Source organism: Micromonospora sp. M71_S20, assembly GCF_003664255.1.
GTDB lineage: Bacteria > Actinomycetota > Actinomycetes > Mycobacteriales > Micromonosporaceae > Micromonospora.
In genome coordinates this window covers 747,761-805,431 of the sequence record NZ_RCCV01000004.1, presented here as the reverse complement: position 1 = coordinate 805,431, position 57,671 = coordinate 747,761, and the positions used below count along the sequence as shown (strand labels likewise).

General features: G+C 74.2%; 48 protein-coding genes (2 of these 48 running past the window's edge). 19 read left to right on the top strand and 29 right to left on the bottom strand.

The features are described 5' to 3' along the window. The 4 genes in view from DER29_RS32305 to DER29_RS32290 are tightly spaced (at most 34 nt apart) and all read right to left on the bottom strand, a layout consistent with a single transcriptional unit that may run on beyond the window. Positions 1 to 255, bottom strand: the 5' portion of a protein-coding gene (locus DER29_RS32305) for a MaoC family dehydratase (protein WP_121401388.1). 213 nt of this gene lie to the left of the window's left edge; the window shows 255 of its 468 coding nt (coding positions 1–255); the start codon lies at positions 253 to 255; its stop codon lies off the left edge, out of view. After that, on the bottom strand, positions 252 to 1,424 hold the full coding sequence (locus DER29_RS32300; protein WP_121401387.1) for an acyl-CoA dehydrogenase family protein: 1,173 nt from the start codon (positions 1,422 to 1,424) through the stop codon (positions 252 to 254). The genes DER29_RS32305 and DER29_RS32300 overlap by 4 nt, the downstream gene beginning before the upstream one ends. 34 nt (positions 1,425 to 1,458) lie before the next feature. Further along, positions 1,459 to 2,217, bottom strand: coding sequence for a 3-oxoacyl-ACP reductase FabG (gene fabG / locus DER29_RS32295; RefSeq protein WP_121401386.1), 759 nt, complete (start codon positions 2,215 to 2,217; stop codon positions 1,459 to 1,461). A 15-nt stretch (positions 2,218 to 2,232) separates the two neighbouring features. After that, entirely contained in the window at positions 2,233 to 3,381 is a 1,149-nt protein-coding gene (locus DER29_RS32290) for an acyl-CoA dehydrogenase family protein (protein ID WP_121401385.1), read from the bottom strand. A gap of 90 nt (positions 3,382 to 3,471) precedes the next feature. Here DER29_RS32290 and DER29_RS32285 point away from each other — a divergent pair, with 90 nt between their 5' ends. The 3 genes from DER29_RS32285 to DER29_RS32275 are packed head-to-tail and all read left to right on the top strand — an operon-like array spanning position 3,472 to position 6,674. After that, positions 3,472 to 4,137 (top strand): TetR/AcrR family transcriptional regulator, encoded by a 666-nt coding sequence (locus DER29_RS32285; protein WP_121401384.1) that lies wholly within the window; start codon positions 3,472 to 3,474, stop codon positions 4,135 to 4,137. Positions 4,138 to 4,185: 48 nt separating this feature from the next. Continuing rightward, on the top strand, positions 4,186 to 5,604 hold the full coding sequence (locus DER29_RS32280) for an aldehyde dehydrogenase family protein (RefSeq protein ID WP_121401383.1): 1,419 nt from the start codon (positions 4,186 to 4,188) through the stop codon (positions 5,602 to 5,604). Next, on the top strand, positions 5,601 to 6,674 hold the full coding sequence (locus DER29_RS32275; protein WP_121401382.1) for an alcohol dehydrogenase catalytic domain-containing protein: 1,074 nt from the start codon (positions 5,601 to 5,603) through the stop codon (positions 6,672 to 6,674). Before DER29_RS32280 ends, DER29_RS32275 begins: the two co-directional genes overlap by 4 nt. 138 nt (positions 6,675 to 6,812) lie before the next feature. Here DER29_RS32275 and DER29_RS32270 read toward each other — a convergent pair whose 3' ends face one another. From DER29_RS32270 to DER29_RS32260, 3 genes are all read right to left on the bottom strand, one after another. Next, positions 6,813 to 9,536 (bottom strand): LuxR family transcriptional regulator, encoded by a 2,724-nt coding sequence (locus DER29_RS32270; protein ID WP_233600296.1) that lies wholly within the window; start codon positions 9,534 to 9,536, stop codon positions 6,813 to 6,815. Positions 9,537 to 9,633: 97 nt separating this feature from the next. Beyond that, positions 9,634 to 10,245, bottom strand: a complete 612-nt coding sequence (locus DER29_RS32265) for a TetR/AcrR family transcriptional regulator (protein ID WP_121401380.1) — start codon at positions 10,243 to 10,245, stop codon at positions 9,634 to 9,636. A 103-nt stretch (positions 10,246 to 10,348) separates the two neighbouring features. Further along, the gene (locus DER29_RS32260; RefSeq protein ID WP_233600295.1) at positions 10,349 to 11,116 is read right to left on the bottom strand and encodes an SDR family oxidoreductase; all 768 of its coding nucleotides are present in this window, start codon (positions 11,114 to 11,116) and stop codon (positions 10,349 to 10,351) included. Positions 11,117 to 11,250: 134 nt separating this feature from the next. Between DER29_RS32260 and DER29_RS32255 the strand changes: the two genes are divergently transcribed. Continuing rightward, positions 11,251 to 12,471, top strand: a complete 1,221-nt coding sequence (locus DER29_RS32255) for an acetyl-CoA C-acetyltransferase (protein WP_121401378.1) — start codon at positions 11,251 to 11,253, stop codon at positions 12,469 to 12,471. 66 nt (positions 12,472 to 12,537) lie between these two features. On the opposite strand, the gene DER29_RS32250 is transcribed toward DER29_RS32255, so the two are convergent. From DER29_RS32250 to DER29_RS32225, 6 genes are all read right to left on the bottom strand, one after another. Beyond that, complete coding sequence (locus DER29_RS32250) at positions 12,538 to 13,821, bottom strand: ABC transporter substrate-binding protein (protein ID WP_121401377.1); 1,284 nt, start codon at positions 13,819 to 13,821, stop codon at positions 12,538 to 12,540. A gap of 88 nt (positions 13,822 to 13,909) precedes the next feature. Next, the gene (locus DER29_RS32245) at positions 13,910 to 15,025 is read right to left on the bottom strand and encodes a branched-chain amino acid ABC transporter permease (protein ID WP_121401376.1); all 1,116 of its coding nucleotides are present in this window, start codon (positions 15,023 to 15,025) and stop codon (positions 13,910 to 13,912) included. Beyond that, positions 15,022 to 15,900: a branched-chain amino acid ABC transporter permease gene (locus DER29_RS32240; RefSeq protein WP_121401375.1), complete on the bottom strand. Its 879-nt coding sequence runs from the start codon at positions 15,898 to 15,900 to the stop codon at positions 15,022 to 15,024. The genes DER29_RS32245 and DER29_RS32240 overlap by 4 nt, the downstream gene beginning before the upstream one ends. 26 nt (positions 15,901 to 15,926) lie before the next feature. Then, a complete protein-coding gene (locus tag DER29_RS32235) occupies positions 15,927 to 16,649 on the bottom strand; it encodes an ABC transporter ATP-binding protein (RefSeq protein WP_121401374.1) in 723 nt (240 codons plus the stop codon). Continuing rightward, complete coding sequence (locus DER29_RS32230) at positions 16,646 to 17,431, bottom strand: ABC transporter ATP-binding protein (protein WP_121401373.1); 786 nt, start codon at positions 17,429 to 17,431, stop codon at positions 16,646 to 16,648. Before DER29_RS32230 ends, DER29_RS32235 begins: the two co-directional genes overlap by 4 nt. Positions 17,432 to 17,629: 198 nt before the next feature. Further along, entirely contained in the window at positions 17,630 to 18,529 is a 900-nt protein-coding gene (locus tag DER29_RS32225) for an alpha/beta hydrolase (RefSeq protein ID WP_121401490.1), read from the bottom strand. 174 nt (positions 18,530 to 18,703) lie between these two features. Between DER29_RS32225 and DER29_RS32220 the strand changes: the two genes are divergently transcribed. The 9 genes from DER29_RS32220 to DER29_RS32180 all read left to right on the top strand — a co-directional run bounded on the left by DER29_RS32220 (position 18,704) and on the right by DER29_RS32180 (position 27,675). Beyond that, positions 18,704 to 19,918, top strand: a complete 1,215-nt coding sequence (locus tag DER29_RS32220; protein ID WP_121401372.1) for a hypothetical protein — start codon at positions 18,704 to 18,706, stop codon at positions 19,916 to 19,918. Continuing rightward, positions 19,911 to 20,495, top strand: a complete 585-nt coding sequence (locus DER29_RS32215; RefSeq protein WP_121401371.1) for a hemerythrin domain-containing protein — start codon at positions 19,911 to 19,913, stop codon at positions 20,493 to 20,495. The genes DER29_RS32220 and DER29_RS32215 overlap by 8 nt, the downstream gene beginning before the upstream one ends. 171 nt (positions 20,496 to 20,666) lie before the next feature. Beyond that, positions 20,667 to 21,458, top strand: a complete 792-nt coding sequence (locus DER29_RS32210) for a shikimate dehydrogenase (protein WP_121401370.1) — start codon at positions 20,667 to 20,669, stop codon at positions 21,456 to 21,458. A 114-nt stretch (positions 21,459 to 21,572) separates the two neighbouring features. Continuing rightward, a complete protein-coding gene (locus DER29_RS32205) occupies positions 21,573 to 22,505 on the top strand; it encodes an STM4015 family protein (protein WP_121401369.1) in 933 nt (310 codons plus the stop codon). Between the two features lie 6 nt (positions 22,506 to 22,511). Further along, positions 22,512 to 23,459: an STM4015 family protein gene (locus DER29_RS32200; RefSeq protein ID WP_121401368.1), complete on the top strand. Its 948-nt coding sequence runs from the start codon at positions 22,512 to 22,514 to the stop codon at positions 23,457 to 23,459. A gap of 1 nt (position 23,460) precedes the next feature. Further along, the gene (locus tag DER29_RS32195) at positions 23,461 to 24,642 is read left to right on the top strand and encodes an STM4014 family protein (RefSeq protein ID WP_199729640.1); all 1,182 of its coding nucleotides are present in this window, start codon (positions 23,461 to 23,463) and stop codon (positions 24,640 to 24,642) included. Continuing rightward, entirely contained in the window at positions 24,639 to 25,433 is a 795-nt protein-coding gene (locus DER29_RS32190; RefSeq protein WP_121401489.1) for an STM4013/SEN3800 family hydrolase, read from the top strand. The genes DER29_RS32195 and DER29_RS32190 overlap by 4 nt, the downstream gene beginning before the upstream one ends. Beyond that, positions 25,430 to 26,752 (top strand): STM4012 family radical SAM protein, encoded by a 1,323-nt coding sequence (locus DER29_RS32185; protein ID WP_233600294.1) that lies wholly within the window; start codon positions 25,430 to 25,432, stop codon positions 26,750 to 26,752. The genes DER29_RS32190 and DER29_RS32185 overlap by 4 nt, the downstream gene beginning before the upstream one ends. Then, the gene (locus DER29_RS32180) at positions 26,749 to 27,675 is read left to right on the top strand and encodes an STM4011 family radical SAM protein (RefSeq protein WP_121401366.1); all 927 of its coding nucleotides are present in this window, start codon (positions 26,749 to 26,751) and stop codon (positions 27,673 to 27,675) included. Before DER29_RS32185 ends, DER29_RS32180 begins: the two co-directional genes overlap by 4 nt. A 195-nt stretch (positions 27,676 to 27,870) precedes the next feature. Here the strand turns inward: DER29_RS32180 and DER29_RS36040 are convergent, their stop codons facing one another. The 5 genes from DER29_RS36040 to DER29_RS32145 form a co-directional block, all read right to left on the bottom strand. Continuing rightward, positions 27,871 to 29,607 carry a LamG domain-containing protein gene (locus DER29_RS36040; RefSeq protein WP_158619131.1) on the bottom strand — a complete coding sequence of 579 codons (1,737 nt, stop codon included), beginning with the start codon at positions 29,605 to 29,607 and terminating at the stop codon, positions 27,871 to 27,873. A 253-nt stretch (positions 29,608 to 29,860) separates the two neighbouring features. Further along, a complete protein-coding gene (locus DER29_RS32160) occupies positions 29,861 to 31,453 on the bottom strand; it encodes an MDR family MFS transporter (RefSeq protein WP_121401365.1) in 1,593 nt (530 codons plus the stop codon). 66 nt (positions 31,454 to 31,519) lie between these two features. Continuing rightward, on the bottom strand, positions 31,520 to 32,140 hold the full coding sequence (locus tag DER29_RS32155; protein ID WP_121401364.1) for a TetR family transcriptional regulator: 621 nt from the start codon (positions 32,138 to 32,140) through the stop codon (positions 31,520 to 31,522). A 152-nt stretch (positions 32,141 to 32,292) separates the two neighbouring features. Beyond that, positions 32,293 to 34,914, bottom strand: a complete 2,622-nt coding sequence (locus DER29_RS32150) for a discoidin domain-containing protein (RefSeq protein ID WP_121401363.1) — start codon at positions 34,912 to 34,914, stop codon at positions 32,293 to 32,295. A gap of 174 nt (positions 34,915 to 35,088) precedes the next feature. Beyond that, on the bottom strand, positions 35,089 to 36,327 hold the full coding sequence (locus tag DER29_RS32145; protein WP_121401362.1) for an ROK family transcriptional regulator: 1,239 nt from the start codon (positions 36,325 to 36,327) through the stop codon (positions 35,089 to 35,091). 222 nt (positions 36,328 to 36,549) lie between these two features. On the opposite strand from DER29_RS32145, the gene DER29_RS32140 reads away from it, so the two are divergent. The 4 genes from DER29_RS32140 to DER29_RS32125 all read left to right on the top strand — a co-directional run bounded on the left by DER29_RS32140 (position 36,550) and on the right by DER29_RS32125 (position 41,162). After that, a complete protein-coding gene (locus tag DER29_RS32140) occupies positions 36,550 to 37,848 on the top strand; it encodes a sugar ABC transporter substrate-binding protein (RefSeq protein ID WP_121401361.1) in 1,299 nt (432 codons plus the stop codon). 66 nt (positions 37,849 to 37,914) lie between these two features. Beyond that, positions 37,915 to 38,904 (top strand): carbohydrate ABC transporter permease, encoded by a 990-nt coding sequence (locus DER29_RS32135; protein ID WP_121401360.1) that lies wholly within the window; start codon positions 37,915 to 37,917, stop codon positions 38,902 to 38,904. Continuing rightward, a complete protein-coding gene (locus DER29_RS32130; RefSeq protein ID WP_121401359.1) occupies positions 38,897 to 39,736 on the top strand; it encodes a carbohydrate ABC transporter permease in 840 nt (279 codons plus the stop codon). Before DER29_RS32135 ends, DER29_RS32130 begins: the two co-directional genes overlap by 8 nt. Before the next feature lie 4 nt (positions 39,737 to 39,740). Then, the gene (locus DER29_RS32125; RefSeq protein ID WP_370040887.1) at positions 39,741 to 41,162 is read left to right on the top strand and encodes a GH1 family beta-glucosidase; all 1,422 of its coding nucleotides are present in this window, start codon (positions 39,741 to 39,743) and stop codon (positions 41,160 to 41,162) included. Positions 41,163 to 41,237: 75 nt separating this feature from the next. On the opposite strand, the gene DER29_RS32120 is transcribed toward DER29_RS32125, so the two are convergent. Together DER29_RS32120 and DER29_RS32115 are read right to left on the bottom strand one after the other, a co-directional pair. Further along, positions 41,238 to 41,528 carry a hypothetical protein gene (locus DER29_RS32120; protein ID WP_199729638.1) on the bottom strand — a complete coding sequence of 97 codons (291 nt, stop codon included), beginning with the start codon at positions 41,526 to 41,528 and terminating at the stop codon, positions 41,238 to 41,240. Then, positions 41,525 to 41,845 (bottom strand): hypothetical protein, encoded by a 321-nt coding sequence (locus tag DER29_RS32115; protein WP_121401486.1) that lies wholly within the window; start codon positions 41,843 to 41,845, stop codon positions 41,525 to 41,527. Before DER29_RS32115 ends, DER29_RS32120 begins: the two co-directional genes overlap by 4 nt. Before the next feature lie 120 nt (positions 41,846 to 41,965). On the opposite strand from DER29_RS32115, the gene DER29_RS32110 reads away from it, so the two are divergent. Continuing rightward, complete coding sequence (locus DER29_RS32110) at positions 41,966 to 42,895, top strand: diacylglycerol kinase family protein (protein WP_121401358.1); 930 nt, start codon at positions 41,966 to 41,968, stop codon at positions 42,893 to 42,895. Positions 42,896 to 42,916: 21 nt separating this feature from the next. Here the strand turns inward: DER29_RS32110 and DER29_RS32105 are convergent, their stop codons facing one another. Together DER29_RS32105 and DER29_RS34375 are read right to left on the bottom strand one after the other, a co-directional pair. Further along, positions 42,917 to 44,092: a PLP-dependent aspartate aminotransferase family protein gene (locus DER29_RS32105; protein WP_121401357.1), complete on the bottom strand. Its 1,176-nt coding sequence runs from the start codon at positions 44,090 to 44,092 to the stop codon at positions 42,917 to 42,919. Further along, positions 44,089 to 44,256: a hypothetical protein gene (locus DER29_RS34375; RefSeq protein ID WP_158619130.1), complete on the bottom strand. Its 168-nt coding sequence runs from the start codon at positions 44,254 to 44,256 to the stop codon at positions 44,089 to 44,091. The genes DER29_RS32105 and DER29_RS34375 overlap by 4 nt, the downstream gene beginning before the upstream one ends. 219 nt (positions 44,257 to 44,475) lie before the next feature. On the opposite strand from DER29_RS34375, the gene DER29_RS32095 reads away from it, so the two are divergent. Further along, positions 44,476 to 46,089: an RICIN domain-containing protein gene (locus tag DER29_RS32095; protein ID WP_121401355.1), complete on the top strand. Its 1,614-nt coding sequence runs from the start codon at positions 44,476 to 44,478 to the stop codon at positions 46,087 to 46,089. A 187-nt stretch (positions 46,090 to 46,276) separates the two neighbouring features. On the opposite strand, the gene DER29_RS32090 is transcribed toward DER29_RS32095, so the two are convergent. The 7 genes from DER29_RS32090 to DER29_RS32060 form a co-directional block, all read right to left on the bottom strand. Further along, positions 46,277 to 47,080, bottom strand: a complete 804-nt coding sequence (locus DER29_RS32090) for an SGNH/GDSL hydrolase family protein (protein WP_121401354.1) — start codon at positions 47,078 to 47,080, stop codon at positions 46,277 to 46,279. A gap of 237 nt (positions 47,081 to 47,317) precedes the next feature. Further along, the gene (locus tag DER29_RS32085) at positions 47,318 to 48,496 is read right to left on the bottom strand and encodes a class I SAM-dependent methyltransferase (RefSeq protein WP_158619129.1); all 1,179 of its coding nucleotides are present in this window, start codon (positions 48,494 to 48,496) and stop codon (positions 47,318 to 47,320) included. A 36-nt stretch (positions 48,497 to 48,532) separates the two neighbouring features. Then, positions 48,533 to 49,339, bottom strand: a complete 807-nt coding sequence (locus tag DER29_RS32080) for a thioesterase II family protein (protein ID WP_121401352.1) — start codon at positions 49,337 to 49,339, stop codon at positions 48,533 to 48,535. A gap of 26 nt (positions 49,340 to 49,365) precedes the next feature. Beyond that, entirely contained in the window at positions 49,366 to 50,301 is a 936-nt protein-coding gene (locus tag DER29_RS32075; RefSeq protein WP_121401351.1) for a TauD/TfdA family dioxygenase, read from the bottom strand. Positions 50,302 to 50,357: 56 nt separating this feature from the next. Further along, positions 50,358 to 51,656 (bottom strand): MFS transporter, encoded by a 1,299-nt coding sequence (locus tag DER29_RS32070; protein ID WP_121401485.1) that lies wholly within the window; start codon positions 51,654 to 51,656, stop codon positions 50,358 to 50,360. Continuing rightward, a complete protein-coding gene (locus DER29_RS32065; RefSeq protein ID WP_121401350.1) occupies positions 51,653 to 52,636 on the bottom strand; it encodes an ornithine carbamoyltransferase in 984 nt (327 codons plus the stop codon). Before DER29_RS32065 ends, DER29_RS32070 begins: the two co-directional genes overlap by 4 nt. Next, positions 52,636 to 57,671, bottom strand: partial view of a non-ribosomal peptide synthetase gene (locus tag DER29_RS32060; protein WP_121401349.1) — the 3' end only. Its footprint extends 18,304 nt past the window's final position; 5,036 of the gene's 23,340 nt are visible here — the last part of the coding sequence; its start codon lies beyond the right edge, outside the window; its stop codon occupies positions 52,636 to 52,638. Before DER29_RS32060 ends, DER29_RS32065 begins: the two co-directional genes overlap by 1 nt.

The window sequence follows — 57,671 nt, the reverse complement described above, 5'->3', positions numbered from 1 at the left end:
CATCCGCACGCCCCGCACCCGGTAGAGCCGGCCCACCAGCGCCGGCAGCAGGGACAGGGTCAGGAAGCCGTGCGCGATCGTGCCGCCGTACGGGCCGGCGGCGGCCCGCTCCGGGTCGAGGTGGATCCACTGGTGGTCGTCGGTGGCGTCGGCGAACAGGTCGACGCGCCCCTGCTCGATCCGCTGCCACGGCCCCGGGCCGAGGGTCTCCCCCACCGCCGCGGCCAGCTCGTCGACGGAGTCGAAGGTCCTCATGCCAGGTGCCCTCCCAGTCGGGTGTAGCCGCGCAGCAGGTCCCGCGCGATGATGAGCCGCTGCATCTCGTCGGTGCCCTCGAAGATCCGGTAGAGCCGGACCTGCCGGTACCACCGCTCGACGGGCAGTTCGCGGGTGTAGCCCATGCCGCCGTGGATCTGCAACACCCGGTCGACCACCCGGTTGACCATGCCGGCGCCGTAGAGCTTCGCCATCGAGGAGGCGTGCCGCGGGTCCATGCCCTGGTCGACCGTCCAGGCCGCCCGCAGGATGAGCCAGCGGGCCGCCTCCAGCTCGGTCTCGGAGTCGGCGATCATCCACTGGATCGCCTGGTTGTCGCCGATGGGCCGGCCGAACGTCTGCCGGGTGGTGGCGTGGTCGATCGCCATGCGCAGCGCCCGCTCGGCGATGCCGACGGCGTGCGAGGGGATGGTGTAGCGCCCCTTGCCGATCCACTCCATCGCGAGGGTGAAGCCCTGGCCGGGCTCGCCGAGGATGTTGCGCTCCGGCACCCGTACGTCGTCGAAGACCAGCGCGGCCGGGCCACCCTCACCCATGGTCTGGATGAACTCCGAGCGCCAGCCCATCGCCCGGTCCACCAGGAAGGCCGTGGCGCCGCCGTTGCGGGCCCCCTTCTCCCGGTCGGTGACCGCGATGACGATGGCGAAGTCGGCCTCGTTGCCGCCGGTGATGAAGGTCTTCTCGCCGTTGAGCACCCAGTCGCCGCCGTCGCGGCGGGCGCTGAGCCTGATGTTGGCCGCGTCGGACCCCGCGCCCGGCTCGGTGATCGCGAAGCAGCTGCGCCGCTCCCCCTCGATCGTCGGGATCAGGAACTCCCGCTTCTGCGCGTCGTTGGCCCGGAACAGGATGTTGTCGGCCTCGCCGCCGAAGCGGAACGGCACGTACGAGCGGCCGAGCTCGGTCCAGATCAGCGACTGGGTGACGGCGGGCAGGTCCATGCCGCCGTACTCCTCGGGGGTGGCCAGCCCCCAGAAGCCGAACGCCCGCGCCTTGAGCTGCAACTCGCGCAGCTCGTCGGGCTCCAGGCCGGGCCGGTGGGCGCGTTCGCGCCGCAGCAGCTCCGGCTCCAGCGGCATGACCTCCCTGGTGATGAAGTCGCGGGCCGTGTCGCGGATGGCCCGTTCGGTGTCCGAGAGCGCGAAGTCCATGTCCCCTCCGGGTCGGTGCGGTGGTGCGCGCGGCTCAGCGCGCGCCGCCGTTGACGTACAGGGTCTGACCGCTGACGTACGAGGCGTCGTCGCTGGCCAGGAAGGCGATGACCGAGGCGATCTCGGCCGGCTGGGCGACCCGGCGCAGCGGGGTGTGCTCGGCGACCGCCCGCTGGTGCTCCTCGGGGCTGCTGCCGACCCGCTCGGCGGTGGCGGCGGTCATCGCGGTGGCCACGTAGCCGGGGGCGACCGCGTTGACGGTGACGTTGAACGGACCCAGCTCGACGGCCAGGGTGGCGGTCAGCCCCTGCACGCCGGCCTTGGCCGCTGCGTAGTTGACCTGGCCCCGGTTGCCCAGCGCGGAGCGGCTGCTGAGGTTGACGATCCGGCCGTAGCGGGCGGCCACCATGTGCTGCTGCGCCGCCTGGCAGCAGAGGAACATGCTCGTCAGGTTGGTCCTCAGCACCGCCTCCCACTCGGGCAGCGGCATCCTGAACAGCAGGTTGTCGCGGGTGATCCCGGCGTTGTTGACGAGCACGTGCAGCCCGCCGTACGCCTGGATGACCTGCTCGGTCATGGCGGCGACCGCCTCGGCGTCGGTCACGTCGCAGCCGATGCCGACGGCCCGGCCGCCGGCGGCGGCGATCTCGTCGGCGACGGCCCGGCTGCGCCCGGCGTCGAGGTCGACCACGGCGACCGCCGCGCCCTCGGCGGCCAGCCGGTGCGCGGTGGCCGCGCCGATGCCCTGCGCGGCGCCGGTGACGACGGCGACCCGGTCGGCGAATCTGGTCACGGTTTCTCCCTGGCTCTAGAAGGCGTTGACGCCGGTGAGCGCACGTCCGATGAGCAGCTGCTGGATCTGGCTGGTGCCCTCGTAGAGGGTGGCGACGCGGGCGTCGCGCAGGTACTTGCCGACGGGGTACTCGTCGATGTAGCCGTACCCGCCGAAGACCTGGACCGCGTTGTTGGCCGCGCGGACGGCGGCCTCGCTGGCGAAGAGCTTGGCCATCGACGCCTCGGTGGCGAACGGCTGGCCCCGGTCGATCAGGTCCGCCACCCGCCACACCAGCAGCCGCGCGGCGTCGGTGTCGACGGCGATGGCCGCGAGCAGCTGCTGCACGAGCTGGTGCCCGGCGATGGGCTTGCCGAACTGGGTGCGCTGACCGGCGTAGCCGACGGCCGCGTCCAGGCAGCCCTGGGCGATGCCGACGCAGCCGGCGGCCACGGACATCCGGCCCTTGGCCAGGGTGGCGAGGGCGAGCCGGAAGCCGGCGCCCTCCTCGCCGAGGAGGGCCGACTCCGGCACCCGTACGCCGTCGAAGCGCAGCTCCCCGGTGGCCTGCCCGCGCAGGCCCAGCTTGCCGTGGATCTCCCGCCGGGTCAGGCCCGGGGCGTCGGTGGGCACCAGGAAGGCGCTGATGCCCCGGTGTCCCGGGCCGCCGGTGCGGGCGAAGACCAGCGCGACGTCGGCCGTGGTGCCGTTGGTGATGAACATCTTCGCGCCGGTGATCAGCCAGTCGGTGCCGTCGCGGACCGCCCGGGTGGTCAGCGCGGCCGCGTCGGAGCCGCTGTCCGGCTCGGTCAGCGCGAAGCAGCCGAGGGCGGCGCCGGAGCAGAGCCGGGGCAGCCACTGCTCCCGCTGGGCCGGGGTCCCGTGCGCGGCGACGGACTTGGCGACCAGCCCGAGGGAGACCGAGACGATGCCGCGCACCGCGGAGTCGCCCCGGCCGAGCTCCTCCAGCACGAGGCAGTAGGAGAGGTGGTCGCCGCCCGAACCCCCGTCGTCCTCGCCGATGGTGAGCCCGAGGAAGCCGAGGTCGCCGAGTTTGCCGACGATGTCGGGGTCCACGGACTCGCGGCGGTCCCAGGTGGCCGCGTGCGGCGTCACCTCACGGTCGACGAAGTCCGCGGCGAGCCGGCGGACCGCCGCCTGCTCGGCGGACAGTTCCAGATCCATGAGGCTTAAACTAGCGGTGCAAGTTTAATTCCGTCCAGACCCGGTTGTGGCAGAGTCTGCGACGGACCACCCCGAGCGAAGGAGGACCGGATGCCCCGGCCGCGGCAGGCGCTGCTCAGCCGGCAGCGGATCGTCGAGACCGCCGCCGCGCTGATCGACGCCGAAGGGCTGGAGGGCTTCTCCACCCGCCGGCTCGCCGCCGAACTCGGGGTACGCGGGCCCTCGCTCTACAACCACTTCGCCACCAAGGACGAGATCCTCGACGCGGTGGCCGACAGCGTCACCGGCCAGGTGGACGTGTCGTTCTTCGGCAGCGTCGACTGGCGGGAGGCGCTGCGCCGGTGGGGGCACTCCTACCGCGCGGCGCTGGCCGCGCACCCGAACATCGTGCCGTACCTGGCCCGGGGGCCGGGGCGCCGGCCCGCGGCGCTGGCCATGGCCGACGCGGTCTACGGTGGACTGGTCGCCGCCGGCTGGCCGCCGGCCCGGGCGACGCACATCGGCGCGCTCATGCGCTACTTCGTAGCCGGCTCGGCGCTGGGCTCGTTCGCGCGGGGCTTCGTCGAGGACCCCGGGCTGTACGCGGAGCAGTACCCGCACCTGACCCAGGCCCACCGGCTGGCCGAGCACCAGCAGCGGGTGGACGAGGGTGCATTCGCGCTGGGCCTCGACGCGCTCATCCACGGGCTGTCGCGCACCTACGAGGAGCACATCGGGCCGCTGCCACCCCTCCCGCCGGCCGACGACGCGTACTAGAGTCAAAACTTGCGCTGCTAGTTTTGGCCGACGTACGTGAGGGGCACGATGGATCTCGCACGGACCGACTTCTACCTCGACGGACAGTGGCTCGCCGCCGGCTCCGGGGAGACCGTCGCGGTGCGGAACCCGGCGACCGAGGAGGTCGTCGCGACCGTGCCGGCCGGCACGGCGGCCGACGTCGACCGCGCCGTCGCGGCGGCCCGGGCCGCCTTCCCCGGCTGGGCCGACGCCCCGCCCGCCGAGCGGGCCGCCCGCCTGGACCGGCTGCACGCCGCGCTCTCCGCCCGGGCCGACGAGATCGCCCGCACCGTCGCCCTGGAACTCGGCACCCCGCTGAAGGTCGCCACCCGGGTCCAGGCCGGCCTGCCGCTGACCGTCCTGCACAGCTACGTCGAGCTGGCCGCCCACCCTCCGGCCGACGAGACCGTCGGCAACTCGCTGGTGGTCCGGGAACCGATCGGCGTGGTCGGGGCGATCACCCCGTGGAACTACCCGCTGCACCAGGTCGTCGCGAAACTGGCCCCGGCCCTGGCCGCCGGCTGCACGGTGGTGCTCAAGCCGAGCGAGCTGACCCCGCTGACGGCGTACCTGCTCTTCGACGCGATCCACGAGGCCGGCTTCCCGCCCGGGGTGGTCAACCTGGTCACCGGCACCGGCCCGGTGGTCGGCGAGGCCATCGCCGCGCACCCGGACGTCGACATGGTCTCCTTCACCGGCTCGACGGCCACCGGCCGGCGGATCTCCCACCTCGCCGCCGACCGGATCGCCCGGGTCGCCCTGGAACTCGGCGGCAAGTCGGCCAACATCGTCCTCGACGACGCCGACCTGGCCACGGCCGTGAAGGTGGGGGTCGGCAACGCCTTCCTCAACTCCGGCCAGACCTGCACCGCGTGGACCCGCCTGCTGGTGCACCGCGACCGCTACGACGAGGCCCTCGACCTGGCCGCCAGGGCAGCGGCGGGCTACCGGCTCGGCGACCCGTTCGACCCGGCCACCCGGCTCGGCCCGCTGGTCTCCGCGGCGCAGCGCGAACGGGTCCTCGGCCACGTCGCGCGGGGGCTGGCCGACGGGGGGCGGCTCGTCGTCGGCGGACCGGACGCCCCGCTGCCCGAACGGGGATACTTCGTCGCCCCGACGGTGATCGCCGACGTCGACCCCGACAGCGCCCTGGCCCAGGAGGAGGTCTTCGGCCCGGTGCTCGCGGTCATCCCGTTCGCCGACGAGGACGAGGCGGTGGCCGTCGCCAACAACTCCCGGTACGGGCTGGCCGGCGCGGTCTGGTCGGTCGACGGGGAACGGGCGCTGCGGGTGGCCCGGCGGATGCGCACCGGCGCCGTCGACGTCAACGGCGCCCCGTTCAACCCGCTCGCCCCGTTCGGCGGCTACAAGCAGTCCGGCCTCGGCCGGGAGCTGGGCCGGCACGGGCTCGAGGAGTTCCTCCAGGTCAAGGCCATCCAGCGATGAGGGCGCTGGTCGTACGGGCCGTCGACGCCCCGCTGCTGGTGGAGGAGATCGAGCTGCCCGCCCCCCGCCCGCACGAGGTACGGGTCAGCGTCCGGGCGGCCGGCGTCTGCCACTCCGACCTGTCCATGGTCGACGGGACGCTCGCACCGCCGTACCCGCTGGTGCTCGGGCACGAGGCGGCCGGGGTGGTGGTCGAGGTCGGCGACGCCGTCACGCGGGTCGCGCCCGGCGCGCACGTGGTGCTGAACTGGGCCCCGCCGTGCCGCGGCTGCTGGTACTGCGGGCGGGACGAACCGTGGCTGTGCGAGCGCACCGGGTCGCCCTCGGCCCCCCGTGGACGTACGCCGGCCGGCGAGGCGCTGCACGTCACGCTCGGCCTCGGCGCCCTCGCGGAGGAGGTGGTGGTGCCGCAGGACGCCGTCATCGAAGTCCCGTCGGAGCTGCCGTTCGAGGCGGCGGCGCTGCTGGGCTGCGCCGTGCTCACCGGCGTCGGCGCGGTCCGCCGCACGGCGGGAGTGGCCCCCGGCGAGTCGGTGGCCGTGATCGGCCTCGGCGGGGTGGGGCTGTCGGTGGTCGCCGCCGCGCGCGCCGCCGGCGCCGACCCGGTGCTCGCCGTCGACGTCTCCCCGACCAAGGCGGCGTTGGCCACCGCGGCCGGCGCCACCGACTTCCTGCTCGCCGACGAGTCGCTCAGCCGGGCGGTCCGGCAGCGGACCGGGGGCCGGGGGGTCGACCACGCGCTGGAGTGCGTCGGGCGCAGCGCCACGATCCGCACCGCCTGGCGGGCGACCCGCCGGGGTGGACAGGTGACCGTCGTCGGCATGGGGGCCAAGGACGACATCGTCGGGCTGGGCGCGCTGGACATCTTCCACTCGGCCCGGACCCTGCGTTCCTCGGTCTACGGCTCCTCCGACCCGGACCGGGACGTGCCCGAGCTCGCCCGGTCCGTGCTCGACGGCACCCTCGACCTCGGCTACCTGATCACCGACCGGACCACCCTCGACGGCGCCCCCGAGGCCTTCGCCCGCATGTCCCGCGGCGAGGGCGCCCGCACCGTGATCCTCCCCTGACCCCCCGCTCCCCCTCCCCGCCCCCACCGGCGTCGATCATGGACTTGTGGTGGGCGGTCAGTGCCACTTCGCGGCTTTCGCGGGGCACCACGACTGCATGATCGGCGCCGGTCGGGGGCGGGGTGGAGGGCAGCGGGGTCAGGAGAGGGCGCGGGCCAGTTCCGTGCGGGAGCGGATGTTGAGGCGGTGGAAGATGTTGCGGAGGTGATGGTCGACCGTACGGGTGGAGAGGAACATCCGGGCGGCGATCTCCCGGTTGGTGGCGCCCTCGGCGACCAGCTGCGCGATCCGCAACTGCTGGCCGGTCAGCAGCCGCGCAGCCGACTCCTCCGGCGGGCCGACCGACTCCCCGGCCGCCCGCAGCTCCGTGGTGGCCTGTTCCGCCCAGGTGGCCGCCCCGAGCAGGGTGAACGCCTCCCGGGCGGCGTGCAGGTGCTCGCGCGCCGCGCGGGGACGGCGGCTGCGGCGCAGTTCCCGGCCCAGGAGCAGCTCGGTGCGGGCGCGCTCGAACGCGCCGGCGTCGGTCGGGTGCAGCCGCAGGGCGGTGCGGAACTCCCGCTCCGCCTCGGCGCTGCCCCGGGGCGCGAGCAGCCCGTGGCAGCGCGCGGAGAGGGCCCGGCGCGACGGGCTCGCCGTACTGCTGGCCCACCTGTCGAAGACGGCGAGGGCGGCGCCGGCCGCCGGCCGGTCCGCGACGGCGGCGGCGGCCTCCACCAGGTACGGGGTGGCCATCACCAGGACCAGCACCTGGCCCCGGCCCGTGCCGGGGGAGGCCAGCGCGGCCAGTCGCGCGGCGGCGGCGGCCGGCCGGTTGTCGACCAGGTCGAGCACCGCCAGGGCCCACTGCGCGAGGGCGCGGGGCCGGCTGTGCGCGCCCGGGTCCTCGCCGATCTCGCGGATCCGGCGCAGGGCGGTCTCGCGGTCGGCCCGGATGGCGGCCAGTACCGCCAGCATGCCCAGGTGTACGCCGGCCCAGTTCTCCTGGCCGGTGTCCCGGGCGGTCCGCAGCCCCTCCCGGGAGCTGTCCGTCGCGGCCTCGTGCCGGCCCAGCCAGTACTCGGCGGCCGCCCGTAGCTCCAGGGCGCGGGGCAGGGCGGACAGCTCGCCGCGCTCGCGGGCCAGCTCGACGGCGCGCTCGGCGAGCCGGTGCGCCGCGCCGTCCACGGCCACCAGCAGCCCGGCCGCCGCCGCGCAGGTCAGGGCCCCGGGGGTCAGCGCCGGCCCGGTCAGCTGCCCACCGAGGACGACCGCCCGGCGCAGGGCGGGCCCGGCCTGCTCGTGGTCGCCGCGCAGGGTCGCTGCGGTCCCGGCGACGTAGGCGCTCAGCAGTTCGGTCGCGGGCGGGTCGTCGGGGCGGCGCAACAGCCGCGCCCGCCGGGCGACGTCGGCGTAGCGGTACTGGTCGCCGGTGAAGCAGGCGGCCTCGCCCGCCCGCACCAGCGCGCCGAGGGCCAGCGCGCGATCGGTGCCGGCCAGCGCGTCCGCCGCGGCCAGCAGCGTGGCGGGCGCGGACCGGGGCCGGCCGGCGCGCAGCTCCAGCTCGCCGCGCAGCAGCCCGGCGCGGCCCGCCTCGGTGGCGCCCAAGGCGGCGGGCAGGTTCCCCAGCAGCAGTCGGGCCCGGTGCGTCCGGCCGGCCGACCAGGCGTACCGGGCGGCGGCCACCAGCCGGGCGGCGGCGCGTGCCGGGTCGTCGGTGAGTTCGGCGGCCCGTTGCAGCGCGGCCGAGGCCGCCGTTCCCGCGCCCTCGCACTCGATCGCGGCCTGCTCCAGCTCGGCGGCCAGGGCCGGGTCGGGCCCCTGGGCGGCGGCGGCGAGGTGCCCCGCCCGGCGCAGCCGGTGCCCGGCCCCGTCGAGCACGCCGGCGAGCAGCAGGTGCGCCGCGCGCCGCTCGGCCAGCGGCGCGGCAGCCCGGACCACGGTCCGGACGAGGGGCTGCGGGAAGGTCACCCGTCGCGGCTCGACGCGGACCAGGCCGGCGAGTTCGGCCGGCGCGAGCGCCTCGACCGTCGCGTCGGCGGCCCGGGCGGCCCGGACCAGGGTGGCCGGCTCCCCGTCCTCGTCGAGCGCGGCGAGCAGCAGGACGCGGCGGGTGTCGGCCGGCAGCCGGTCCAGGCGGGCCCGGTAGGCGCGGCCCAGCCTGCCGTCGGGCGGGGGCGTCCCGGGCACCGGTTCCTCCCCGCGGCACTGGCCCGGGGTGAGCACCTCGGCCAGGTCGACGAGGGCCTGCGGGTTGCCCCCGGCCGCCGCGGCGAGCGCGGCGGCCACGGGCGGCGCGGGCGGCCGGCCGGCCAGCCGGTCAGCGAGCAGTGCGGCGCTGTCCCGGTCGTCGAGCGGGCGGAGCCGGTGCCGGGCTATCCCGCCGAGGGGGACGTCCGCGGCCGTGGTGAGCAGGACGGCCACCGACGACCGGCGCAGCCGGCGGGCGACGAACGCCAGCGCGTCCGCGGTGGGCTGGTCGCCCCGGTCCACGTCGTCCATCGTGCACAGCAGCGGACGGTCCCGCGCGGCGGCGGCGAGCAGGCCGAGCACGGCCAGGGAGAGCGCCAGGCGCCGGTGGGCGGGGCAGCCCGCGCCGGCCAGCGCCCGCAGCAGCACCCGCCGCTGTTGTTCGGGGAGCGCGCCGGCCCGGTCGAGCACCGGGTCCAGCAACCGTTGCAGCCCCGCGTACGGCAGGGCCGCCTCCTCGGGCAGCCCGGTGCCGGCAAGGACGGTGCAGCCCCCGGCGTGCCGGTGGGCGTAGTCGACGAGCGCGCTCCGGCCGGATCCGGGCTCGCCCTGGACCAGCAGCGCTCCCCCGCCGGTGGGCAGGTCACCCAGCAGGCGCCGGATCGCGGCGCACTCGTCGGCCCGGCCGCGCAACACGGCTAATTGCACTGACGATGCAGTAACCATGCAATCGAGTGTTACCTATCGGTAGCCCGATGGAAAGACCGGCGACGCCGCCTTCCCACGGCGCGCGTCAGCGCGGGCCGACGTCGGCCAGCAGGGCGGCGACCGTCCGGGTCATCACCGCGCGGGCCTGGTCCACCCCCAGCCCCAGCCCGTCGCGCAGCATCGACCAGGCCGGCCACATGCTCGCGGCCACCAGGGCGTGCACCACTTGGTCCCGGTCCGGGCCGGCCTGCTCCAGCTCGGCGGCGAAGAGCTGCTCGACCTCGTCGCGCACCCGCGCGATGTGCTTGAGGCGGTTGCGGCGCAGCTGCCCGGAGACCGGCTCGCGCATCTGGGCGGCGCGGGCCGACGGGGCGATGAGCTGGAGCAGCCGGGCCCGCTGCCGGCAGTACGCGTCGACCCGCCGGGCCAGCGGCAGCGCCGGCGAGATCGGCCGGTGGGCGGCGTCCTGCTGCCGGAGCAGCTCCGCGCCGCTGGCCTCGAACAGCGTCTCCATGTCCTTGAAGTTGGTCCAGAGCGTCCGCAGCGAGATGCCCGCCCGCTCGGCGATGCGCTCGCCGGTCGGGCGCAGGTCGCCCTCGGAGATGAGCGCCAGGTGCGCCTCGACGATCGCCGCCCGGGTGCGTTCGGCCCGGGCGGTCCGGCCGTCGACCCGGACCGGCGCCTCGGCACCGCCCATCCGCGCCCGCCTCCTCATCGCCGTCACGTCGCCCGTACCGCCGCGCCGAGTCTAGCCGCGGGCGACCCGGCGACCGTCCGGCCCCGGCCCGGGCCCGGCGCGGTCATCCGGCGGGCCGGCCGGCGAGGCTGACCCCACCGTCGAGGACGAGGGTCTGCCCGGTGATCCAGGCCGCGTCGTCGGAGGCGAGGAAGGCGACCGCGCCGGCCACGTCGCGCGGCAGCCCGAGGCGCCCCAGCGGGTACGCCCGGGTGACCTCCTCCTCCCGGCCCTCGTGCAGCGCCGCCGCGAAGCGGGTCTTCACCACGGCGGGCGCGACCGCGTTGACCCGGACCTTCGGGGCGAGTTCGACGGCCAGGCACGCGGTGAGGTGGTCGACGGCGGCCTTGCTCACTCCATAGAAGGCGATGCCGGGCGACGGGGTGCGGCCGGCGATCGAGGAGACGTTGACGACGCAGCCGCCGCGCTCGTCCATCCCCGCGGCGACCTGCTGCACCCAGCCGAGCGTGCCGACCAGGTTGACGTCGAGGATCTTGCGGGCCGCCGCCAGGTCCAGCTCGACCAGCGGTCCGTACGCCGGGTTGATGCCGACGTTGTTCACCAGCACGTCGACCGGCCCGAACGCCTCGGTCACGGCGTCGACCGCCGCCCGTCGGTGCCCCGCGTCGTCGGCCCGGCCGGCGACGGCCACCGCGTGGGCGGGCCCACCCAGGGCCGCGACCGCCTCGGCCAGGGCCTCCGGATGCCGCGCGGTCAGTCCGACGCGGGCGCCCTCGGCCACGAGCCGGCGGGCGACGGCCAGGCCGATGCCGCGACTGGCGCCCGTGACGAGGGCGACCCGGCCCGCGAGTCGCCCCGAATCTGCATTCACGATGCAGATAGTAGGAGGGCGATCGGCACTCGTCAACGACGGAACGTCGATGGACAGGTCACATTCCATTGACAGCACCTCGACATAACAGCACTGTCGATGCAGATAGTTGGCCCTCCGGAGAGGACGCTCCCATGCCCGAAGCCGTCATCGTCGCCGCCGCCAGGTCACCGATCGGGCGCGCGCGCAAGGGCTCGCTGCGCGACCTGCGCGCCGACGACCTGGCCGCCACCATCGTGCGCGCCGCCCTCGACCAGGTGCCGGCGCTCGACCCGCGCGAGATCGACGACCTGATGCTCGGCTGCGGGCAGCCGGCGGGCGAGCAGGGCCACAACCTCGCCCGGGTGGTCGGCACCCTGCTCGGGCTGGACCACCTGCCCGGCACGACCGTCAACCGGTACTGCTCGTCGTCGTTGCAGACCACCCGGATGGCCCTGCACGCCATCCGCGCGGGCGAGGGCCACGCCTTCCTCTCGGTCGGGGTGGAGTGCGTCTCCCGCTACGACCGGGGCCGCGCCGACGGGCACCCCGGCACCACCAATCCCGCCTTCGTCGGGGCCCTGGAGCGCACCGCGACCAGGGCGGCCGGCGACCTGGCGGGCTGGCACGACCCGCGCGAGGACGGCGAACTGCCGGACGTCTACGTCGCGATGGGACAGACCGCCGAGAACGTGGCGCACCTGCGCGGGGTGTCCCGGGTGAGCCAGGACGAGTTCGCCGTACGGTCGCAGCTGCTGGCCGAGAAGGCGATCGCCGACGGCTTCTGGGCCCGCGAGATCACCCCGGTCACCGTCCCCGGCGGGGCGGTGGTGGCCGCCGACGACGGGCCGCGCGCCGGGGTGACCCTGGAGGCGGTGGCGGCGCTGCCGCCGGTGTTCCGGCCCGACGGCACGGTGACCGCCGGCAACTGCTGCCCGCTCAACGACGGCGCCGCCGCGCTCGTCGTGATGTCGGACGTACGGGCGCGGGAGCTGGGCGTCACCCCGCTGGCCCGGATCGTCTCCACCGGCCTGAGCGCCCTCTCCCCTGAGATCATGGGGCTCGGGCCGGTGGCGGCGTCGCGGCAGGCGCTGCGGCGGGCCGGCATGTCCGTCGACGACGTCGACCTCGTCGAGATCAACGAGGCGTTCGCCGCGCAGGTGCTGCCCAGCGCCCGGGAGCTGGGGGTCGACTGGGACCGGCTCAACGTCAACGGTGGCGCGATCGCGGTGGGCCACCCGTTCGGCATGACCGGCGCCCGGATCACCACCACGCTGATCAACTCGCTGCGCTGGCACGACCAGGAGATCGGGCTGGCGACCATGTGCGTCGGCGGCGGCCAGGGCATGGCGATGGTCGTCGAGCGGCTGAGCTGACGCCGACCGGGCGTGGCGGGCCGGGAGACCGACGCGCCACGCCCGGCCGGTGCCGGGTGCGACCGGTCAGGAGGCCGTCGGCACCCCGTTGGCCGGCGGCGCCACCGGCGGGGCGGTGTGCTCGCGTACCGGCCCGTCGCCCTCGTCCGTCTCGTACGTCGGCCCGAAGTAGGCCTGCGTCCCGCCGCTCACCCGGGTCAGCCGCTGTCCGCCGTAGCCGGAGTGGTCGGTGTCGGAGTAGCGCAGCGGGGCCAGGCCGGGCCCCTGGTAGCCGCCCTTGCGGACGGCCTCGGTGACCGCCTCGCGGGTGAGGTCCTTGCCGGCGGCGAGGAGCACCTGCACGAAGAGGTAACCGACCGCCATGCCGTAGACGGTGTTGCCGTCGAACGGCGCGTCACCGTTGTACTCCTTGTTGACCTTGGTGAAGAGCTGGATCCACGGGTCGGCGGCGTCGTTCTGCATCGGCAGGTAGTTGGCGCCGACCATGCCCTCGAGCAGGCCCGCCGCGGCGCCGAGCTGCTTGGCCAGCGTCGGGTGGTCGGCGCCGACGTTGGAGACCAGCCACTGCGGCTTGAAGTTCAGCCGGGCGGCGGTGCCGACGGCCAGGGCGGTGAAGCCGGGCACGGTGGCGAGGATGACCACCTGGCAGCCGGCCGCCTTGAACGCGCCGATCTGGGGCGCCACGTTGGTGTTGCTGGTGACGTACGTCTGCTTCGCCGTCACCGCGCCGGCGCCGAGCACCTTCTCCACGCCGACCAGGCTGTCCCGGCCGAAGTCGTCGTCCTGGCCGAGGAAGCAGACCTTGCGCCCCGGCAGGCTGGTCTTCACGTGCTGGGCCAGGATCTTGCCCTCCACCGTGTAGTCGGGGTTGAAGCCGAACGTGCCCGGATACCGGTCGGGCTGGTCCCAGCTGCGGCTTCCGGAGGCGACGAAGAGGTCGGGCACCCGGTTGCTCTTGAGGAAGTCGAGCACGCCGGTGTGGGTCGGCGTGCCGAGCCCGTTGAGGATGGCGAAGACCTTGTCCTGCAGGACGAGCTGGCGGACCACCTGCTGCGTGTTCGCCGGGTTGTAGCCGTCGTCCATGATCTTGTAGGTGATCTTCCGGCCGTGCACGCCCCCGTTGGCGTTGACATGGTCGAAGTACGCCTTCGTGGCGGGAGCGATCTTCGAGTAGCCGGCGGAGGCCGGACCGGTGAGCGGCATGTGCGTGCCGACCACGATCTCGGTGTCGGTGACGCCGGGGACCGGGCCCCCGCCGCCGCCACCGTCGTCCCCGGTGCAGGCGGCGGAGGCGACGAGCAGGGTGATGGCGGTGGCGAGCGCGAGCCCGCGCCGTGCCGTTCGTGTCATGTCAGACACCGACCTTTCCTCGGTCCGGGTGGTGGGTGGTCGTGGTGCGGGTGGTGGGTGGTGTGGTGCGGACGGCCGGCGGGGTGGCTCAGGACCGCTGCCGGCTCGCCCGGCGCGCGGAGACGGCCCGGGACAGCCGGGACAGCAGGCCCTGCACGCCGCCAGGAGCGGCGATCATGACGACGACCAGGGTGATCCCGAAGATCGCCAGCGGCAGGTTGCCCTCGACCCGCTGCGCGACCGCCGGCGACAGGGTGAGCTGCTCGGTGAGGGCGTGCGTCAGGTCGGGCAGGGCGACCAGCAGGACGGCGCCCCAGGCCGCGCCGGCGAGGCTGCCCAGCCCGCCGATGACGACCGCCATCAGCAGGAACAGCGACAGCGTGAGCGAGAAGGCCCCGGGCGACACGCTCTGCGCGAGGACCGCGAGCAGGGCGCCGCCGAGCCCGGCGCCGGCCGCGCTGACCACGAAGGCGAGGACCTGGGTGCGGGCGACGTGGATGCCGGCGAGGCGGGCGGCGACCTCGTCGTCGCGGACCGCCCGGAAGGTGCGGCCGTACCGGCTGCGGACGAGGTTGGCCAGCAGCAGCAGGGCCAGCAGGGTGGCCGCGGCGGTCACCCAGAGCTGCCAGCGCTCGTAGGGGAAGTACGCGCCGAGGGCCACCGGCGGAGGTTCGACCGGAACCGCCAGCCCCTGCTCGCCGTTGAACACGCCGTCGAAGGTGACGGTCAGCGCCGGCACCACGACCGCCACGGCCAGGGTGACGCCGGCCAGGTACGGGCCGCGCAGCCGGGCGGCGGCCACCCCGACCACGGCGCCCACCACGAGGGCGGCCAGGACGGCGGCGCCCAGCGACACCGGGAGCAGCCAGCCGCCGGTCATCCCGGCGTCGGCGAACGCGTTCTGGCACAGGGCCACCGTGTACGCGCCGGTCGCCATCAGCGCGCCGTGCCCCAGCGAGAGCTGACCGTTGAGCCCGGTGAGGACGGTCAGCCCGGCGGTGGCGCACAGGTAGGCGGCCACGGTCGCGAGCTGGAAGTTGCGGAACGGCTCCAGTCCGTAGCTGGCGGCCACCAGCAGCAGCGCGGCGACGGCCGCGAGGCCGAGGTGACGCAGCAGGGTCGAGCCGAGGCGGGGCTCGGCGGGGCCGGCGCGGTCGACCCGCGCCTCCGTGTCCGGCGGGGTCACCGCCCGGGTGGCGCTCACACCCGCCTCGCCGCGACCGGGGCGAACAGCCCGCCGGGACGCACCAGCAGCACCGCCAGCAGCAGCACCAGCACCGCGAGCGGGGTGACGTCGCTGCCGGCGTAGCCGCTGACGTAGGAGAGCAGCAGGCCGACCGCGAGGCCGCCGACCACCGCCCCCGGTGGACTGTCCAGCCCACCCACCACGGCGGCGGTGAACGCCGAGACGAAGACCAGGTCCATCGCGTGCGGGTGCAGGCCCAGCTCGGTGGGGATGACCAGCATGCCGGCCAGGGCGCCGACCCCGGAGGCCAGCGCCCACCCGAGGGTGAGCATGCCGCCGACGTTCACCCCGAGCAGCCGGGACACCTCGGGGGCGAACGCCGCCGCGCGCATCCGCAGACCCACCGCCGTGCGGGTGAAGGTCCAGGCGAGCCCCACGACCACCACCGCGACCGCCGCGAAGACGAACAGGTCGTACGGCGACAGGACGGCGACGCCGCCCACGGTCAGCGCGGTCCGGGAGAACGGCGTCGCGGCGGGCAGGAACTCGCTGCCGTACGCCATGCCGAGGACGGCCTGGATCAGCAGCACCAGCCCCAGCGCGACGATCACCGGGTTGAGCGGCGAGGTGTGGTCGACGAAGCGCATGACGACCAGGTCCACCGCCGCGCCGAGGAGCAGCCCGGCGCCGAGCGCGGCCAGGAAGCCCAGCCAGTACGAGCCGGTCGCGGCGGAGACGCTGTAGGCCACGTACGCGGTGGCGACGGCCATCGCGCCCTGGGCGAAGTTGACGATCCGGGCCGCCCGCCAGATGAGCACCAGCGCCAGTGCGAACGCGGCGAGGACCGCGCCCCTGGACAAGCCGTCGAGGGTGAGGAAGACGAAGCGGTCCAACGGTCCTCCCTTGCGGGGACGAGGGTTCAGAAGCCGAGGTAGGCGTGCCGCAGGTCGGCGTCGTCGCGCAGCCGGGCGGCCGGGGCGGTGGTGACGACCCGGCCCAGGGACATCACCACGCCCTGGTCGGCGACGGACAGCGCGCTGCGCACGTTCTGCTCGACGAGCAGGACGGTCAGCCCGGTATCGTCGCGCAGCCGGCGCAGCAGGGCCATGGTCTGGGCGACCACCCGCGGCGCCAGGCCGAGCGACGGCTCGTCGAGCAGCAGCAGGCGGGGCCGGCCGACGAGGGCCCGGCCGAGGGCGAGCATCTGCCGCTCGCCGCCGGAGAGCTGGTGCCCGAGGTGTCGCCGCCGCCGGGCCAGCGGCTCGAAGAGCTGGTAGACCTCGTCGAGGGCGCGGGCCGCGTCGGCCCGGTCGCGCCGCCACAGCCCGCCGAGGCGCAGGTTCTCGTCCACCGTCAGCTCGCCGACCACCCCGCGGCCCTCCGGCACGTGGGCCATGCCGCGACGCACGAGCTGCTCGACGGGGACGCCGCGCAGGTCCTCCCCGGCCAGGACGACCCGGCCGGCCGCCGGGCGCAGCATGCCGGACAGGGTGCGCAGCAGGGTGGTCTTGCCGGCCCCGTTGGCGCCGACCACCGCCGCGATGGCGCCCCGCGTGACGGTGAGGTCGATCCCGTGCAGCACCGGCGCGCCGCCGTAGCCGGCCACCAGGCCGCGCACCTCGAGCAGGTCCTCGCCGGTCATGCGGCGGCCTCGTCGACCGTCGCGCCGAGGTAGGCGTCGGCGACCGCCGGGTCGTCGCGCACCTCGTCGGGGGTGCCGGCGGCGATCACCCGCCCGAAGTCGAGCACCACGATCTCGTCGCAGACGGACATCACCAGGTCCATGTGGTGCTCCACCAGCAGCACCGCGCAGGGGTCGGTGTCGCGTCGGGGCAGCCCCCGGATCAGCTCCGCCAGCTCGGCGATGTCGTCGCCGCCGAGGCCCCCGGCGGGCTCGTCGAGCAGGAGCAGTCGGGGACGCGCGGCCAGCGCGCGGGCCAGGGCGACCCGCTGGCGTACGGCGAAGGGCAGCGTGCCCGGCGCGGCGTCGGCGTGCCCGGCGATGCCCAGGGTGTCGAGGACGTCGAGGGCGTGCCGGCGCAGCCGGCGCTCGTCGCGGTCGCTGCGGGGCAGGCCCAGCAGGGCGGAGAGGAAGCCGGCGCGGGCGGTGTGGGTGGCCCCGGTCATCACGTTCTCCAGCACGGTGAGCCCGGCGAAGAGCCCGGTGCCCTGCAACGTGCGGGCGACGCCCAGCCGGGTCAGCCGGTGCGGGCGCGGGCGCAGCGGCCGGCCGTCGAGGCTCAGCGAGCCCTCGTCGGGCGTGACGAAGCCGCAGACGACGTTGAACAGCGTGGTCTTGCCGGCCCCGTTGGGACCGATCACGCCGACCACCCGGCCGGGCGGCACCCGCAGCGAGACGTCGTCGAGGGCGGTGAGGCCGCCGAAGCGGACCCCGATGTGGTGCAGTGCGAGCCCTTGCTCCATCACCCGTCCCCCCGGCAGCCGCCAGTATTTACACTGGGAGTGTACGTTTCTGACGTGGGCCGTCAATAGCTTCGATACCCCGGACGCACACGCTCGTCGGTCGCCGCCCCGACCGGGGCGGCGACCGACGGTTTCTGCACCGGGCGGGCAGCCACGCGCCGAGGGGCGACCGCGGGTGGCGGTCGCCCCCGGCAGGCGTCAGGCGCTCGGGCAGGTGTTGCGGTACTCCTGGATGGCGGAGCCGCTCGGGCCGGGGCAGAGGAACTGCTCGTAGCGGGTGTCGTCGTCGACGAATCGCTTCAACCAGGCCACGGCCTGCCGGGCGGTGGGCGTGTTGACCGTCTGCGGGAAGAAGTGGCTCGCCCCGTTGAGCTCCAGGTACGCCTTCTCCGACGAGGCCGGGATGCTGGTGTAGAACGGCTCCGAGTGCGACGAGACCGGCGCGACGCTGTCGCTCTCGCCGCCGATGATCAGCGTCGGCACCCGGACGTCGGACCAGGACTTGTCCAGGTTCCACGGCGCGAGCGGCACGGCGGCCTGCAACGACGGCCGGGCGACCGCGGCCTCCAGGCTGCCGCCGCCGCCCATCGAGTGGCCGGAGACGGCGAGGCGGCTGGCGTCGATCCGGCCGCGCACCGAGCTGCGCTGTGTCAGGTAGTCGAGCGCGGCGAGCAGCTGCCGGCCGCGGCTGTCGGGCTGGTCGAGGCGCGTGTTGGTCTCGATGCCGATCACCACGAAGCCGTGCGAGGCGATCCGCGGACCGAGCCAGTCGATGCTGGACCAGGCGGCGGTGTAGCCGGGCGAGATGGCGACGGCGCCGAAGGTGCCCTCGGCGGTGCTGGTCGGGTAGTAGATGACGCCCCCGCCGAAGCCGGTGACGCTGAGCGAGGAGACGCTCTGCGACGCGGTGGCGAACGGGCCGCGGCTGGCCTCCAGCAGGGCGACGCTCGGGGCGGGACCGCGCTCGTACGGGTTGGCGGCGGCCTGGGCGGCCGGCGGCGCGGCCAGCGCGCCCACCGTGGCGAGGACGGCGGCCACGGCCAGCCCGGCGAGGCGGGTGGCGGGACGGGGACGGGCGGTGGTGGTGGGTGATGACACGTCGGGCACTCCCTACGGGACGGGGCATATCGACATGCATCAGTCTTCGACGGTGCCGGCGGCGCCGCATCGGTGAAATCACCAGTCCCCCGGCGCAGGAAAGCCCGGGCCAGCCGTTTTCGCCCGGACTGTCGGGGTAGCGCAGTCGATACCCCGGCCGAAGAAGGAGACGCCGTGTTCAACCCGTTGGAGCACAAAGGAATCCCGCTGGAGAGCCAGATCCGCAACTGGCGCGAACTCAACGTGGAGCCGATCGACCCGGAGGCGGTCGACCCGTACACCCGCTGCCGCATCATCACCATGAACGGCATCGAGGTCGAGGCGATCAACTTCCAGCACCAGTTCGCCCGCAACTGCCCCGACCAGGAGGTCCGCCGGCAGTTGGCGTACGTGCGCTACCTGGAGAGCCAGCAGCAGCGGGTGGTGAACTGGCTGCTGCCCGGCGCCGCGAGCGTGCTGGAGACGACGCTCGGCTACGAGCAGGTGGCCGTCGACCTGACCGCGTGGGTGGCCCGGCACGAGCCGGACCCGTACCTGAAGCAGGGCTACGAGTTCGGCGTGCTGGAGGACTTCGACCACCTCTACCGCTACGCCAACCTCTACGAGATGGTGGAACGCCGCAAGGCGGACAAGATCGTGCAGGGCCTGACCGAGGTCATGCCCGGCCGACCCACCGTCGTCGAGCACCGGCACCCGTTCGACGAGGTGCGCACCCCGTACGACCGCAACACCGTCGACCCCCGCTCCAAGCTGCACGCGCTGACCATCCTGTCGGCCGAGCAGCAGGTCATGTTCTATTACATGAACGTCGGACCGCAGTACATGGAGCCCATCGCGCGGCAGCTCTACCAGGAGATCAGCCTCATCGAGCAGGAGCACGTCACGCACTACGAGTCGCTGCTCGACCCGGGCGAGAACTGGTGGGAGCGGCTGCTCACCCACGAGTACAACGAGTGCTGGCTCTACTACTCCTTCATGCAGCAGGAGAGCGACCCGCGGATCAGGGCGGTGTGGGAGCTGCACCTGCAGATGGAGCTGGCGCACCTGCAACAGGCCGCCGAGCTGCTGCGCCGCCACGACGGCCGCGAGCCGGAGGAGATCGTGGGCAACGCGGGCCTGCCCGAGCCGCTTACCTTCGAGCCCAACAAGGAGTACCTGCGCCACCTGCTCGCCACCCAGGTCGACCTCAACAAGATCGGCGAGGGGTACGTGCGGGAGGCGCACGAGCGGTTCGAGTCGATGCAGCAGCAACTGCACGACGGGCAGAAGCCGCCGAGCGAGCAGGTGATCGACATGCACCGGGAGCGCTTCGGCGACGAGTACCGCATCGAGACCGAGGGGCCCCACCCGGTGGAGTCGCTGCGCGCGCGGGGAGGCAGCCATGCCTGACACCGGTGCCCCGGCCACGCGCGGCCCCGAGGACGACGTCGTCGACCTGCTGCTGGCCCAGCACGCGCGCATCGAGGAGCTGTTCCTGCTGGTGATCGGCAGCACCGGCGAGACCCGCCGGGAAGCCTTCGACGACCTGGTGAAGCTCCTCGCCGCGCACGAGACCGCCGAGGAGGAGGTCGTCCACCCGCTGGCCCGGACGCTGCCGGGCGGGGGCGGCGACGCCATGGTCGACGAGCGCCTCGCCGAGGAACGCCAGGCCAAGGAGACGCTGAAGACCCTGATCGCCGGAGGTGTCGACGCCGAGGGCTTCGACACCGGCATCATCCTGCTGCGCGACGCGGTGCTCACCCACGCCCGCTACGAGGAACGCCAGGAGTTCCCGCTGCTGCGCCAGCACGTACCCGCCGACCGGCTCCGCACGATGGCCGGCGCCGTACGGATGGCGGAGGCGACCGCGCCGACGCGCCCGCACCCCAGCGCCCAGTCCGCGAAGGGCAACCTCGCGGCCGGACCGGCGCTGGCGGTCATCGACCGCGTGCGCGACGCGATCCGCAGGCCGTCGTCCAGCGGCTGATAACCCGCGGAAACCAACGCGCCCACCCGGCCGCCCCCGGCCGGGTGGGCGCGGCCCGTCTGCCGCCGGTGGCCGACGTGCCCGGGTCGGGGCGGGTGCCGCCGTCGCGTAGGGTCGGCACCGCCCCGGTCCGGCCGCGCCGGACGACCCCTGCCCCCGCGGGAGACGCCCATGACCGAGATAGGCGGCGCCACCCGGGTGTACGCGCTGCTCGGCGACCCGATCGCGCAGGTGCGCGCCCCCGGGCTGCTCAACCCCGTGCTGGCCCGGCGCGGCACCGACGCGGTGCTCGTCCCGGTCCACGCGGCGGCGGCCGACCTCACCCAGGTGGTGCGGGGGCTGCAACGGGTGGCAAACCTGCACGGGATGCTAATCACCGTGCCGCACAAGGCCGCCGCGCTGGACCTCGCCGACCGGGCCAGCGACCGCGCCCGCCTGGCCGGCAGCGCCAACGCCCTGCGGCGCGAGCCCGACGGGACGTGGACCGCGGACACCTTCGACGGCGACGGGTTCGTCCGTGGGCTGGCCGAGGCCGGACACCACCCGCGGGGCCGCCGGGCGTGCGTGGTGGGCGCGGGCGGGGCGGGCAGCGCGATCGCGGTGGCCCTGCTCGACGCCGGCGTGGCGGAGCTGCGGCTGAGCGACACCGACCCGGGTCGGCTGGAGACCCTGCGGCGGCGGCTCTGTGCCGCGTACCCCGGCCGGGTCGGCGCGACGGCGCGACCGCGCCTGGCCGACGCCGACCTCGCGGTCAACGCCACGCCCCTGGGGCTGCGCCCCGACGACCCGCCGTCGTTCGCGGTGGCCGACCTGCCGGCGGACGCCGTGGTCGCCGACATCATCATGACGCCGGCGGAGACGGTCCTGCTGGCCGAGGCGCGGGCCCGGGGCCTGCGGGCGCATCCCGGCGAGCCGATGCTCGCCCACCAGATCGACGCCTACCTCGCGTTCTTCGGGCTGTGACCGGCCGGCGGCCGGAGCCGGGAGACCGGCAGCGCCGGCCGGCTTGCTGATCATCTTGTCGGGCGGACCTGTTACCGTCGCGCCGCCGCTGCACCAGTCGGACCGGAGGTAGGCGTGATCAGCTCGCACGTGTCGTCGTTCGTCGGATTACCGGTAGTGACCTTCACCCCGGGAATGACACTTCCCGACGATCCGTCGGCGGTCGCCTGGCGGCTGGAGGTCGAGGAGCACGACGCGGAGGCCGAGGAGTTCCTCGGTCTCGTACGGGCGCTGCGGGAGCAGGTGCCGCCCGAGGCGGTGCGCGCCCTGGTGATCGGCGAGTGGGGCGAGGCCTACGAGCGGCCGCTGCCGATCGAGCCGCTGGTCGAGGCCGCCGCGGAGTGGACGGGGCTGCGGGCGGTCTTCCTCGCCGACCTGACCTACGAGCAGTGCGAGATCTCCTGGCTCACCCACGGCGACATCACGCCGCTGCTCGCGGCGTACCCGTCGCTGGGGGTGCTGTGGGTGCGCGGGGCCCAGGGCCTGCGGCTGGAGCCGATCCGCCACGCCGAGCTGCGGGAGCTGCGGTTCGAGTCCGGCGGGCTGCCGGCCGGGGTGGTCCGTGCCGTCGGCGCGTGCGAGCTGCCGGCCCTGCACCGGCTGGACCTCTGGCTCGGCAGGAGGGACTACGGCGGCGACGCGAGCGCCGAGGACCTGGCCGGGGTGCTCTCCGGCGCCGGCCTGCCGGCGCTGCGACACCTCGGGCTCTGCAACGCGGAGATCGCCGACGCCGTGGCGGCGGCCGTCGCGACCGCACCGGTCGTCCCCCGGCTGGAGGCGCTCGACCTCTCGATGGGCACGCTGACCGACGAGGGCGCGAAGGCGCTGCTGGCCGGGCAGCCGCTGACCCATTTGACGCGGCTCGACCTGGAGCACCACTTCCTCTCCGAGGAGATGGCCGCGGCGGTGGCCGCCGCCCTGCCGGGCGTGCGGGTGGACCTCTCGGACCCACAGGTCGCCGAGGACTTCGACGGCACGCCGCACCGTTACACGGCCGTCGGGGAGTGAGCGGACATGGCCTTCGGTTCCCACGCGCGCCACTTCGCCGGCCGCCCGGTGGTGGACGTCCCCGTCGACGGGCCGCTGCCCATGGTGGACGGCCCGGTCTCGTGGCGGTTCGCCCTTTGGCACTTCAACGAGAGCATGGAGTACAAGCTCTCGGAGGAGTTCCGCGTCGCGTTCGACCGGTTCGTCGCGCAGGCCGGGCCGTCCGTGGACTCCCTGGTCATCGGCTCCTGGGGCTACGCGGCGTTCCACACCGCCCCGGTCGCGCAGCTCTGCGCGGCGGCGTCGCGCCTGCCCGCCCTGCGTGCCCTGTTCCTCGGTGACATCACCGTCGAGGAGTGCGAGGTCTCCTGGATGAAGGTGGGCGACGTCAGCCCGCTGCTGACGGCGTACCCGCAGCTGGAGGTGCTGCGGGTACGCGGTGGCGAGGACCTCGCCTTCTCTCCCGTGCGGCACGCGCGGCTGCGGGAGCTGGCGGTGGAGAGCGGCGGGCTGTCCCGGGCTTTCGTCGGCGCGGTGCTCGACTCCGACCTGCCCGCGCTGACCGACCTGGAGCTGTGGCTCGGCACCTCCGACTACGGCGGCGACGCGCAGGTGGCCGACCTGGCCCCGCTGCTGGCCGGGGAGCGGTTCCCCGGGCTGCGCCGGCTCGGCCTGTGCAACTCGGAGATCGCCGACGACCTCGCCCGGGCGCTGGCGTCGGCGCCGGTGGTGCCCCGGCTGGAACGGCTGGACCTGTCGATGGGCACGCTCGGCGACGAGGGCGCGGCGGCCCTCCTGGCCGGGCAGCCGCTGACCCACCTGGCGGAGCTGGACCTACACCACCACTACCTGTCGGAGGAGACGGCCGCGTCACTGGTCGCCGCGCTGCCGGGCGTCCGGGTGGACGACTCCGACCCGCAGGAGCCCGACGAGTACGACGGCGAGAGCTACCGCTACACGGCGGTGTCGGAGTGACATGCGCCTGACCGTCGTCGGCAACCCCGGTAACCGTCGGGTCGACCTGTTCACCCGGGCGGTCGTCGGCGCCGGCCTGCCCCGACCGGCGGTGCTGCCGTGGGCCGACGTGCTGACCGGGGCGGCGCCCCCGGCGGCCGGCGCGGTGGTACGGGTCGACTCGCCCGGGGAGGACGCGGAGGTGGACCGGCTGCTGCGCCGGTCCGCCGCCCCGGCCCGGCACGGCGAGCTGGTCGGCCTGGCCGCCACGTACGCCGGACTGCTGCGGGGCCTGGACCGGGTCGCCGCCGGCGGAGCGGAACTGCTCAACGACCCGGCGGACGTCGCGGTGCTCTGCGACAAGCGGCGCTGCCACGCGCGGCTGGCCACCGCCGGGGTGCCGGTCCCGGCCGCGCTGCCCGCCGTGCACGGGTGGGAGCAGTTGCGGGCGGCGATGGCGGCGGCCCGCTGGAGCCGCGTGTTCGTCAAGCCCGCGCACGGCTCGTCCGCCGCCGGGGTCGTCGCGCTGGCGGTGGCCGGGCGGCGGGTGCAGGCGGTCACCACGGTCGAGGCGACACCGGACGGGCTGTTCAATTCACTACGGCCACGCCGCTACACCGACGAGGCCGAGGTCGCCGCGATCGTCGACCGGATCGCCGGGGAGGGCCTGCACGTGGAGCGGTGGCTGCCCAAGGCGGGGCTCGGCGACCGGGTGGTCGACCTGCGGGTGGTGACGGTCGCGGGGCGGCCCACCCACGCCGTGGTGCGTGCCGCCCGGGGGCCGCTGACCAACCTGCACCTGGGCAACGCGCGCGGCGACCTCGCCGAGCTGCGCGCGGCGGCCGGGCCGGCGGCGTGGGCGGCGGCGATGGAAACCTGCGAGCGGGTGGCCCGGTGCTTCCCCCGCACGCTCCAGGTCGGGATCGACCTGATGTTCCTCGTCGGCTGGCGACGCCACGCGGTGGCCGAGGTCAACGCCTTCGGCGACCTGTTGCCGGGAGTGCTCACCGACGGCCGGGACACCTACGCCGAGCAGGTGCGCGCCCTGACCGACGGCCGGTGGGACCGCTGGCGCGCGGCGGCCGGGCAGGCACCGCCGCGCGGCGACGCGACGGGACGGCGGCCCAATCGGCGCGACGCGACCGGACAGGGGCCGACGCGCGGCGACGCGGCGGGACGGGAGGTGCTCCGGTGCGGAGCATGATCGGCAGCCACGACCTGCTCCTGCTCACCCTCGACACGCTGCGTCACGACGTCGCCGCCGACCTGGCCGCGCGGGGGCGCACGCCGCACCTGGCGCGGGCGCTGCCCGGGGGCCGGTGGGAGCGCCGGCACTCCCCCGCCAGCTTCACCTACGCCGCGCACCACGCGTTCTTCGCCGGTTTCCTGCCCACCCCGGTCACCCCCGGCCGGCACGAGCGGCTGTACGCGGCGGCGTTCCCCGGCAGCGAGACGTCCGGCGCCGACACGTGGGTGTTCGACGCGCCGGACCTGCCGACGGCACTCGCCGACGTCGGCTACCACACGCTCTGCCTGGGCGGGGTCGGGTTCTTCAACCGGCGCAGCCCGCTCGGGGCGGTGCTGCCGGGCCTGTTCGCCGAGGCGCACTGGGAGCCGGAGTTCGGGGTCACCTCCCCCACCTGCCTGGACGCGCAGCTCGACCGGCTGGCCGAGGTGCTGCCGCGGGTGCCGGCGCGGCAGCCGCTGTTCACGTTCCTCAACGTCGCCGCCCTGCACCAGCCCAACCGGCACCACCTGCCCGGGGCGCAGGCCGACGACCTGGCCAGCCACGCCGCCGCCCTGGAGTACGTCGACGGCCGGATCGACCGGCTGTTCGCCCTGCTCACCGGCCGGGGCCGACCGGTGTTCGCGATCGTCTGCTCCGACCACGGCACCGCCTACGGGGAGGACGGCCACACCGGCCACCGGATCGGCCACGACGTGGTGTGGACGGTCCCGTACGCCCACTTCGTCCTGCGACCGGGGGAATGGTGACCAGCACCGACACGGGCCTCGACGGCTCGCCGTACCAGCAGTACCTCTACGCGTACCCGCACAAGACCTCCTACCGGCCGCTGCGACCGCGCCCGCTGCTGGCGGACGTGTGGCGGGCCGAGGCGCGCGAGGCGCTCTTTCTCTACGTGCACCTGCCGTTCTGCGAGATGCGCTGCGGCTTCTGCAACCTGTTCACCCGCGCCAACGCGCCCGCCGAACAGGTGACGGCGTACCTGCGGCAGCTGCGCCGGCAGGCCGGCCGGGTCGCCGAGGCGCTGGGCGACGACGCCGGCTACGCCCGCGCGGCACTCGGCGGCGGCACCCCCACCTACCTGACCGCCGACGAGCTGACCGACCTGTTCGGCATCGCCACCGCGATGGGCGCCCGGCTGCCCGGCGTACCGCTGTCGGTGGAGACCTCGCCGGCGACCGCGACGCCAGACCGGCTCGCGGTGCTCGCCGCGCACGGCACCACCCGGGTGAGCATCGGCGTGCAGAGCTTCCTCGACGCCGAGGCCCGCGCCGCCGGCCGGCCGCAGCGGCGCGCGGAGGTGGAGACGGCCCTGGGAGCGATCCGCGACGCCCGGATCCCCGTGCTCAACATCGACCTGATCTACGGCATCGACGGGCAGACCGCCGACACCTGGCGACAGAGCCTCGACGCGGCCCTGGCGTGGCGGCCCGAGGAGCTTTACCTCTACCCGCTGTACGTGCGTCCGCTGACGGGGCTCGGGCGGCGGGCGCACGGCCGGGCGGACTGGGACGCCCAGCGACTCGCCCTCTACGAGCAGGCGGTGGCGACGCTGGGCGCGGCCGGGTACCGGCAGGAGTCGATGCGGCAGTTCCGCCGCTCCGACGCGCCCACCCCGGACGGGCCGGACTACTGCTGCCAGGACGACGGCATGGTCGGCCTCGGCTGCGGCGCCCGCTCCTACACCACGTCCCTGCACTACTCGTTCGACTACGCGGTCGGCGTGTCGCAGGTGCGCGCGGTGCTCGACGACTACCTGGCCCGCCCGGCGGACGACTTCCGGTACGCCGAGTTCGGGTTCGCCCTGGACGGCGCGGAGCAGCGCCGCCGGTGGCTGCTCAAGTCGCTGCTGCGCGCCGAGGGGGTCGACCCGGCGGCCTACCGGGCCCGCTTCGGCCGCCCGCCCGGCGAGGACTTCCCCGAGCTGGGCCGGCTGGTCGACCGGGGGTGGGCCACCGACGGCGGGCTGCGGCTGACCCCGGCCGGGCTGGCCCGCTCCGACGCGGTCGGCCCGTGGCTGACCTCGGCCCGGGTCCGTGACGCGATGACCGGGTACGTGCCGAGGTGAACCTGGCGATCCTCTACCGGGGTCCCCTGGCGAGCTGCAACTACGACTGCCCGTACTGCCCGTTCGCCAAGCGGCGCGACCCACCGGAGTTGCTGCGCGCCGACCGGGCGGCGCTGGACCGGTTCGCCGGCTGGGTGGCGGCCACCACCGACGTGCGGCTGTCGGTGCTGTTCACCCCGTGGGGCGAGGGGCTGACCCGCCGCTGGTACCGGGACGCGATGGTGTCGCTGTCGCACCTGCCGCACGTCGAGCGGGTGGTCATCCAGACCAACCTCGCCGCCCGGGTGGACTGGCTGGCCGACGCCGACCCGCGCGCCGCCGCCCTGTGGACGACCTACCATCCCGGCCAGGTGGACCGGGACCGCTTCCTGGGCCGCTGCGCCCGGCTGTCCGAGCTGGGCGTCCGGTACTCGGTCGGGGTGGTCGGCCTGCCGGAGCACCTCGCCGAGGCCCGGGCGCTGCGGGCCGCCCTGCCCGCCGAGGTCTATCTGTGGGTGAACGCCGCCGAGGGCCGGCGCTACGACGCGGGCGAGGAGGCGATCTGGACGGAGCTGGACCCGCTGTTCGGCTACAGCGTCCGCCCACACGTTTCGCTCGACCGTCCCTGCCACGCGGGCGAGACGGCGATCTCGGTGCGTGGCGACGGCACGGTGCGCCGCTGCCACTTCATCGACGAGCCGATCGGCAACCTCTACGACGGGTCGTGGCGCTCGGCCCTGCGGCCGCGGCCGTGCGGCAACGCGATCTGCGACTGCCACATCGGGTACGTCCACCTCAAGCCGCTCGGCCTGCGGGACGTCTTCGCCGGCGGGGTCCTGGAACGCATCCCGGCGGCCTGGCCGTCGGTACGCCGCCCGGTGCCGGTCCCCGCGCCGCAGCGCCGCCCGACGCCGGTCCCCGCGCCGGGGCCGCTGCCGGCGTAACACGCCCAGGGCGGGCTCTGCCGGCCGGCACGCGCCGGGACGGGGGGCACCTGCCACGCGGCTGGGTTGCTGGCACATGCCGACGCGGCTGGGCCGCTGCCACGTGGCACGCGTCGGTGGGGGCGGGCCTGGTGCTCGCCCGCCCCCACCGACGGCCGGTTCAGTCCGGGTCGCCCGGAACGGCCGGCGGCACCGTCACGGCAGCTGGTCCGCGCCGCCCACCCCCGCGCCCGCGGCGGGCGGCGTGGCGGAGGCGGATCCGGCCGTGTACGCGTACGGGGGCCGGGCGACGGTGTTGTCGATCCGCAGCCAGTCGTCCATCGTCTTGCCGGAGTCGTTCGCCCGGGTGATGGTGGCCTTGTCGTAGAAGTTCGTGCCCGTCCAGGTCAGGCGGGTGTCGCCGAAGTCCTCGGTGATCGTCTTCGCGCTCTTCACGTGGTTGCTCTCGGCGTAGACCTGGCCGCCGACGCCGAGGCCGATGAAGTAGTCGTCGACCTCCACGAAGTTGCCGAACACGTGGGCGTAGCCGAAGCGCACCCGGGGGTGGCGGGTGTTGGAGCCGTCGAACCAGTTGTGGTGGTAGGTCGCGCGCAGGTAGCCGGTGTCCTGGGCGCCGTTGCTGTCGCTGTGGCCCAGCAGCATCGACTTGTCGGTGCCGACGAACCGGTTGTACGACACGGTGACGAGGTCGGAGCCGCGCTTGACGTCCACCGAGCCGTCCGTCGAGGGGTGGAAGGTGTTGTGGTCGATCCACACGTGGTGCGAGTAGCACTGGACGTTGATCGAGTCGTCCGGCGAGCTGCGGAACGTCAGGTTACGGATGATCACGTTCTGGACGTGGGTGAACTGGCTCCGCTCGGCGGGGTCGCAGAGGTCCCCGCCCCAGGCCACCTCGTCCGGGCCCCAGCCGTTGACGTCGAGGCCGAAGCCGCTGATCGTGGCGGTGGAGCCGACCCCGATGATCGTCTTGTTGGAGCCGACGTCCAGCATCTTGGCGCCGGTGCCGGTGATCGTGCCGGAGACGCGGACGATGCGCGGCGCGTCGTCGGCCACGGCCGCGGCGAGCTGTGCGTAGCTGCTGACGGTCACCGTCGGGCCGCCCGCTCCGCCGTTCGTGCCGGTCCGGCCGTGGCCGGTCATGGTGGCGAAGCCCTGGAGGCCGGGCGCGTTGCCGCCGGGTGGGGGTGTGGTGGGCGGCGGCGTGGTCGGGGGCGGGGTGGTGGGCGGCGGCGTCGTCGGGGGCGCGGTGGTGGGCGGTGCGGTGGTGGGCGTCGGGGGCGCGGTCGTCGGGGGCGGGGTGGACCCGGTGGTCACCACCAAGTCGTCGAAGGACGCCGAGGAGTACGCGGTCTGCAGGCCGATGCGGCCGGCGGCGGGGCCCGACGCGGATCGCGAGGCGAACTGCGTGCCGTCGACCGACGCGCTGACCACGGAGCCGCTGGCGGTGAGCGAGAGGGTGTACCAGGTGCCGTTGCTGACGGTCCGCGCGGAGCTGCCCAGCACGGTCACGGAGCTGCCGTTGACCGCCTGCAACTCGACCCGGCCCGGCAGCAGGGCCAACCGGTGGAACGTCGTCGAGCCGGAGGCGCGGGCGAGCAGCCCGACGAAGCCGTTGGCGCCCAGGCTCACGGGCTTGACCCGGGCCTGGACGGTGTAGTCGGTGAGGGCGGTCGAGGCGTTGAAGAGTCGGGCGTTCTCGCTGGAGGTGCTGGACTGCCGCGCCACCTGGGAGCCGTCGGGCACGACCGACCAGGTGCCGCCCGACTTGGACCAGCCGGCGATGCTGCCGTCCTCGAAGTCGGCCGAGAAGGCGGTGGCGGCGCCGGCCGTCGGCGAGAGGACGAGGCTGGCGGCGGTGAGCACGGCGACCGCGCCGCCGACGACGGGCCACCTCTTCCGGTACGACGGACGTGGGGGGTCCGGCCTTTCCATGACTGGCCTCCTGAGGGTGGTGGGGCAGGCGGGTGAGGTGGAAAGCGCTTTCCCGAGCGACCGTAACGTGCCGTTCATCACCTGTCAATCAAAGGCGTCAATGCGGCGGGCGGGCGGAACGACGTCCGCCTCGCTGCCGGACGGGCGGCCCGGCGCACGGCCGGATCGGCGGCCGGACGCAGCCGGACGGGCGGCTGCCGGCACGCGAAAGGGGCGGCCCGGAACGGATCCGGACCGCCCCTCGGCGGGTGACTCAGTGCGCGCCGGGCACGACGGCGGCCGCCTCCTCCCGGGCCCGCCGCTCGTCACCACTGAGGGTGTGCAGCGGCTTCTCCCGGATGAACAGCACCACCACCAGGGCGAGCACCGCGAAGGGGGTGGCCACCAGGAACAGCTCGCCGGTGGCGGTCCCGTACACGTCCTGGATGATCTTCAACACCGGCTCGGGCAGGGCGGACAGGTCGGGCACCTCGGTGGAGCCCTCCCCGCCCGTGGCGCCGCCGGTCAGCGGACCGAGCTTCTCCGCGCTCAGCGTCGCGACCCGGTTCGCCAGCACCGCGCCGAGCGCGCTGACGCCGATCGTGCCGCCCATGCTGCGGAAGAAGGTCAGCACCGAGGTGGCCGCGCCCAGCTCGTGTGCCGGCACGTCGTTCTGCGCCGCGAGCACCAGGTTCTGCATGAGCATGCCGACGCCGACGCCGAGCACCGCCATGTAGACGCTGAGCAGCACGATGCTGGTCTGGGCGTCGATGGTGGCCAGCAGCAGCATGCCGGCGACCATCACGGCGGCGCCGGCCACCAGGTAACGCTTCCAGCGGCCGTACTTCGTGATCAGCTGGCCGGCCACCGTCGACGAGACCAGCAGGCCCAGGATCATCGGCAGGCTCATCAGCCCCGCCACCGTCGGCGACTTGCCCAGCGAGAGCTGGAAGTACTGGGACAGGAAGACGGTGCCGCCGAACATCGCCACACCGACCAGGATGCTGGCGACGGTGGTCAGCGAGACCGTCCGGTTGCGGAAGATGTCCAGCGGCACGATCGGCTCCGCCGCGCGGGACTCCACCCAGACCGCCAGCGCCAGCAGGACGAGGCCGCCGCCCACCATCAGCGCCGTCCACCCCGAGGCCCAGGCGAACTTGTTTCCGGCCAGCGACGACCAGACCAGCACGGTGGAGACCCCGGAGGTGATGAGCAGCGCGCCGAGCCAGTCGATCTTCACCTTGCGGCGGGTAACCGGCAGGTGCAGGGTGCGCTGGAGCAGGACGATCGAGAGCAGGGTGAACGGGACGCCGATCAGGAAGCACCAGCGCCAGCCGAGCCAGGAGGTGTCCACGAGCACGCCGCCGATCAGCGGGCCGGCGATGGTGCCGACGCCGAACACGGCGCCGAAGATGCCGGCGTAGCGCCCCAGCTCGCGGGGCGGGATCATGGCCGCCATCACGATGGTGGCCAGGGCGGTCATGCCACCGGCGCCGATGCCCTGCACGACCCGGCTGACCAGCAGCACCTCGACATTCGGGGTCAGCCCGGCGATCAGCGAGCCGATCACGAAGAGGCCGAGGGAGAGCTGGATCAGCAGCTTCTTGCTGTAGAGGTCGGCCATCTTGCCCCACAGCGGCACGGTCGCCGTCATGGCCAGCAGCTCGGTGGTGACGATCCAGGTGTAGACGGTCTGGGTGCCGTCGAGGTCGGCGATGATGCGCGGCAGCGCGTTCGCCACGACCGTGGAGGCGAGGATCGACACGAACATGCCGACCATCAGGCCGGAGAGTGCCTGGAGCACCTCGCGGCGGGACATGCGGCCGGCGCCGACCTCGGGGGTCTTGGCGGGCACGGTGGCGGTCATTGACCTTCCTTACCGGGTACGGGTTTCACGGCCTCCCGGGCGCCTTTCCCGGAAGGGGCTTGCGGGTCAGGACCGGTCGGGTTGCGGCAGCCCCGCAGCGAGGGCGGCGAACGCCTCGTCGACGAGGTCGGCCAGGTCCGGCCGGTCGGGGTGGGCGGCCCACCGGGTCATGGCGTGGCGCAGCGCAGCGCCCGTCACGGCGGTGACCAGCGCCGGGTAGCCGTGGTCGGCATCGACGCCCACCCGCGCCGCGACGACCTCGACGATGGCGCGTTCCGTCTCGGCGTTGCCGGCCAGCAGGCGGGGCAGCAGCGCGGGATTGCGCGTCACCACGTCCATCCGCAGGCACCACAGCTCACGCTCGGCGCGCACCTCGTCGATGACCTCGTCGAGGGCGGTCCGCAGCGCGGTCAGCACCGGCACCTCGGGCGGCACGGCGGCCAGCCGGGCGACCAGGCGCGCCGCGTGGTCCGCCTGGTCGCCGACCAGGGCGTCGTCCTTGCAGGCGAAGTAGTTGAAGAAGGTGCGCGGGGAGACGTCGGCCGCCTCGCTGATCTCCTCCACCGTCACCTGGGCCAGTCCGCGCTCGGCCACCAGGCGCAGGGCCGCCTCGGTCAGCGCGGCCCGGGTCTGGCGCTTCTTGCGGTCGCGCCGCCCGGGAGCGGGTTCGGTTCCGGCGGATGTCACGCGAGGACCCTACTAGCGATCTTGCAGGTCCTGCAATGTTTTATTCGGTGAAGTGACGCTGGCCATCCGGCGGGCCGGTCCGGGGATCGCGGGGCGCAGGAAGGGGCGCGGGCCCGGCCGGGACGATCCGGCCGGGCCCGCCGCCGTACGGGTCACGGGTAGGTCGTGAGGTACACCTGCTGATTGGCCGCGTTGGCGGTGCCGCCGGTGCCGTTGACCACCCGGTTGATGGTGCCCACGCCACCGAGGGAGACGGTGACCATGTTGGTGAACCGGACGTTCGGGCTCGTCGGTGCCTCGATGGCCCGGTCGGCGACGACCGAGGGGTCGACGTTGAAGTAGCAGTAGCTGCCCATCCCCCACGCCTGGTGGGTGCTCACCGAGTCGGCCACCTTGTACGCCGCGTAGCCGCGGGTGGCCCCGTTCATCCAGGCGGCCTGGTTCGGCGGGTCGTACGGCATCTCGTTCTGGTAGAAGTACGTCCGGCCCCCGTTGCCGTTCCACACCGTCTGGTACCGCTGGTAGTGCTCGACGAAGAGGCCGTACATGGTCACGTCGTCGCCGTTGACCGTCAGGCCCGTGTCGGCGGTGTTCACCGTCCAGCCGACCCCGTCGCCGTGGTCGGCGCGCCAGAGCCACATGTGGTCACCGATCACGTGGTCGCTGTTGACGGTCAACGTGTTGGTGGCCCGGCCGACGCCCGGCCCGCCGATGCGGAAGAAGACGTCGTGCAGCGAGGTCGGGTTGGCCGCGTGGCTCGCCGCCGAGCCGGGCGGGCCGACCTCCATGAGCACCGGCGAGTTCACCTGGCCGGCCTCGAACATGATGCCCGCCACCTTCACGCCGTCCACGTCGGCGACCCGCATCGCGACGGCGCCGTTGTCGGCCTGGACGGTTGCCAGGCCGAGGCCGAGGACCACCGTGTCGGGGCGGTCCACCCGGATCGGCTCGGTGACCCGGTGCACGCCCGGGGTGAACAGCAGGTGCCGGCCCTGGGCGAGCGCGGCGTTGATGGTGGCCGCGCCGGTGCCCGGCCGCACGACGTAGAACTGGCTGAGGGAGATGGACGAGCCGGCCGGGGTCCTGCCGTACCAGCTGGTGCCGGTGGAGTTGGTGCGCAGCGCGGGCACGAAGACGCGGTACTCGCCGGTGCCGTCGACGTAGAGGAAGGGCTTCTCCCGCACCTGGGGGGTCTGCGGGATGACGGTGTGCGAGGGGTTGGGGAAGTGCGGCGGCGGGGCGCCGGTGACGCCCTGGAAGACCATGTTCCACACCGAGCCGGTCCAGCCGCCGAACTCGCTGTTGCGCGAGTACCACTGCTGCTGCGACCCGGAGACGACCAGGCCGTCGATCCTGGTGTCGGCCATCAGGCCGCCGCTGGACCAGCCGTCGCCGCCGTTCCACAGCTGGATCTGGTTCTGCGCGCCGCGCAGGTGCATCCGCCGGTACGGCGCGGCCTGCGAGACCGCCCACCGCTCCACGGTCACCCCGGCCGGCAGGGTCACCGAGAGGTTCTCGGCGGCCCGCCAGAAGTTCTGCGTGGCGTTGCCGCCCATCCAGAACGCCTCGGCGCGTACGTGGCCGTTGAGGTTGACGTCGTCCGGGCTCATGCCGAGACCGGCGACCTGGGTGAAGAAGCCGAGGTTGACGTCGGCGGTGTAGGTGCCGGGCTTGAACAGCACGGCGTAGCGCTCGGGGCCGAACTGGTTGCGCTCCTGCTGCGTGAAGATCGTGTTCAGCCGGCTCTGGATGGTGGCGGTCGGGGTGGACGGGTCGAAGACGAAGGTGTTCGGCCCGAAGTTCGGGTTGCGGGGGTCGGTGGGCTCCACCGGCGGGGCGTCGTCGCCCGGCACGTTCACCGCCAGCTCCCAGAGCGAGTAGCCGTAGGTGGTGGCTCGCGCCGTGCCGTACACCCGCAGGTAGCGGCCGCTGCCGGTGACGGCGAGCGACTGGCTGCCCCCGGTGCCGGTGGTGGTGCCGTACACGGTGGTCCAGGCGCTGCCGTCGACCGAGGTCTGGAGCTGGAACGCCCGCGCGTGGGCGGCCTCCCAGGCCAGCACCACGCGGCAGATCGACCGCACGGAGCCCAGGTCCACCCGCAGCCACTGGGGGTCCGCGGCGGCGCTGGCCCAGCGGGTGCCCGGGTTGCCGTCGACCGCCGCCGAGGCGGGGAGGCCGGCGTTCTCCACCGACGACGCGGTGGCCGGCCGGCCCTGGGCGACGTTGGCGCTGCCGCAGGTGGGCGCGGTGCCGCCGGCCTCCCCGTAGACCTGGAACTCCCAGAGGGAGTAGCCGTAGCCGGTGCCGCGCGCGGTGCCGTGCATCCGGACGTACCGGCCGGCGCCCGCGACGTCCAGGGTCTGGGTGCCGCCGGTGCCGGCGGTGGTGCTGTGCACGGTCGTCCAGGCCGCGCCGTCGTCGGAGGTCTGGATCGTGAAGGCCCGGCCGTAGGCGCCCTCCCAGGACAGGACCACCTGGCTGAGGTTGGCCCGGGCGCCGAGGTCGACCTGGATCCACTGCGGGTCGCTGAAGGCGCTGGCCCAGCGGGTGCCGGCGTCGCCGTCGACCGCGGCGGCCGCCGGGGTGCCGGCGTTCTCCGTCGACGAGGCGGTCGCGGGCCGTCCCTGGGACAGCAGGCTCGGGGCGGCCTGCGCCGGGGGCGTCGCGGCGGGGGTGAGCGCCGCGACGAGGAGCAGCGCGAGACCGATGAGCAACCGCCGGGCGGGTCGCCCCGGCGGCGGCGTCGGGCGTACGGATATGGCGCGAGATGTCATGACTTCGCCTGTCGATAGAGGGTCGCTGACCTCGGGCGTGACGGGATGACGAAGGGGGCCGCAGCGATGCGGGTGGCGTACGCCGGCCGGTGCCGGAATGGGAGAGAGCGCTCTCGTCCGAGTGTTGCGGCGCCGTTGCGCAGCCGTCAAGGCATCGATAAATAACGCTGTTATTTATCCGTGAAGTTCGATTTGTTCGGTAACCCGCCGGTTCGCCGACCGCACCCCGCCCGCCGTGAGCAGCCGGGCGATCGGGAGCGTCGCCGCGCCGAGCGCCACCGCGTCGACGCCCAGCAGGCCCAGCTCGATCGAGGCCTGCTCGTACGGCTGCCGCAGCGCCTGGCGGCCGGCGGCCTCCCGGACGGCCGGCAGCAGGCCGCCCAGCGCCATGCCGGCCCAGCCCCCGAGCACGACCCGCTCCGGGTTGAACAGGTTGATCAGGTTGGCCACCCCGGCACCGAGGTACTCGGCCGTCTCGTCCAGCACCCGCCGGGCGGCCGCCGAGGTGTCGGCCGCGTCGATCAGGGCGGCCAGCTGTGACTCCTCGTCCCCGCCCGGGACCGGGTGGCCGCCCCGGGCCTCCCGGTAGCGGTCGATGACGGCCTCCGCGCCGACGTACGCCTCCAGGCAGCCGCGGCCTCCGCAGCGGCAGGGCCGCCCGCCGTAGATGAGGGTGGTGTGCCCCCACTCCCCCGCGCTGCTGGAGGCGCCCCGGTAGGTCACCCCGTTGGTCACCACGGCGGTGCCGATCCCCGAACCGACCAGCGCGAAGACGGCGTGCCGGGCCCCCCGGCCCGCGCCGAACCACATCTCCGCCTGGCCGAGCGTCTTCGCCCCGTTGTCGATGTGCAGCGGCAGGTCGGTGCCCGCCGCGATCAGCCGCTCCAACGGCACCCGGTCCCAGCCGAGCGACTGGGCGTGCACCACGGCCTCCCGGCCCTGCTCGACCACCCCGGAGACGCCGATGCCGGCGCCGAGCACCTCGTCGACGGCCACCCCGGCCCGGGCGGTGACCGCGTCGATGCCGGCCAGCACGTGCCCGGCCACCTCCGCCGGCTCCGTCCGCCGCGGATCGAGCGGGTACGCGACGCTGGCCAGCTGGGTCATCGCGAAGTCGAACAGCTCCACCCGGACCCGGGTCTCGCCGACGTCCACGCCGACGACGAAGGCGAACCGCGGCGCGACCCGCAGCATCATGCTGGGCCGGCCGCCGTCGGACTCGGCGGCGCCCGCCTCGGCGATCAGCCCCTCGTCGATCAGGTCGCCGACCACGTTGCTGACCGCCGGCTGGCTCAGCCCCGTGCTGCGGACCAGGTCCTGCCGGGTGAGCGGGCCGTCCAGGAAGACCTTCGACAGCAGGGCGGACCGGTTTCGCAGCCGGACGCCCCGGTTGGTCGCGCGCGCCAGCTCCACCTGCCACCTCGATCCCCTCGGCCGTCCGGAGCGACTGTACGACCCCGTGCTTGACGACCTCTCGGCCAACCACTTTAATGACCACATTCATTAAGTCGTGATGGAACTTCTGGAGCGCCGGCCCCCGCCGGCGTGCCCCGCCCACCGTCCGCCGCCGCCCGTCACCCCCGTTCCCCGACGCGACGCCGGCGACCCCCACCACGTGCAACGGAAGGGCCGAACGTGTCGAGACGACACCTCGCGATACTCACGGCGGCCGTGCTGGCCGCCACCACACTGACCGCCTGCGGCGACTCCGGCGGCTCCTCCGGCGCAGCCGGGAAGACCCTCACCTACTGGGCCAGCAACCAGGGCGCCAGCCTGGAGGCCGACAAGCAGACCCTCCAGCCGGAACTGGACAAGTTCGAGCAGCAGACCGGCATCAAGGTCAACGTCGAGGTGGTGCCCTGGTCGGACCTGCTCAACCGGCTGCTCACCGCCGCCACCTCCGGCCAGGGCCCGGACGTGGTCAACATCGGCAACACCTGGTCGGCGTCGTTGCAGGCCACCGGCGCGCTGGTCGAGTTCGACGACGCCACCCTCGCCAAGGTCGGCGGGAAGGACCGGTTCGTGCCCGCGGCGCTGGCCGCCGCCGGCGCGCCCGGCAAACCGCCGGCCGCGGTGCCGCTCTACAGCCTCGCCTACGCCCTCTACTACAACAAGAAGGCGTTCGCCGACGCCGGCGTCACCAGCCCGCCCACCACCTGGGAACAGGTGGCCGAGGTCGGGCGCAAGCTCACCGGCGGCGGCCGCTGGGGCCTCGCCGTCGAGGGGGCCAACCCGTCGGAGAACGCCCACCACGCCTTCACCTTCAGCCAGCAGTACGGCGGCGAGTGGTTCGACTCCGCCGGCAAGCCGACCTTCGACACCCCGCAGAACGTCGCCGCCGTCAAGCGGTACGTCGACCTGATGGCCGTCGACAAGATCGTCAACCCGAGCAACGCCGAGTACGCGCAGAACCAGTCGGTCTCCGACTTCGCCAACGGCAAGGCCGCCATGCTGCTCTGGCAGGCCGCCGGGTCCAACCTGAAGTCGCAGAACATGGCCCCCGACGCGTACGGGATCGCCCCCGTGCCGTTCCCGGCCACCCCGCCGGCGGGCGGCAGGAAGGTCAACAGCATGGTCGCGGGGATCAACCTCGCGGTGTTCAAGCACACGAAGAACACCGACGCCGCGCTGGAGTTCGTCAAGTTCATGACCAGCGACGCCGAGCAGGTGGCGCTGAACAGGACGTACGGCTCGCTGCCCGCCGTCTCCACCGTGGCGAACGACCCGGCGTTCGCCGCCCCGGAGCAGAAGGTGCTCCAGCAGACCCTCGCCACCACGGCGGCGCCACTGCCGCAGGTGCCCGACGAGAGCACCTTCGAGACCCTCGTCGGCACCGCCATCAAGGAACTCTTCGCCGAGGCCGCTGGCGGCAAACCGATCACCGAGGAGAGCGTCCGGCAGAAGCTGACCCGGGCCCAGCAGCAGATGCGCTGACCCGCCGGACCGGTGGCCGTGGGAGGGACGCCGACCCTCCCACGGCCACCCAGCGAGAGGACCACGATGTCCACCACCACGCCCTCCCGGGACGTCGCCGCACCGGAGCGGCCCGCCCGCCGCGCGGCGACCCCGACGGACCGACGGTCACCCGGCCGCCGCCGGTCGCTGCTGCCGTACCTGCTGCTCGCCCCGGCCGTCGTGCTGGAGCTGGCGATCCACGTGGTCCCGATGCTCGTCGGGGCGTGGATGAGCCTGCGCGAGCTGACCCAGTTCCACATCCGCGACTGGTCCACCGCGCCCTTCGTGGGCTGGGAGAACTACCGCGTGGTGCTCGACGTCGACTCGGCGGTCGGGGCCGAGCTGCTGCACTCCTTCGGGGTGACCGTCGGCTACACGGTGGCCTCGGTCGGGCTCTCCTGGGTGCTCGGCGCCACCGCCGCCGTGCTGCTGCAACGCCCCTTCCGCGGCCGTGGCGTGCTGCGCGCGCTCTTCCTCACCCCGTACGCGCTGCCCGTCTACACCGCCGTGATCACCTGGAGCTTCCTCTTCCAGCGGGACACCGGCCTGGTCAACCACGTGCTGGTCGACCAGCTACACCTCCTCGACGACCGGCCGTTCTGGCTGATCGGGGAGAACAGCTTCGTCGCGCTGCTGACCGTCTCGGTCTGGCGGTCCTGGCCGTTCGCCTTCCTCTGCCTGATGGCCGGCCTGCAGAACATCCCCGGCGAGCTGTACGAGGCCGCCGCCATGGACGGGGCCGGATTCTGGCGGCGGCTGCGCTCGGTGACGCTGCCCATGCTGCGCCCGGTCAACCTGGTGCTGGTGCTGGTGCTGTTCCTCTGGACCTTCAACGACTTCAACACCCCGTACGTGCTCTTCGGCGGCTCGGCGCCGGAGCAGGCGAACTTGATCTCCCTGCACATCTACCGCAGCTCCTTCAAGACCTGGGACTTCGGCGCGGGCTCGGCGATGTCCGTGGCGCTGCTGCTGTTCCTGCTCCTGGTCACCGCCGGCTACCTGCTGGTCACCAACCGCCGGAGGAACGATGCGTGAGACCGCCGCCGAGCGCTGGGCCCGCCGGATCGTGCTGACCCTGCTCGCGCTCTTCGTGCTCGTCCCGCTCTACGTCATGCTCAGCTCGGCGCTCAAGCCGTTGCAGGACGTGCAGGGCAGCTTCACCTGGTGGCCCCGGCGCCCGACCGCGCAGGCCTTCGTCGACATGTGGTCGACCGTGCCGCTGGGTCGCTACCTGGTCAACAGCCTGGTCGTCTCGACCGTGGCGGCGCTCTTCTCCGTCACCGTGGCGATCTTCGCGGCGTACGCCGTCAGCCGGTACCGCTTCCGGGGCCGGGGGCTGTTCTCGGTGACCGTGCTCTCCACCCAGATGTTCCCCGGGATCCTCTTCCTGCTGCCGCTGTTCCTGATCTACGTCAACCTCGGCACCGCCACCGGCATCCAGCTGTACGCCAGCCGCACCGGGCTGATCATCACCTACCTGACGTTCTCCCTGCCGTTCTCGATCTGGATGCTGGTCGGCTACTTCGACTCGATCCCCCGCGGCCTCGACGAGGCGGCGCAGGTCGACGGCGCCGGCCCGCTCCGGACGCTGTTCCGGGTCATCCTGCCGACGGCGGTGCCGGGTGTCGTCGCGGTCGCCGTCTACGCCTTCATGACCGCCTGGGGCGAGGTGCTCTTCGCCTCGGTGATGACCGACGAGGGCAGCCGCACCCTCGCCGTCGGCCTCCAGGGCTACTCCACCCAGTTCAACGTCTACTGGAACCAGGTGATGGCCGCGTCGCTGGTGGTCAGCGTCCCGGTGGTGGCCGGCTTCCTGGCGTTGCAGCGCTACTTCGTCGCCGGCCTCACCGCCGGCGCCGTCAGGTGAGGCCATGACGGCCGCACACGAGGCCATGTCGGCCGCACATCCGAAGGAGAGCCCACCCGTGCCGGACCTGTCCACGCTGCCGCCCGACTTCCTCTGGGGGGTCGCCACCGCCGCGTACCAGATCGAGGGGGCCGTCCGCGCCGACGGCCGCGCGCCGTCCATCTGGGACACCTTCTGCGACGTGCCGGGCGCCGTCGACAACGGCGACACCGGCGCGGTGGCCTGCGACCACTACCAGCGGTGGCCGCAGGACGTGGCGCTCATGCGGCAGCTCGGGGTGGACGCGTACCGGTTCTCGGTGGCCTGGCCCCGGGTGCGGCCCGACGGCGTCGGCTGGGTCAACCCGAAGGGCCTGGACTTCTACGACCGGCTGGTCGACGCCCTGCTGGCGGCGGGGATCCGGCCGTTCGTGACGCTCTACCACTGGGACCTGCCGCAGGCCTTGCAGGACCGGGGCGGCTGGCCGGAGCGCGGCACCGCCGAGGCGTTCGCCGACTACGCCGCCGTCGTGGCCGCCCGCCTCGGCGACCGGGTCGTCGACTGGACCACCGTCAACGAGCCGCTCTGCGTGTCCTGGATCGGGCACCTGGAGGGCCGGATGGCACCCGGCGAGCGGGACCTGGCCCGGGCGGTGCGCGCCTCGCACCACGTCCTGCTCGGGCACGGGCTGGCCACCCGGGCGATCCGGGCCGCCGCCGCCCGGCCCGCCTCCGTCGGGATCGTGCTCAACCCCAGCCCCTGCGAGCCGGCGAGCGACCGGCCCGAGGACGTGGCCGCCGCCCGGCGGATGGACGGCCACGTCAACCGGTGGTGGCTCGACCCGCTGCACGGACGCGGCTACCCGACCGACATGGTCGCCACGTACGGCGTCGAGCCGCCGGTCCGCGGCGACGACCTGGCCGTCGTCGCCACGCCCACCGACTACCTCGGCCTGAACTACTACTTCCGTCAGGTGGTGGCCGACGACCCGGCGGGGCCGCCGCCGTACGCCCGCCAGCTGCCGGTGCCGGGCGCGGTCTGCACGGCGATGGGCTGGGAGGCGTACCCTGCCGGGCTGGAACAGCTGCTGGTCGCGGTGACCGAGGAGTACGCCCCGGCGCGGGTGATCGTCACCGAGAGCGGGTCGGCGTGGCGGGACGAGGTCGGCGCCGACGGCACCGTCGAGGACCGGGAGCGGACCGACCACCTGGAGCGGCACCTCGCGGCGTGCGCGGCGGCGGTCGACCGGGGCGTGCCGCTGGCGGGCTACTTCGTGTGGTCACTGCTCGACAACTTCGAGTGGTCGTACGGGTACGACAAGCGCTTCGGGCTGGTGCACGTCGACTACCCCACCCAGCGCCGGACGGTCAAGGCGAGCGGCCTGCGCTACGCCGACCTGATCCGCGCCCACCGGCGGCGTACCGGGCGGCTGACGCCGTCCCGGTGAGCCGGGGACGATTCGCCGGGCCCCACGGAGCCCCGGGCGCCACCCGGGGCTCCGCGCGTCACGCGCCGGGCGAGGTCAGCAGAACCAGCCGTCCTGCACCCACCCGCGCCGGTTGACGTGCCCGTAGGCGAAGCCGTAGACGTAGCCGCCGCTGCGCGGCCCCTCGACGAGGAACGTCTGGCCGCGGTAGAGGGTGCCCATCCACGCGCCGACCGGGGCGGTGCGGACGAAGAGGTCCTGGGAGCACACCTCCTCGCGCTGCCCGATCGTCCCGTTCGCGGCGTGCCCGGGCGTCGCACTGAGCGCCAGCACGGCGCAGACGGTCGCCAGCAACGCGCCGAGGCGGCGCGGCAATCCCCCGCTCACCACGAGTCGTACCCCCCGATGCACTCGCTGCGCACGTAGCCCCAGTCGTTGGGCCCGAAGTCGAAGGTGGCGGCCCAGCCGTTGTAGACGGGATGCGCGCCGGGCGTGTGGCCGATCTTGTTGCCGTACTCCAGCGTGCGCTTGAACCCGTGCGGGCCGCTCGCCGAGTCGTAGTTGGCGTAGAAGCTGGCGCTCTGGCAGACGACCACGGCGTGCCGCGGCACGACCGGGCCGGCCTGCGCGCCGGTGGCGCCGAGGGCCACCAGGGCCCCTCCCGCCGTCAGGACGCCGACCGCGCGGATCACCTGTGTTCGCATCAACACCTCCGGGTGGGAACCTTCCTTCCCGACACCCTAACCATTACGTCGAGGACCTTCTATGTCTGCGATCCTGTCGTCCTCGTGCCGGCGTCCCGGATGCCGATAGGGTCGGGGCCCATGCGGACGAAGCAGGAACTGGGCGCGGCCATCCGGCGTAACCGGCGGGCCGTCCTCGTCGTCAACGCCCACTCCCGCCGGGGCCGCCAACTGCACGAACAGGCCCGGGCCCGGCTGACGGCGGCCGGCTTCCACCTGCTGGGCGACCACCCCGTCGAGCAGCCCGGCCAGCTCGAACGCGCCCTCGCCGCGGCCGTCGACCTCGGGCCGGACCTGCTGGTGGCCGGCGGCGGGGACGGCACCCTCAGCGCCGCCGCGCGGGCGCTCGCCCACCGCGACATGGCGCTCGGCCTGCTGCCGCTGGGCACCACCAACAACTTCGCCCGCACCGTCGGCGTGCCGCTGGAGCTCGACCGGGCCGTCGACGTGCTGGCCGGCGGCACGGTGATCGACGTCGACCTGGGCCTCGCCGGCGACATGCGGTTCACCAACCACGTCGGCGTCGGCCTCTCCGCCGACATCATGCTGCGCACGCCGCCGCGCCTGAAGCGGGTCACCGGCCGGCTGGCGTACCCGCTCACCGCCCTGGCCCTGCTGGCCCGGCACCGCCCGCTGCGCGTCACCGTCCGCGCCGGGGACGCCCGGCACGAGTTCCTCACCCACCAGGTGTACGTGGCCAACGGCGGCTTCCACGCCGGGCGCCCGATCGCCGCCGACGCCGACGCCGACGACCGGCTGCTGGTCGCGTACCCGGTCGGCGGGGCGAACCGGTGGGGGCTGGTGCGCGACACCGCCCGCAACGCGGCGACCGGGCACCGGCGCTCCGTCGGCGACGAGCCGTTCCTCGCCGTCGGGGAGCTGTGGCTGGAGACCGACCGGCCGGCGCGCGTCGAGGTCGACGGCGAGCTGTGCGGCCGTACGCCGATCCGGATCGGCCTGGACGCCAACGCGCTGCGGGTGATGGCGCCGGCCGGGAGCCCGGACCGCTGACCCGCGCGGCCGGGCGGGACGCTACTCCGCCCGGTCCGCCGCGTCGAGGGCCGCCAGGAAGTCCGCGACGAGGTCCTCGGTGTCCTCGATGCCGGTGGAGACCCGGACGAGCCCTTCGCCGATGCCGGTGGCGGCCAACTGCTCGGCGTCGACGATCCCGGCCCACATCGAGCGCGGGTGCACCACGAGGGTGCTGACGCTGCCCAGGCTGGCCGCCCGCTTGGCCAGGCGGAGGCCGTCGAGCAGCCCGGCCGCCGCCCGCCCGTCGCGCAGCTCGACGCCGAGCACCCCGCCGAAGCCGGTCATCTGCCGGCCGGCCAGCTCGTGCTGGGGATGCGTCGGCAGCCCCGGGTAGCGGACCCGCCGCACGGCGGGGTGACCCTCGACCGCCCGGGCCAGGGCCAGCGCGTTGGCGTTGTGCCGGTCCACCCGCAGCGACAGGGTGCGGATGCCCCGCAGCAGCAGCCAGGCGTCGATGGGGCCGAGCGTGCTGCCGGTGACGACGGCGGTCTGCCAGACCCGGTCGACCAGGTCGGCGGAGCCGACGATCACCCCGGCCGAGACGTCGGAGTGCCCGCCGAGGTACTTCGTCCCGCTGTGCCAGACCAGGTCGGCGCCGAACTCCGCCGGCCGCTGGTTGACCGGGGTGGCGAAGGTGTTGTCGACAGCGACCAGCGCGTCGTTGGCGTGCGCCAGCTCGACGACGGCGGCCAGGTCGGTCAGTTCGAGCAGGGGGTTGCTCGGGGTCTCCACCAGGACCAGCCGGGTCTGCGGGCGCAGCGCCCGGACGAAGGCGTCGGTGTCCGTCTGGTCCACCTGGGTGAAGGCCACCCCGAAGCGGGCCAGCAGGCCGGTGACCAGGGACGTCGTGCCGCCGTACGTGCTGCGCTGCACGATGACGTGGTCCCCGGCGGAGAGCAGGGCCAGGGCGATCGTGCTGATCGCGCCCATCCCCGAGGCGGTGACCATGCCCGCCTCGGCGCCCTCCAGCTGGGCGACCACGGCGGCGACCTGCGCGTGGTTCGGGTTGCCGTAGCGCGTGTAGAAGGCGTGGCCCCGGGTCTCGGTGGCGACGGCGGCGAACTGCTCGTCGGACTCGGCGCTGAAGGTGGCGCTCTGCACGATCGGCGGCGACACCGCCCCGCCCGGGCTCAACCCGTCGTCGCCGTGGACAGCGATCGTGCCGGTGCCGGTCACAGGTTCTCCTCACGTGGTGGGCTGCCCGCCGGGACGGCGGCCCGGTCGGTGCGCATCCGCAGCGCGTCGCGGTGCCGGCGCAGGACCGCGTCGTCCAGGTCGGCGACGGCGGGCCCGGGGCCGGTGCCGGCGTCGGCGAGGACCCGACCGTCGGGAGCGTACACGGCGCCGTGACCAGCGCCGGGGCGGAACCTGCTCCTGCGCCGGGCAGGCTCGTCGCCCGTGAGCCGGCCGGGCCACGAGGAACATCGCGCCGGCGACCTTCGCGCCGACGAGGGAAAGCGCTTACCATTGCCTTTGCATCGACGGGAGTGGATTACTAGCGACCTCGACGGGGCGGTCGCGCACCCCTCCCGCCACCCCGCGCCAGCCGAAGGAGCCGCATGACGTCCCCCGACCCGAACAGGAAGCCCGCCCGTCGACGCCTCGGCCTGGTGGCCACGGCCGTGCTGACGCTCGTCGGCGCCGCCGTGGCCGTCGGTCCGCGACCCGCCGCGGCGGCCACGGTCGACCCCGGCGCCAACTACGTCCTCGTCAACCGGCACAGCGGCAAGGCCATGGACCTGTGGGGCTGGTCCACCGCCGACGGCGCGCCGGTCAACCAGTTCACCCGCAACGACCTGGCCGTGCAGCAGTGGCGGTTCGTCGACGTGGGCGGCGGCTACCACCAGATCCGTTCGGCGCACAGCGGCAAGGTGCTGGAACTGCCGAGCGCCGAGGACGGGGTGCCGCTCGTCCAGAACACCGCCGCCAGCGGCAACACCCGGCAGCACTTCCGGCTCGCCGACAGCGCCGGCGGATACGTCCGCCTCGTCAACCGGCACTCGAACAAGGCGCTCGACGTGTGGCAGTGGTCCACCGCGGACGGTGCGACGATCTCGCAGTACCAGGATCTCGACGGCGCCAACCAGCAGTGGCAACTGATCAGCCTCGGCTCCGGCGGTGCCGGCTGCGGCAGCGGCGCGTTCCAGGCCGAGGCGGTGCTCAGCGGCGGCACCTGGACCGCCCGCAACGGCGGCACCACGGTCTACACCGGCAGCGACATGCGGGCCGCCGTCCAGGCCGCGGTGAACAGCCTCAGCGCCGGGCGGACCAGCAAGCAGCGCGTTGTCGTCCGCGGCTCCGGCTCGATGAGCGCCGGCTCACGGATCTCCCTGCCCAGCTACACGGCGATCGACGTGTGCGGCACCATCAACGTCACCGGTTCGGGCAGCGGTGACCAGGCGCCCATCTACTCCCGCGGCACCAGCCACGTCGAGGTCGGGCACCTCACCGTCACCGGCACCCCGCTCTACGGGATCTTCCTGCGCAACGTCACGGACGTCGTCCTCGGCCGGATCGACATGCGGCTCGGCAGCGGGCTCGGGATCCGGATCGACAACCGCGGGGACACCAGCCAGTGGAGCCGCAACGTCCGCATCGACAGCGCGTACGTCTCCGGCGCCAGTTCCCACGCGGTCGAGACGTACGGCGTGGACGGGCTGACCATCGGCACCGTCACGGCGCGCGACGTGGGCGAGTCGGGCCTGCTGCTCAACCAGACGATCAACGCCACGGTCACCACCGTCGACGCCGAGAACGCCGGCGCCGGCACCGGGTACGCCGCCTTCCGGATGGCCAACCGCAACGGGCGGGTGGGCTCCGGCTACCCGACCAACGTCCGGGTGGGCACCGTCCGGGCACGCGGCGGCGGCCGGGGGATCTTCTGCGTCTCCGAGTCCGGCGGGGCCACCATCGACCGGGTGGACATCGCCAACACCGGAAACAACGCGATCCTGATCGAGAACTGCCAGGGGGTGGACATCGCGGCCGGGGGCGGCACGATCAGCGGCGGCGGCGAGGTGCGGCTGGCCGAGCGCACCGAGTTCCCCGGCAACCGGGACATCACGCTGCGCAACTTCACCCTGGTGAACAGCCGGATCGTGGAGAACCCCTGCGCGGACGGCCTGACCATCAGCAACGTCGGGCTGAGCAACTCCACGATCGTCCGGTGCTGACCGGGGCGGCCCCGGCACCCTCGCCCCGGGGTCGTTCCGGCCGTCCGGCGTTCCGTCGACCGGAACGCCGGATGGTCGGACGGGGCACGGTCGCCGCGCGGGCGACCGTGCCCCGTCCTCCCGCCCTGGACGCTCCCGGCCCCGAGGGGGGCGGGACCGGGACCGCCCGGACGCCGGAGCGCGCCGGTCAGCCCGCGACGGAGCGGAAGACCGGGTAGTAACCGCCGGACTGGCCGGCCGCGGTCGGGTGGTAGGAGACGCCGAGGTTGGTGTAGTTGAGGGCGTGCAGCCACTTCTCGCCGTAGCTGCACAGCTGGTGCCCGACGAACTGCGACCGCACGTCGGCGAACTTGAAGCCGGCGGCGACGGCGGCGGTGCGGGTGATGTCGTCCACCAGGTTGATGCCCTCGTTGATCTTCGCCCGCGAGGTGGCGCTCAGGCCGACGCAGACGGTGCCGAGCTGGTAGAAGACCGGGTACCCGACGACCACCACCCGGGCCGAGGGCGCCCGGGTCTTGATGCCGTTGTAGACGTTGCGCAGCAGGCCGGGCAGCTGGGCGCGGGCCTTGTCCTCGGCGGCCTGCACGGCGGCCACGCACTGCGTGGTGCCCTGGAGCACGCAGGTGGACATGATGTTGGCGAAGCCGACGTCGTTGCCGCCGACCGTGACGCTGACCAGGGTGGTGGTGGAGCTGAGCGCCGACAGCTGCGTGTTGATCAGGCTGGTGGTGGTGGCGCCGGAGCAGGCGACCGAGCGGTACGACGCGGGCTTGATGTTGGCGGCGTACAGGGCCGGGTAGGCGTTGGTGCTGCGCTGGCAGGAACCGCTCTCGCTGGTGTAGCTGCCGGCGCCCACGCCCGAGGCGTACGAGTCGCCGAGCGCCACGTAGCGGTCGGCGGGCGCGGCCTGGGCGGGCGCGGCCAGGGTGAGGCTGACGCCGAGAGCCGTGGCCAGGCTCAGGGCGAGGGAAACGAGACGGGTTCTCCGCACGTCGCACTCCGGGGGTAGAGGAATCGAGTGCGAGATTGATATCACCGAATATTCGCGAACGAAAGATCTTGCCGGAACTTTTAGGGGTGCCGGCAAGGACCTACCGGGTTCCCGTACCGGTACGTGCGCCGGCAGGGGTCGCGCGCACCCGTACCGGGGCCCCGACCGCACGGCGACCGCGAGGCGCGGCCCGGCGGACGCGGCCCCGGTCCGGGGCGTACGCGCAGGGGCGGAACGTCAGCGGGACGACCCGGACGCCCCCGTGGCCGTCGCCACGAACATCGTCTGCACCTGCTCGGCGGCGTCGAGCCCGGGCACGGCGTGCGCCCGCACGTCGACGAAGCCGGCCCGGCCCAGCGCCGCCCGCCAGCCCGCCACGTCCAGCAGCGGGGACGCCGGCACCCGCGGCTCGTCCTCCGCGTGCCGCCACCATCCCTCGGCCAGGCCGAAGGTCAGCGTGTTGTAGTCGAGGCGGCTGGTCATCTCGTTGATCACCAGGATGCCGCCCGGCTTGAGCAGCGCGTGGCAGTGCCGCAGCGCGGTGGAGATCCGCATGGTGGCGTGCAGGACATTGCTGGCCAGGACGACCTCCATCGAACCGGGTTCGAAGCCCTGGTCCTCGGGTGCGCCCTCCACGTTGTAGCGGGCGAAGTCGACGTGGGGCCGGCCGACGCCGAAGCGCTGCCGCCCCAGCCGCAGGAACGCGGGACCCACGTCGGTGTAGAAGTACCGCAGTCGCTCCGCCCGGTCCGCCAGGGCGTCCAGCACCGGCCCGGTGGTGCCGCCGGTGCCGGCCCCCACCTCCATGACCTGGACGAAGGACCGGGGATAGCGTCGGAGGAACTGCCGGACGTGCTCCCGCACCCGCGCCGCGCAGAGCCGGTTGTAGAAGTCCAGTTGGACGTTGTCCCGGTAGATCGCGGAGACCAGGTCGGCCGAACCGCCCGGAAGGAGCACCTCGTTCGCCGGCCGGTCGCCCCGTACCACCTCGACCAGCTGCGTCTGGCAGGCGACCAGCAGCGGCACGTATCCGGCGGCCTCCGGGTGCTCCCGGCGCAGCGCCGCCGCCGACGCGTCGACCGCGTCGTCCTCGGCGAACCCGGCCGCCTCGGCGACCCGTGCGGTGACGGCGAGCCCGTCGCCGTGCCGACGCAGCAGGTCGGCGCGTTCCAGCAGGTCGAGCAGGGCGTCGCCGAGCCGCTGGTAGCCGGGTGCCACCGCGAGCCGGGCCAGGATCTCCTCCCGTCCGGCGCTGGTGCCGGAAGCGGGCAGGACGCCGGCGGCGGCCAACCGGGCCGCCAGCACCCGTCGCCCGAAGTCCGTCACCGCCTCGAAGGAGGTACGGAAGCGCGCGTGGCGTTCCTGGTCCACGTCCACGAGCGGCTGCGGCGTCGCCTCGACGTCCGGTGCGGTCACGATGTGCCCTCCACGGTGCGGTTCCGGCGGTGCCGGTCAGGTCAGGTGCGCGGCCACGGATGCCGCGGCACGGGGTGCGCCCGGCCGGTCGTCGAGCTGCGCGGTCAGGTCCGCGAGCAGCTCCGCCCGTGCCGGTACGAGATAGAAGTGGTCGCCGGGGAACGCCCGCAGCCGGAAGCCACCGGTGGTCAGCTCCGCCCAGGCGGAGACCGATTCCCGGTCGCAGGCCGGATCCCCCGTGCCGAGGTACGCCGTGATCGGCGCGGACACCGTCCGCGGCGGACGCGGCAGGTAGCCGTGGATCAGCCGCAGGTCGGCCCGGAGCGCCGGCACGACCAGCTCCCGCAGCTTCGGCGAGCGGAAGACCACCGGATCCACCTCGCCGAGCGCGGCGATCCGGGCGAGGAACTCCTCGTCGTCGAGGTGGTCGGGGTGCTGGTCGATCCGGGTGACGTGCGGTGCCCCGTGCCCCGAGACGAACAGGAGGGTCGGCACGACGCCGAGCCGCTCCTCCAGCCGGACGGCCACCTCGTAGGCGACCGAGGCGCCCATGCTGTGGCCGAACAGGGCGAGGGGACGGTCCAGGTACGGGGCGAGCGATTCGGTGACCCGGTCGGCGAGCAGGTCCATCCGGTCGACGCACGGCTCGGCGAGCCGGTCCTGCCGACCCGGGTACCGGACGGCGAGCAGGTCGACGGAGTCCGGCAGCGAACCCGCCCAGGTCTGGAAGAAACCGGCCGAGCCGCCGGCGTGCGGCAGGCACACCAACCGCAGCCCCGCGTGCGCGCCGCCCCGGAACACCCGCAGCCAGGGATCACCGCCGGCCGGGCGGAGCGGGGACATCTGGGGCATCTCCTCGGTCGCGCCGGTCAGTCCGACATCGCCACCAGCACCCGGCGGTCGCCCGTGTACGGGCGCCGGCCGTGCGCGGTCAGCACGTTGTCGATCAGCAGCAGGTCGCCGACCCGCCAGTCGACGTCGACCGCGGCCTCCAGGCCCCGGTCGCGGATCTGGGTGACGTACTCGTCGGGGATCGGGGAGCCGTCGGCGAAGGTCACCGACTGGGGCAGCTCGTCCGGGCCCATCACCTGGGTCATCACCCTGGCGATGTCGTCGTCCAGGCCGGCCGGGTGCCACTGGTCCGCCTGGTTGAACCACACCTCGGCCCCGGTGACCGGGTGCCGCAGCGTGGCCGGCCGGAGCTGGATCACCCGCAGCCCGTCGGCGGTCCACTCCCAGGTGGCGCCGGCGCCGGCGAGGAACTCCTCGACCTCGTCGCGGCTGTCGGTCTCGAACGTCTCCCGCCAGCTCTTGCCCAGCCCCATCCCGTCGTGCAGGTTCTGCTGGTAGCGCAGGCCGCCGGCGAAGTCCGCGCGCAGCTGCGGGTCCAGCGAGTCGAGCCACAGCGCGGCGTCGACAACCGGGGTCGCGCCGCCGGTCTCGGCCGCGATCTGGCAGAAGAAGAGCAGCCGGGCCGGCCACCGGGCGGCGTACGACAGCTCGTTGTGCATCGAGATCGTGTAGCGGGCCGGGTACTCGGTGGACGTGTAGACGTTGCGGCCCACCTTCGTGCGCGGCGAGTTGCCGTGCACGTACGCCAGTCGCCTCGGCAGCAGCAGGTCCATCACCGGGTCCAGGGTCTCCGGCCGGACGCCGAAGCCACGGAAGACGAGCGCCTTCTCGGCGGTGAGGACCGCCGCCAGGTCCAGCTCGCGGAGGTGGCCGACCAGGCCCTCGGCGCTCGGCGCGCAGCCGGCGCTCTCCGGGGTGATCTCCAACGGTTTCCAGCTCGCGTGCTCGTTCATTCCGGGGCTCCTCACCGTCCCAAGCCGTGCGATCCCTCCCAGGCTCTGCCGCTCCGCTATATTCCGTCCATATCGCCGCGGTCCCGCTCCCGCTCGGCGGCCTCGGCCCGCTCCGCCTCGGCCCGGGCCCGACCGCCGAAGCCGAGCACCGCGAGCACCGCGATCACCCCCATCGCCCCGCCCACGATCAGCATGGCCCTGGTGATGCTCGTCGAGTCGAGCAGGAGGCCCGCGAACAGCGCCCCCAGCGAGTTGGCTCCCGAGCTGAGCAGCATGACGATCGAGCCGGCCCGCCCGCGCAGGTGGTCGGGTGCGCTCTGGAGCACGTACAACATCCCGGCCACGTTGCTGATGCCGGCGCCGTAATGGATCAACGCGAAGATCGCGCCGAGGACGACGAGTCTCGGCGCCAGCGCGAGCAGCGGCATCAGCACCGCCCAGGCGATGTTGACCCCCATGATGATCCGGCGGATCCCCCACCGCCTCAGGTAGAAATTGCTGGTCATCGCGCCGGCCATGCCGAACACGCTGTTCACCATGAGCAACATCCCGACCGTGGATGGCGAGCCGCCCTGGTTCTTGACGATCACCAGGAGGCCCAGGCCCAGCACCTGGAACAGGATGTTGCTCGCCGCGAAGAGGCCGAGGGCACGGCGCAGGTACAGCTGGCCCCAGACGAAGACGAAGCCCTCCCGCATCCGGGCCAGCAGGCCACCGGGCTCGTCCGCGCGCGCCTTCGGCGCCTGCAGGTCCCGCCGCACGAACAGCAGGGTGACCAGCGAGATCACGTGCATCAGCACGGCGAAGCCGAAGGGCGCCCAGCGCGTCAACGTGTACAGCATGCTGCCGGCCGGCTGGCCGAGGATGCTGGCCGCGTTGGCCCGCGACTCGTTTGCCGCCGTCGCCGCGCCGTACCTGTCGGCCGGGACCACGTTGAACACCGCGGCGCGTTCGGCCAGGGCGTAGCAGATGCCCAGGCTGGCCTCCACGAACGCGACCGCCATCAGGTGCGGCAGCCACACCGAGTCCCGGGCCACCGCGACCGCGACGCTGCCGATCGCGACGATCCGCCCGACGTTGCAGAACACCATGGTCCGCCGACGGTCCCAGCGGTCCACCAGCGCCCCCGCCGGTAACTGGGTCACCAGGTTGGGCAGCAGCGCGGCGAAGGTCACCAGGCTGGCCGCCGTGGCCGATCCGGTGGACCAGAAGACCAGCAGGGTATAGCTGATCGAGGTGGCCCGGGAACCCAGCGCGGAGACCCCGGAGCCGACCCAGAGCAGCAGGAAGTCGCGGTTGCCGGTCAGGCGCCCCGGCTGCCGGGACGTGGCCGCCGGGTGCCCGACCGCGCTCACGACGCGGACCCGGCGGGGGCGGGCCGGCACCAGTCGAGCACGGCCATCGCGCTGTAGAGCTTGTTCTCCGCCTGCTGGAAGGCGATGCTGGCCGGGCCGTCCAGGACCTCGGCGGTCACCTCCTCCCCCCGGTGCGCCGGCAGGTCGTGCATGAAGACCGCGTGCGGGCTGCGCCGCCACAGCTCCCGGTCCACCCGGAACGGGGCGAAGCGCACCCGCCAGTCCGGGTCGGGCTTGCTGGTGCCGGTGGTCTGCCACCGGGTGGTGTAGATGGCGTCCAGGTCACCCGGCAGGTCGTCCATGTGGTGCCGTTCGACGAGGTGGGCGCCGCAGCGCTCCGCCTGCGCCCGCGCGACCGCCGCGATCTCCGCCGGCAGCCCGTACCCCGCCGGGGTGCGCAGTTCCAGCTCGACGCCGGGGAAGCGGGTCAGCGCCAGGGCCAGCGCGGTCGCGGTGTTGTTCGCCTCGCCCAGGTAGAGCAGCCGCAGGTGCTCGATCCGACCGAAGCGCCGCAGCAGGGTGGTCAGGTCGGCCAGCGCCTGCGTCGGGTGCTCCTCGGCGCTCATCGCGTTGATCACGGCCATCCGGTCCTGCCGCGCCCAGTCGCGCATCTCCCCCGGGTCGGCGGCGGTCCGCGCCACCAACACGTCGAGCATGCCCGACAGCACCCGGCCGGTGTCTTCGCTGGACTCCCCGGTGTTGACCTGGAGGTCGTCCGGCCCGTACTGGATGGCCTTCGCGCCGAGCCGCAGCGCGGCCACGGTGAACGCGGTCCGCGTCCGGGTCGACGTCTTCACGAAGTAGGTGCCGACCACCCGGTCGGCCAGCGGGCTGGCGGATTCGCCGGCGGCGAACCTCGCCCCCCGCGCCACGATCGAGTAGAGGTCGTCGTCGGTCAGGTCGCGGATCGACACCAGGTGCCGCACCTGCCGGGCCGGTGGGTCGGTGACCGTTGCGGAGATGCTCGGTACGGTCGTCATCACATTTCCTCCGTCAGTGCGATGTCGGACGCCAGTCGCGACACGACCTCGTGGCCCTGGTCGCCGTTGGTCAGCAGCACCAACCCGGAGCCGTCGGGCACCCGGCCGGCGGTGAGCGCGTGGTAGCCGGGGATGCGGCCCCGGTGGGTGAACTCGACGCGTGCCCCGGCGGGCCCCTCGATGCGGTCCACCGTGCAGCCGAGCCCGAAGACGCCGCCCGGTCCGGTGGTCAGTTGCGTCACCGCCAGCTCCCGGCTCAGCAGGGCCGGGCCGCCCCGGTGCGCGACGTGGATCTCCCTGACGAGCTGGGCCAGGTCGGTCGCGGTGCTCCAGAGGCCGGCGGCCGCGAGGTCGGTACGCACCTGCCAGCCGCCCGGGAGCGGCTCGCCCCGTTCGTCGTGCCCGACGGCCACCGGCCGGCCGGACGTCTCCGGGAAGCTCTGGTCGAAGCTGCTGCCGGTCATCCCCGCCGGTCCGAAGACCAGCTCGGCCATCAGGTCGGCGAAGGGCGTCGCGGTGACGTCCTCCATGAGCTGCTGCACCACCACGAAGTGGCTGTTGCGCTCCACCGCGACCGGGTCGGGCGCGTCGAGCGCCTGGACCGGGCCGGTGGACACGCCCCGGCCGTGCAGCACGTCCGACAGGGTCGGCACGGGCCCGCCACGCGGGTGCCCGGTGCTGCCGGTCGGGGTCAGCCCGGCGACGTGGCTCAGCAGTTGCCGCAGGCTCACCGGCCGGCTGGCGGGCAGCTGCCAGCCCTTCAAGTAAGCGTTGACGTCCGTGTCGAGCTGGAGCTGCCCCCGCCCGACGAGGACCAGCGCGCCCACCGCGGTGACCCATTTGCTGACCGAGCCGACCTGGAAGATGGTCGCCGGGGTCACCGGGGCGCCGCCGCCGGCCGTGCGGTGCCCGGCGGCGCGGGCCTCCACCAGCTCACCGTCCACGAGCAGGGCCAGCGAGGCGCCGGGCACCCGGTGGGCGGCGAGCAGCGGCTCGACGGCCGGCAGCACCGGGGCGGTCCGCGCCACGCCGGAGCGTACCGCCGGATCCGCCGGGTCGACGGACGCCGCCGCCCCGGTCGGGGCGAGCGAGGCGGCCAGCTCGGCCAGGGTCCGGTCGAGCATCGCCGCCCGCAGCGTCAGCGGGACACCGGCCTGCCGGGCCGCCGTGACCACCGGTACGACCAGCAGCGAGTGCCCGCCCAGGGCGAAGAAGCGGTCGTGCCGGCCGACCCGGTCGACCTCCAGGACGCGGACCCAGATGTCGGCGATCAGCTGCTCCAGCCCCGGCCGGGGCGGGGTGTGGCCGGCCGGCCCGGCCAGGTCCACCGGAGGCAGCGCCCGACGGTCGACCTTGCCGTTGGCGTTGAGCGGGATGGCCGGCACCGGAACGAAGACGCTCGGCACCAGTTGGCTCGGCAGCCACCGGGCACAGTGCGCGGTCAGGTCCGGCGCGTCGCCGACGTGGTAGGCCACCAGGCGGGGCCCGCCGGCACCCGTCGACTCGACGGTCACCACCGCGTCCCGCACGCCCGGATGCGCGAGGAGCACCGCCCTGACCTCGCCGGGCTCCACCCGGTGGCCACGGATCTTCACCTGGTCGTCGACCCGGCCGAGCAGGTCCAACTGCCCGTCGGGCAGCCAGCGGCCCAGGTCGCCGGTCCGGTACAGCCGCCCGCCGTCCGCGCCGAACGGATCGGGCACGAACCGGTCGGCGGTCAGGGCCGGCCGGCCGGCGTAGCCCCGGGCGAGACCGGGGCCGCCGAGGTGGACGTGGCCGACCACGCCCACCGGCACCGGTTGCAGGTCGGCGTCGAGGACGTAGGTCCGCATCCCGCCCAGCGGCCGGCCGATCGGCGCGACGTCGGCCGGCAGCGGCCCGGTGACCGGGTACCGGCTGACGGCCACGGTCGCCTCGGTCGGCCCGTACTCGTTGAGCAGCACGCTGTCCGGCGCGAGCGCGTGCCAGCGGTCGCAGACCTGCCGGGTCAGCGCCTCGCCCCCCAGCACCAGCAGCGGGGTCAGGGCCGCGGCCCGGTCCGCGTCGAGCTGGCGGGTCAGCAGGTCGAGGTGGCCGGGGGTCAGCTTGACGAAGCTGAACGGGCCGGCGTCGGCCAACCGCGGGCCCAGCTCGTCCAGGCCGGCGTCGGGCGGCAGCAGCCACAGCCGCTGCCCGGTGACCAGCGGCGCCCAGATGCTGGTCACCACCATGTCGTACGCGACCGACGAGAAGAGCGCGGCGCCGCCGGTGCGGTCCCCGACGAGTTCCTCGGCCGCCCAGCCGAGATAGTTGGCGAGGCCGCGGTGGCTGATCTGCACCCCGTTCGGCCGGCCGGTCGAGCCGGAGGTGAAGATGACGTACGCGAGGTGGTCCGGGTCGGGCCCGCCGGCCGGCGGGTCGGCGGGCAGCGCGGCGATCCGCTCGGCGTCGCGGTCGAGCAGCACCAGCTCGACGCCGGTGAGCCGGTCGGCGTGGCCGGTCGAGGTCACCACCACCGTCGCCCCGGCGTCGGCGAGCATCGCGGCGACCCGCTCGGCCGGGTGACCCGGGTCGATCGGCAGGTACGCGCCGCCGGCCCGCCACACCCCGAGCAGGGCGGCGACGAGGTCGGCGCCCCGGTCCAGCAGCACCCCCACGACCCGCTCCGGACCGATCCCCGCCCCGCGCAGGTGGTGGCCGATCCGGTTGGCCGCCGCGTCCAGCCCGGCGTAGGTCGTACCGTCGACGGCCTCCGCGTCGGGGGTCGCCGCGGCCCGCGCCGCGACCCGGTCCGGGACGAGGTCGACGCAGCCCGGCGCGGCCGAGGAGTTCCAGCCCACCAGCACGTCGTGCCGCTCCCCGGCGGGCAGGTACGCCGCCCGGGGGTCGCCGTCGGGGTCGGCCACCATGGCCTCCAGCACCAGCCGGTACATGCCGGCCAGCCGCGCGGCGTCGGCCCGGCCCATGGCGTGGCTGTCGGTGCTCAGTTCGAGCCGGCCGGCGCCCGCGGCGACGGCGAGCGCGAACTCCGAGGTGCTCGCGCCGATCCTCTCCACGGGCGCGGTGCGCCCGCCGTCCACCTCCGTGAAGTCGAGGTAGCTGAAGTAGACGTCGGTGAGGCGGGCGCCGCGGCCGGGCGTGCGGATGGCCGGCGCCGGGTAGCGGCGGTGCGGCCACAGGTCGGCCTCGCGGGCGTGCACCCGCTGGACCAGCTCCCGCCAGCTGGCCGCCTGCCGGTCGTGCGGGAACGGCAGGGTGTTCAGCGACATGGCGTAGACCCGCTCGCTGCCCACCACGTCGGGCCGGGTGTTGCAGACCAGCCCGCTGTAGAAGGCCGGCTCGTCGGTGAGCTGGCTGAGCACCTTCAGGTGCGCGGCGTGCAGCACCGCCTTGAGCGACACCCGGGCCGCCGAGGCCAGGGCCCGCAGCCGCGGCTCCAGGTCCGCGTAGGACGCCACCTCGGTGTACGGCTCCCGGGTGGCCGGCGCCGGCGGCGCCCACGCGGCGGGCAGCAGGAACCTCGGGTGCCGCTGGACCACGTCCTGCCAGTACCGCTGGTCGGTCTCCGAGGCCAGGGCGCGCAGCTCGCCGGCGACGAAGTCGGCGAAGCGCACCCCGGGCGGGGCGGCGACGTCGGGCTGCGCGGCCGCCCGCCGGGCGTGGTACCGGTCCAGGATCTCCATCACCAGGGCGTGCAGGCTCCAGCCCTCGATGATCACGTGGCAGATGGTGAGCACCAGCCGCCAGCTCCGGTCGGTCTCCAGGCACACGGTGAACCGCAGCAGCGGCGCCCGCTCGACGTCGAACAGCTCCTGGTACTCCTCGCCGACGAGCCGGCGCACCAGGGCCGTGCGGTCCGCCTCGGCCAGCCCGCGCAGGTCGCGGGTGCGGACCGGGACGTCCACCGTGCGGTGCACCAACTGCATGGGCACCGAGTAGTTTGCGGTGTCCACCGAGGTACGCAGCACGTCGTGCCGGGCCACCACCTCGTCGACGGCGCCCCGCAGGGTCGCCAGGTCGAACGGCTCCTCGTCGGGGATCAGGAACGAGACGACGTTGTGGTAGTGGTTCTGGCCGTTGTCCGCCAGCATCTCCAGCAGCATCCCCAGCTGCACCCGCGACAGCGGGTACGCGTCGTCCAGCCCGGCCGGCAGCAGCGGCAGGTCTGCGGGGGCGACCAGCTCGAAGGGCTCGACGGGGCGTTCGGTCGGCTCCGGCGCGTCCCGGCTCGCCAGCACCTCGCAGAGCGCCCGTACGGTCGGGTGCCGGAAGATGTCCGCGACCGTCACGTCCAGCCCGGCGGCGCGCATCGTGCCGGCCAGCACCAGCGCCGTGATGGAGTGCCCGCCGAGGTCGAAGAAGCCGTCGGTGACGCTGACGACCGGCAGGCCCAGCACGTCGGCCCAGACGGCGGCCACCCGCTCCTCCAGGGGCCCGCGCGGGCCGACGTGGTCCCGGCCGGCGGCCGTCGCGCCGCCCGTCGGCGCGGGCAGCGCCCGCCGGTCCAGCTTGCCGCTGTTGTTGCGCGGCAGCTCGTCGAGCAGCACGAACGCCGACGGGACCATGTACTCCGGCAGGGCGCGCGCAAGCGAGGCGCGCAGCGAGGCGACCTGCGGCGGCTCCCCGTCGCCGGCCACCAGGTACGCGGTCAGCCGGGGATCGGCCGGGTCGTCCGCCCGGAGCACGACGACCGCCTCCGCGACACCGGGCAGCGCGGTCAGCGCCGCCTCGATCTCGCCCGGCTCGATCCGGTAGCCCCGGAGCTTCACCTGGTCGTCGAGGCGGCCGAGGAACTCCACGCTGCCGTCGGGCAGCCGGGTGGCCAGGTCGCCGGTGCGGTACATCCGGCTGCCGGGCGGGCCGTACGGGTCGGGCAGGAACCGCCGGGCGGTCAGCTCGGGCTGGTCGAGGTAGCCGCGGGCCACCCCGTGCCCGGCCAGGTACACCTCGCCGGGCACCCCGATGGGGGCCGGGTGGCCGTACTGGTCGAGCACGTACATCCGCACCCCGGACAGGGGCCGGCCGATCCGGCTGCCCACCCCGGGCGCGAGGTCGG

Bases quoted from the DNA above. Each gene is read 5' to 3' on its own strand.
- DER29_RS32300 (WP_121401387.1), bottom strand. From the start codon at position 1,424: ATGGACTTCGCGCTCTCGGACACCGAACGGGCCATCCGCGACACGGCC.
- DER29_RS32290 (WP_121401385.1), bottom strand. From the start codon at position 3,381: ATGGATCTGGAACTGTCCGCCGAGCAGGCGGCGGTCCGCCGGCTCGCC.
- DER29_RS32285 (WP_121401384.1), top strand. From the start codon at position 3,472: ATGCCCCGGCCGCGGCAGGCGCTGCTCAGCCGGCAGCGGATCGTCGAG.
- DER29_RS32280 (WP_121401383.1), top strand. From the start codon at position 4,186: ATGGATCTCGCACGGACCGACTTCTACCTCGACGGACAGTGGCTCGCC.
- DER29_RS32275 (WP_121401382.1), top strand. From the start codon at position 5,601: ATGAGGGCGCTGGTCGTACGGGCCGTCGACGCCCCGCTGCTGGTGGAG.
- DER29_RS32265 (WP_121401380.1), bottom strand. From the start codon at position 10,245: ATGGGCGGTGCCGAGGCGCCGGTCCGGGTCGACGGCCGGACCGCCCGG.
- DER29_RS32255 (WP_121401378.1), top strand. From the start codon at position 11,251: ATGCCCGAAGCCGTCATCGTCGCCGCCGCCAGGTCACCGATCGGGCGC.
- DER29_RS32250 (WP_121401377.1), bottom strand. From the start codon at position 13,821: ATGACACGAACGGCACGGCGCGGGCTCGCGCTCGCCACCGCCATCACC.
- DER29_RS32235 (WP_121401374.1), bottom strand. From the start codon at position 16,649: ATGACCGGCGAGGACCTGCTCGAGGTGCGCGGCCTGGTGGCCGGCTAC.
- DER29_RS32230 (WP_121401373.1), bottom strand. From the start codon at position 17,431: ATGGAGCAAGGGCTCGCACTGCACCACATCGGGGTCCGCTTCGGCGGC.
- DER29_RS32215 (WP_121401371.1), top strand. From the start codon at position 19,911: ATGCCTGACACCGGTGCCCCGGCCACGCGCGGCCCCGAGGACGACGTC.
- DER29_RS32210 (WP_121401370.1), top strand. From the start codon at position 20,667: ATGACCGAGATAGGCGGCGCCACCCGGGTGTACGCGCTGCTCGGCGAC.
- DER29_RS32200 (WP_121401368.1), top strand. From the start codon at position 22,512: ATGGCCTTCGGTTCCCACGCGCGCCACTTCGCCGGCCGCCCGGTGGTG.
- DER29_RS32195 (WP_199729640.1), top strand. From the start codon at position 23,461: ATGCGCCTGACCGTCGTCGGCAACCCCGGTAACCGTCGGGTCGACCTG.
- DER29_RS32190 (WP_121401489.1), top strand. From the start codon at position 24,639: ATGATCGGCAGCCACGACCTGCTCCTGCTCACCCTCGACACGCTGCGT.
- DER29_RS36040 (WP_158619131.1), bottom strand. From the start codon at position 29,607: ATGGAAAGGCCGGACCCCCCACGTCCGTCGTACCGGAAGAGGTGGCCC.
- DER29_RS32160 (WP_121401365.1), bottom strand. From the start codon at position 31,453: ATGACCGCCACCGTGCCCGCCAAGACCCCCGAGGTCGGCGCCGGCCGC.
- DER29_RS32150 (WP_121401363.1), bottom strand. From the start codon at position 34,914: ATGACATCTCGCGCCATATCCGTACGCCCGACGCCGCCGCCGGGGCGA.
- DER29_RS32135 (WP_121401360.1), top strand. From the start codon at position 37,915: ATGTCCACCACCACGCCCTCCCGGGACGTCGCCGCACCGGAGCGGCCC.
- DER29_RS32130 (WP_121401359.1), top strand. From the start codon at position 38,897: ATGCGTGAGACCGCCGCCGAGCGCTGGGCCCGCCGGATCGTGCTGACC.
- DER29_RS32125 (WP_370040887.1), top strand. From the start codon at position 39,741: ATGACGGCCGCACACGAGGCCATGTCGGCCGCACATCCGAAGGAGAGC.
- DER29_RS32115 (WP_121401486.1), bottom strand. From the start codon at position 41,845: ATGCGAACACAGGTGATCCGCGCGGTCGGCGTCCTGACGGCGGGAGGG.
- DER29_RS32110 (WP_121401358.1), top strand. From the start codon at position 41,966: ATGCGGACGAAGCAGGAACTGGGCGCGGCCATCCGGCGTAACCGGCGG.
- DER29_RS32095 (WP_121401355.1), top strand. From the start codon at position 44,476: ATGACGTCCCCCGACCCGAACAGGAAGCCCGCCCGTCGACGCCTCGGC.
- DER29_RS32080 (WP_121401352.1), bottom strand. From the start codon at position 49,339: ATGTCCCCGCTCCGCCCGGCCGGCGGTGATCCCTGGCTGCGGGTGTTC.
- DER29_RS32075 (WP_121401351.1), bottom strand. From the start codon at position 50,301: ATGAACGAGCACGCGAGCTGGAAACCGTTGGAGATCACCCCGGAGAGC.
- DER29_RS32065 (WP_121401350.1), bottom strand. From the start codon at position 52,636: ATGACGACCGTACCGAGCATCTCCGCAACGGTCACCGACCCACCGGCC.